48 protein-coding genes, 2 tRNA genes, 1 pseudogene and 1 riboswitch (1 of these 52 cut by a window edge) are annotated in these 56,762 nt (G+C 71.8%); of the genes and pseudogenes, 19 read left to right on the plus strand and 32 right to left on the minus strand.

What is annotated here, in order from left to right; all coding sequences use genetic code 11:
* Positions 1-31: 31 nt before the first annotated feature.
* Positions 32-1,300, minus strand: a complete 1,269-nt coding sequence (locus ACZ45Z_RS09755; protein WP_468358896.1) for an extracellular solute-binding protein — start codon at positions 1,298-1,300, stop codon at positions 32-34.
* A 240-nt stretch (positions 1,301-1,540) separates the two neighbouring features.
* Here ACZ45Z_RS09755 and ACZ45Z_RS09760 point away from each other — a divergent pair, with 240 nt between their 5' ends.
* The 3 genes from ACZ45Z_RS09760 to mctP all read left to right on the plus strand — a co-directional run bounded on the left by ACZ45Z_RS09760 (position 1,541) and on the right by mctP (position 4,499).
* On the plus strand, positions 1,541-2,302 hold the full coding sequence (locus ACZ45Z_RS09760; protein WP_468358899.1) for a GntR family transcriptional regulator: 762 nt from the start codon (positions 1,541-1,543) through the stop codon (positions 2,300-2,302).
* 245 nt (positions 2,303-2,547) lie between these two features.
* Positions 2,548-2,808, plus strand: coding sequence for a DUF3311 domain-containing protein (locus ACZ45Z_RS09765; protein WP_468358903.1), 261 nt, complete (start codon positions 2,548-2,550; stop codon positions 2,806-2,808).
* 122 nt (positions 2,809-2,930) lie between these two features.
* On the plus strand, positions 2,931-4,499 hold the full coding sequence (gene mctP / locus ACZ45Z_RS09770) for a monocarboxylate uptake permease MctP (RefSeq protein ID WP_468359754.1): 1,569 nt from the start codon (positions 2,931-2,933) through the stop codon (positions 4,497-4,499).
* 98 nt (positions 4,500-4,597) lie between these two features.
* On the opposite strand, the gene ACZ45Z_RS09775 is transcribed toward mctP, so the two are convergent.
* Positions 4,598-5,185 carry a Uma2 family endonuclease gene (locus tag ACZ45Z_RS09775; RefSeq protein WP_468359757.1) on the minus strand — a complete coding sequence of 196 codons (588 nt, stop codon included), beginning with the start codon at positions 5,183-5,185 and terminating at the stop codon, positions 4,598-4,600.
* A gap of 134 nt (positions 5,186-5,319) precedes the next feature.
* Positions 5,320-5,462: riboswitch (cobalamin riboswitch) on the plus strand.
* Between the two features lie 155 nt (positions 5,463-5,617).
* Between ACZ45Z_RS09775 and ACZ45Z_RS09780 the strand changes: the two genes are divergently transcribed.
* The 3 genes from ACZ45Z_RS09780 to ACZ45Z_RS09790 all read left to right on the plus strand — a co-directional run bounded on the left by ACZ45Z_RS09780 (position 5,618) and on the right by ACZ45Z_RS09790 (position 11,213).
* Entirely contained in the window at positions 5,618-8,050 is a 2,433-nt protein-coding gene (locus ACZ45Z_RS09780; RefSeq protein WP_468358906.1) for a ribonucleoside-diphosphate reductase subunit alpha, read from the plus strand.
* Entirely contained in the window at positions 8,050-9,105 is a 1,056-nt protein-coding gene (locus ACZ45Z_RS09785; RefSeq protein WP_468358908.1) for a ribonucleotide-diphosphate reductase subunit beta, read from the plus strand. The genes ACZ45Z_RS09780 and ACZ45Z_RS09785 overlap by 1 nt, the downstream gene beginning before the upstream one ends.
* A gap of 158 nt (positions 9,106-9,263) precedes the next feature.
* Entirely contained in the window at positions 9,264-11,213 is a 1,950-nt protein-coding gene (locus ACZ45Z_RS09790; RefSeq protein ID WP_468358911.1) for a transglycosylase domain-containing protein, read from the plus strand.
* 7 nt (positions 11,214-11,220) lie between these two features.
* On the opposite strand, the gene def is transcribed toward ACZ45Z_RS09790, so the two are convergent.
* The 8 genes and pseudogenes from def to ACZ45Z_RS09830 form a co-directional block, all read right to left on the minus strand.
* On the minus strand, positions 11,221-11,865 hold the full coding sequence (gene def, locus ACZ45Z_RS09795; RefSeq protein WP_468358914.1) for a peptide deformylase: 645 nt from the start codon (positions 11,863-11,865) through the stop codon (positions 11,221-11,223).
* Between the two features lie 112 nt (positions 11,866-11,977).
* On the minus strand, positions 11,978-12,964 hold the full coding sequence (locus ACZ45Z_RS09800; RefSeq protein WP_468358917.1) for a tetratricopeptide repeat protein: 987 nt from the start codon (positions 12,962-12,964) through the stop codon (positions 11,978-11,980).
* 497 nt (positions 12,965-13,461) lie between these two features.
* Complete coding sequence (locus ACZ45Z_RS09805) at positions 13,462-14,754, minus strand: HD-GYP domain-containing protein (protein WP_468359760.1); 1,293 nt, start codon at positions 14,752-14,754, stop codon at positions 13,462-13,464.
* A gap of 539 nt (positions 14,755-15,293) precedes the next feature.
* Positions 15,294-16,568 (minus strand): annotated as a pseudogene (locus ACZ45Z_RS09810) (HD-GYP domain-containing protein); the annotation flags it as partial.
* Between the two features lie 162 nt (positions 16,569-16,730).
* Positions 16,731-17,165 carry a mycothiol system anti-sigma-R factor gene (gene rsrA / locus ACZ45Z_RS09815; RefSeq protein WP_468358920.1) on the minus strand — a complete coding sequence of 145 codons (435 nt, stop codon included), beginning with the start codon at positions 17,163-17,165 and terminating at the stop codon, positions 16,731-16,733.
* Positions 17,162-17,866, minus strand: coding sequence for a sigma-70 family RNA polymerase sigma factor (locus tag ACZ45Z_RS09820; RefSeq protein WP_468358923.1), 705 nt, complete (start codon positions 17,864-17,866; stop codon positions 17,162-17,164). Before ACZ45Z_RS09820 ends, rsrA begins: the two co-directional genes overlap by 4 nt.
* Before the next feature lie 246 nt (positions 17,867-18,112).
* Positions 18,113-18,760 (minus strand): alpha/beta hydrolase family protein, encoded by a 648-nt coding sequence (locus ACZ45Z_RS09825; protein ID WP_468358926.1) that lies wholly within the window; start codon positions 18,758-18,760, stop codon positions 18,113-18,115.
* A 71-nt stretch (positions 18,761-18,831) separates the two neighbouring features.
* Complete coding sequence (locus tag ACZ45Z_RS09830; protein ID WP_468358929.1) at positions 18,832-19,662, minus strand: SOS response-associated peptidase; 831 nt, start codon at positions 19,660-19,662, stop codon at positions 18,832-18,834.
* A 35-nt stretch (positions 19,663-19,697) separates the two neighbouring features.
* On the opposite strand from ACZ45Z_RS09830, the gene ACZ45Z_RS09835 reads away from it, so the two are divergent.
* The 4 genes from ACZ45Z_RS09835 to ACZ45Z_RS09850 all read left to right on the plus strand — a co-directional run bounded on the left by ACZ45Z_RS09835 (position 19,698) and on the right by ACZ45Z_RS09850 (position 23,409).
* A complete protein-coding gene (locus tag ACZ45Z_RS09835; RefSeq protein WP_468358932.1) occupies positions 19,698-20,411 on the plus strand; it encodes a M50 family metallopeptidase in 714 nt (237 codons plus the stop codon).
* Positions 20,412-20,607: 196 nt separating this feature from the next.
* The gene (gene aroA / locus ACZ45Z_RS09840) at positions 20,608-21,972 is read left to right on the plus strand and encodes a 3-phosphoshikimate 1-carboxyvinyltransferase (RefSeq protein ID WP_468358935.1); all 1,365 of its coding nucleotides are present in this window, start codon (positions 20,608-20,610) and stop codon (positions 21,970-21,972) included.
* A gap of 14 nt (positions 21,973-21,986) precedes the next feature.
* Positions 21,987-22,994 (plus strand): ribosome small subunit-dependent GTPase A, encoded by a 1,008-nt coding sequence (gene rsgA / locus ACZ45Z_RS09845; RefSeq protein WP_468358937.1) that lies wholly within the window; start codon positions 21,987-21,989, stop codon positions 22,992-22,994.
* Positions 22,995-23,085: 91 nt separating this feature from the next.
* A complete protein-coding gene (locus ACZ45Z_RS09850; protein ID WP_468358940.1) occupies positions 23,086-23,409 on the plus strand; it encodes a DMT family transporter in 324 nt (107 codons plus the stop codon).
* Positions 23,410-23,467: 58 nt separating this feature from the next.
* Here ACZ45Z_RS09850 and ACZ45Z_RS09855 read toward each other — a convergent pair whose 3' ends face one another.
* Positions 23,468-24,196, minus strand: coding sequence for a TetR/AcrR family transcriptional regulator (locus tag ACZ45Z_RS09855; RefSeq protein WP_468358943.1), 729 nt, complete (start codon positions 24,194-24,196; stop codon positions 23,468-23,470).
* A 163-nt stretch (positions 24,197-24,359) separates the two neighbouring features.
* Between ACZ45Z_RS09855 and hisN the strand changes: the two genes are divergently transcribed.
* Positions 24,360-25,163, plus strand: a complete 804-nt coding sequence (gene hisN / locus ACZ45Z_RS09860; RefSeq protein ID WP_468358945.1) for a histidinol-phosphatase — start codon at positions 24,360-24,362, stop codon at positions 25,161-25,163.
* A 183-nt stretch (positions 25,164-25,346) separates the two neighbouring features.
* The gene (locus ACZ45Z_RS09865; protein WP_468359763.1) at positions 25,347-25,748 is read left to right on the plus strand and encodes a CBS domain-containing protein; all 402 of its coding nucleotides are present in this window, start codon (positions 25,347-25,349) and stop codon (positions 25,746-25,748) included.
* A 126-nt stretch (positions 25,749-25,874) separates the two neighbouring features.
* Here ACZ45Z_RS09865 and ACZ45Z_RS09870 read toward each other — a convergent pair whose 3' ends face one another.
* The gene (locus ACZ45Z_RS09870; protein WP_468358948.1) at positions 25,875-27,338 is read right to left on the minus strand and encodes a catalase; all 1,464 of its coding nucleotides are present in this window, start codon (positions 27,336-27,338) and stop codon (positions 25,875-25,877) included.
* A gap of 159 nt (positions 27,339-27,497) precedes the next feature.
* Between ACZ45Z_RS09870 and ACZ45Z_RS09875 the strand changes: the two genes are divergently transcribed.
* Positions 27,498-27,935, plus strand: coding sequence for a Fur family transcriptional regulator (locus ACZ45Z_RS09875; RefSeq protein WP_468358951.1), 438 nt, complete (start codon positions 27,498-27,500; stop codon positions 27,933-27,935).
* Between the two features lie 211 nt (positions 27,936-28,146).
* Here the strand turns inward: ACZ45Z_RS09875 and ACZ45Z_RS09880 are convergent.
* The 4 genes from ACZ45Z_RS09880 to ACZ45Z_RS09895 all read right to left on the minus strand — a co-directional run bounded on the left by ACZ45Z_RS09880 (position 28,147) and on the right by ACZ45Z_RS09895 (position 33,451).
* Positions 28,147-28,220 (minus strand) — tRNA-Met (locus ACZ45Z_RS09880).
* A 104-nt stretch (positions 28,221-28,324) separates the two neighbouring features.
* Positions 28,325-30,178: a sel1 repeat family protein gene (locus tag ACZ45Z_RS09885; protein WP_468358954.1), complete on the minus strand. Its 1,854-nt coding sequence runs from the start codon at positions 30,176-30,178 to the stop codon at positions 28,325-28,327.
* Positions 30,179-30,385: 207 nt separating this feature from the next.
* Positions 30,386-30,459 (minus strand) — tRNA-Met (locus ACZ45Z_RS09890).
* A 103-nt stretch (positions 30,460-30,562) separates the two neighbouring features.
* A complete protein-coding gene (locus ACZ45Z_RS09895; protein WP_468359766.1) occupies positions 30,563-33,451 on the minus strand; it encodes a UPF0182 family membrane protein in 2,889 nt (962 codons plus the stop codon).
* Between the two features lie 136 nt (positions 33,452-33,587).
* Here ACZ45Z_RS09895 and ACZ45Z_RS09900 point away from each other — a divergent pair, with 136 nt between their 5' ends.
* Positions 33,588-34,142 (plus strand): PPA1309 family protein, encoded by a 555-nt coding sequence (locus ACZ45Z_RS09900; protein WP_468358957.1) that lies wholly within the window; start codon positions 33,588-33,590, stop codon positions 34,140-34,142.
* A 44-nt stretch (positions 34,143-34,186) separates the two neighbouring features.
* On the opposite strand, the gene ACZ45Z_RS09905 is transcribed toward ACZ45Z_RS09900, so the two are convergent.
* The 4 genes from ACZ45Z_RS09905 to ACZ45Z_RS09920 form a co-directional block, all read right to left on the minus strand.
* Positions 34,187-35,284, minus strand: a complete 1,098-nt coding sequence (locus ACZ45Z_RS09905) for a YlbL family protein (protein WP_468358960.1) — start codon at positions 35,282-35,284, stop codon at positions 34,187-34,189.
* A 116-nt stretch (positions 35,285-35,400) separates the two neighbouring features.
* On the minus strand, positions 35,401-35,592 hold the full coding sequence (locus tag ACZ45Z_RS09910) for a hypothetical protein (RefSeq protein ID WP_468358963.1): 192 nt from the start codon (positions 35,590-35,592) through the stop codon (positions 35,401-35,403).
* A 186-nt stretch (positions 35,593-35,778) separates the two neighbouring features.
* Complete coding sequence (locus ACZ45Z_RS09915; protein WP_468358966.1) at positions 35,779-36,258, minus strand: molybdenum cofactor biosynthesis protein MoaE; 480 nt, start codon at positions 36,256-36,258, stop codon at positions 35,779-35,781.
* A gap of 126 nt (positions 36,259-36,384) precedes the next feature.
* A complete protein-coding gene (locus ACZ45Z_RS09920; protein ID WP_468358969.1) occupies positions 36,385-37,536 on the minus strand; it encodes an SDR family oxidoreductase in 1,152 nt (383 codons plus the stop codon).
* 191 nt (positions 37,537-37,727) lie between these two features.
* Here ACZ45Z_RS09920 and ACZ45Z_RS09925 point away from each other — a divergent pair, with 191 nt between their 5' ends.
* Together ACZ45Z_RS09925 and ACZ45Z_RS09930 are read left to right on the plus strand one after the other, a co-directional pair.
* Positions 37,728-39,257: a zinc-dependent metalloprotease gene (locus ACZ45Z_RS09925; protein WP_468358971.1), complete on the plus strand. Its 1,530-nt coding sequence runs from the start codon at positions 37,728-37,730 to the stop codon at positions 39,255-39,257.
* A complete protein-coding gene (locus ACZ45Z_RS09930; RefSeq protein ID WP_468358973.1) occupies positions 39,254-39,784 on the plus strand; it encodes an NUDIX hydrolase in 531 nt (176 codons plus the stop codon). The genes ACZ45Z_RS09925 and ACZ45Z_RS09930 overlap by 4 nt, the downstream gene beginning before the upstream one ends.
* A gap of 68 nt (positions 39,785-39,852) precedes the next feature.
* Here ACZ45Z_RS09930 and ACZ45Z_RS09935 read toward each other — a convergent pair whose 3' ends face one another.
* From ACZ45Z_RS09935 to ACZ45Z_RS09950, 4 genes are all read right to left on the minus strand, one after another.
* The gene (locus ACZ45Z_RS09935; RefSeq protein WP_468358975.1) at positions 39,853-40,611 is read right to left on the minus strand and encodes an AIM24 family protein; all 759 of its coding nucleotides are present in this window, start codon (positions 40,609-40,611) and stop codon (positions 39,853-39,855) included.
* Positions 40,612-40,631: 20 nt separating this feature from the next.
* Entirely contained in the window at positions 40,632-41,315 is a 684-nt protein-coding gene (locus ACZ45Z_RS09940) for an AIM24 family protein (protein WP_468358977.1), read from the minus strand.
* Positions 41,316-41,329: 14 nt separating this feature from the next.
* Entirely contained in the window at positions 41,330-43,078 is a 1,749-nt protein-coding gene (locus ACZ45Z_RS09945) for a TerD family protein (RefSeq protein ID WP_468358979.1), read from the minus strand.
* 112 nt (positions 43,079-43,190) lie between these two features.
* Positions 43,191-43,817 (minus strand): M48 metallopeptidase family protein, encoded by a 627-nt coding sequence (locus tag ACZ45Z_RS09950; protein WP_468358982.1) that lies wholly within the window; start codon positions 43,815-43,817, stop codon positions 43,191-43,193.
* A 190-nt stretch (positions 43,818-44,007) separates the two neighbouring features.
* Here ACZ45Z_RS09950 and ACZ45Z_RS09955 point away from each other — a divergent pair, with 190 nt between their 5' ends.
* Complete coding sequence (locus ACZ45Z_RS09955) at positions 44,008-45,144, plus strand: ThiF family adenylyltransferase (RefSeq protein ID WP_468359771.1); 1,137 nt, start codon at positions 44,008-44,010, stop codon at positions 45,142-45,144.
* A 35-nt stretch (positions 45,145-45,179) separates the two neighbouring features.
* Positions 45,180-46,586, plus strand: a complete 1,407-nt coding sequence (locus tag ACZ45Z_RS09960) for an ABC1 kinase family protein (RefSeq protein ID WP_468358985.1) — start codon at positions 45,180-45,182, stop codon at positions 46,584-46,586.
* Between the two features lie 121 nt (positions 46,587-46,707).
* Here the strand turns inward: ACZ45Z_RS09960 and ACZ45Z_RS09965 are convergent, their stop codons facing one another.
* The 5 genes from ACZ45Z_RS09965 to ACZ45Z_RS09985 form a co-directional block, all read right to left on the minus strand.
* Positions 46,708-46,905: a hypothetical protein gene (locus ACZ45Z_RS09965; protein ID WP_468358988.1), complete on the minus strand. Its 198-nt coding sequence runs from the start codon at positions 46,903-46,905 to the stop codon at positions 46,708-46,710.
* Between the two features lie 103 nt (positions 46,906-47,008).
* Entirely contained in the window at positions 47,009-47,326 is a 318-nt protein-coding gene (locus tag ACZ45Z_RS09970) for a hypothetical protein (RefSeq protein ID WP_468358991.1), read from the minus strand.
* Positions 47,323-47,676 (minus strand): WhiB family transcriptional regulator, encoded by a 354-nt coding sequence (locus tag ACZ45Z_RS09975; protein ID WP_026169602.1) that lies wholly within the window; start codon positions 47,674-47,676, stop codon positions 47,323-47,325. Before ACZ45Z_RS09975 ends, ACZ45Z_RS09970 begins: the two co-directional genes overlap by 4 nt.
* Before the next feature lie 122 nt (positions 47,677-47,798).
* Positions 47,799-48,125, minus strand: coding sequence for a hypothetical protein (locus ACZ45Z_RS09980; RefSeq protein WP_468358994.1), 327 nt, complete (start codon positions 48,123-48,125; stop codon positions 47,799-47,801).
* A gap of 144 nt (positions 48,126-48,269) precedes the next feature.
* Positions 48,270-50,495, minus strand: a complete 2,226-nt coding sequence (locus ACZ45Z_RS09985) for an ATP-dependent DNA helicase UvrD2 (RefSeq protein ID WP_468358997.1) — start codon at positions 50,493-50,495, stop codon at positions 48,270-48,272.
* A gap of 301 nt (positions 50,496-50,796) precedes the next feature.
* On the opposite strand from ACZ45Z_RS09985, the gene ACZ45Z_RS09990 reads away from it, so the two are divergent.
* On the plus strand, positions 50,797-51,039 hold the full coding sequence (locus ACZ45Z_RS09990) for a mycoredoxin (protein WP_393896663.1): 243 nt from the start codon (positions 50,797-50,799) through the stop codon (positions 51,037-51,039).
* A gap of 89 nt (positions 51,040-51,128) precedes the next feature.
* On the opposite strand, the gene nudC is transcribed toward ACZ45Z_RS09990, so the two are convergent.
* From nudC to ACZ45Z_RS10005, 3 genes are all read right to left on the minus strand, one after another.
* A complete protein-coding gene (nudC, locus tag ACZ45Z_RS09995; RefSeq protein WP_468359001.1) occupies positions 51,129-52,064 on the minus strand; it encodes an NAD(+) diphosphatase in 936 nt (311 codons plus the stop codon).
* Positions 52,065-52,174: 110 nt separating this feature from the next.
* Positions 52,175-53,575, minus strand: a complete 1,401-nt coding sequence (locus ACZ45Z_RS10000) for a dipeptidase (protein ID WP_468359004.1) — start codon at positions 53,573-53,575, stop codon at positions 52,175-52,177.
* Between the two features lie 10 nt (positions 53,576-53,585).
* Positions 53,586-56,762, minus strand: partial view of an ATP-dependent helicase gene (locus tag ACZ45Z_RS10005; protein WP_468359007.1) — the 3' portion only. Its footprint extends 783 nt past the window's final position; 3,177 of the gene's 3,960 nt are visible here — the last part of the coding sequence; its start codon lies beyond the right edge, outside the window; the stop codon is at positions 53,586-53,588.

Raw genomic sequence — 56,762 nt, forward strand, 5'->3', positions numbered from 1 at the left:
GTACGGTGCCGGAGCGGTGGACCGCTCGGCGCTACGGCTTGGCGAGCCGCTCGTTGATCTCGGACTCGACGTCCTTGGCGGCGTCGGCCGGTGCCTTGCCGTTCAGGACGGCGGTCATGTAGCTCTTGATGGGGTTCGGGAGGTTCTCGACGGCGGCCCACTGGGGGATCAGCGGCGTGGTGCCGGCCGACTTCTGGGCGGCGGGAGCGGCGGCCTCGGCGGCCGGGTTCCCCTTGGCGGCGTCGGCCAGGTCCGGGGACTTGGGCGTCCAGCCGACCTCCTTGACCATCTGTCCGTCGTTCTCCTTGGACAGGGCGATCTTCAGGAATTCCTTGGCGAGTTCCTGGTTCTTGCTCATTCCGGCGACGGCGAAGTTGGAGCCGCCGAGGAAGACGCCCTCGGGCTTGTCGGCGGTTTCACCGGGAATGGTGAAGAAGCCGATGTCGTCCTTGATTTTCGGGTTGGCTTTGACGGCGGTGGCGGCTTCGTAGCCCATGGCGATGAGGGCGCCGGTCTTCCCCTTGGCGAAGATTTCGGCCTGTTGCGGCTGGGCCTCGTCCTTGTTCTTCGGGGCGGTGCTGAACGCCTGGTACTGCTGGTAGATGTCCATGGCCTTGGAGACCTTGGGGTCGCCGAGGTTGGAGACCCATTTTCCGCCGCTCTTCTTCACCAGGTCGGCGCCGGTGCCGATGGTCAGGCCGTCGAAGAAGTACCAGTTCTGGCCGGGGAGGTAGAGCGGTTCGGCGTCGGTCTTCTTCTTGATGGTGTCGAAGGCCCGGAACAGCTCGTTGCGGGTCTTGGGGAGTTCCTTCAGGCCCGCGTCGGCCCAGATCTTCTTGTTGTACATCACCACGCGGTTGCCGGCGTACCACGGCAGCGCGTACTGCTTCCCGTCCGCCATGGCCGCCTTGTTGAAGGAGGCGTTCCAGTCGGCGCCGATTTCCTTCTTGAGGTCGCCGAGGTCGGCCAGGGCGCCGGCCTTGGCGTAGGCGGCGGTCTGCGTGTTGCCGATTTCGACGACGTCGGGCGGGGTGTCCTCGGAAAGGGCGGTGGTCAGCTTCTGCTGGATGCCGTTCCACTGCTGGGACTTGAATTCGACCGTGGCGCCGGTCTTCTTCTTGAACTGCTCGGAGACCTGCTTGGTCCACTGCGCCGGATTCGATCCGCTCATCACCCAGACGGTCAGCTTCTGGCCCTTGAAGCCATTCGCGCCCGCCTTCTTGCCGTCGCTGGACCCACAGGCAGCGACACTCACCAGCATTCCCGCGACTGCCGTCGCTGCTATGAGCCCACGCTTCATTGCGCTCTCCCCTAAAGGCCGGGTGTGGTCTTTAATGGTTTAGACCAGTGCCCGCAGCTTGGCCTAGACCTTTTGGGGTGTCAAGGGTGTATAAGAGTCGCTGTCGGCTCCGTTACCGGACCGACATCTGGCGGGCCGGGACCTGCGAGGGGCACGGGGATCCCTCCCGTGCCACGATGTGAGCCGCTACGTACGGAGGAGCCGGTGACGGCAGCGCGACAGGAGTCGGAGAGGCGGGTCATGGACACCGAAGGAGGCAGCGCCGAAAACGGCGGCAGCGCCACGCGCACCGCCCGGGTGCCCAAGTACTACCGCCTCAAGCGGCACTTGCTGGAGATCACCGAGACCCTGCCGCCCGGCACCCCGGTGCCGCCCGAGCGCACCCTGGCGGCGGAGTTCGACACCTCGCGCACGACGGTGCGTCAGGCCCTCCAGGAGCTGGTCGTCGAGGGCCGCCTGGAGCGCATCCAGGGCAAGGGCACCTTTGTCGCCAAGCCCAAGGTCTCCCAGGCTCTGCAACTGACCTCCTATACCGAGGACATGCGCGCCCAGGGCCTGGAGCCGACCTCGCAGCTCCTGGACATCGGCTACGTCACCGCCGACGACCGGCTGGCCGGACTGCTGGACATCACCGCCGGCGGCCGGGTCCTGCGCATCGAGCGGCTGCGGCTGGCCAGCGGCGAGCCGATGGCCATCGAGACCACCCACCTGTCGGCCAAGCGGTTCCCGGCGCTGCGCCGCAATCTCGTCAAGTACACCTCGCTGTACACCGCGCTGGCCGAGGTCTACGACGTCCGCCTCGCGGAGGCCGAGGAGACCATCGAGACCTCCCTCGCCACCCCGCGCGAGGCCGGGCTGCTGGGCACCGACGTCGGCCTGCCGATGCTGATGCTCTCCCGGCACTCCCTCGACGCCCAGGGCGACCCGGTCGAGTGGGTGCGCTCGGTGTACCGCGGCGACCGCTACAAGTTCGTGGCGCGGCTCCAGCGCCCTACGGACTGACCCGACTCCTCCCGCCCCGCCCCGCCTGGCCGAAACGCCGCGCGGGGCGGGGCGGCGCGCACCCGGGACGCCCGATTCCGTGTCCCGCGGGCCGGTTGGGCCGGTCGCGAAACGCCCGCCGTCCGGTTTCCGTACGAACCGCCGAAACTTCGTACCGATATGCGGACAGCTAGTGACGCGTGCCACGGCCCTGCCATAGATTTCCAGCCGATTGCACAGGAGTTCGCCAGGACGGAGCATCGCCCATGCCAGAGCCAGCCGAATCACCGGACAGCAGACAGATCGTCACCCCCACCCGGGTGGTGGCCGCGTTGTGCCTGGTCGCTCCGTTCGTCGCGATGCTGTGGGTGAGTTCGTACGCCAGGACCGAGCCGACGCTCGGCGGCATCCCGTTCTTCTACTGGTACCAGATGCTCTGGGTGCTGATCTCGACCGTGCTGACGATGATCGCCTACAGGCTCGTGCAGCGTGAGCGCCGCGCCCGCAAGGGCGGTGCGGCCAAGTGACGTTCGCGACGACCGCACCGGTCACCACTCCCCACCCGGCCCACCTCGCGGCCTCCGCCACGGATGGCGTCAACGGCATCGCGCTGGCCGTCTTCGTGTTCTTCTTCCTGGCCGTGACGGTCATGGGCTTCCTGGCCGCCCGCTGGCGCAAGGCCGACGAATCCGCCAACCTCGACGAATGGGGCCTGGGCGGCCGCAGCTTCGGCACCTGGGTGACGTGGTTCCTGCTGGGCGGCGACCTCTACACCGCGTACACCTTCGTGGCGGTCCCGGCGGCGATCTACGCGGCGGGTGCGGCCGGCTTCTTCGCCGTGCCGTACACCATCCTCGTCTACCCGCTCATCTTCACCTTCCTGCCCCGGCTGTGGTCGGTGTCGCACAAGCACGGCTACGTCACCACCTCCGACTTCGTGCGCGGCCGCTTCGGCTCCAAGGGCCTGTCGCTGGCCGTGGCGCTCACCGGCATCCTGGCGACCATGCCCTACATCGCGCTCCAACTCGTCGGCATCCAGGCCGTCCTGGACGTGCTGGGGATCGGCGGCGGCGAGAACACCCACTGGTTCGTCAAGGACCTCCCGCTGCTGATCGCGTTCGCCGTGCTCGCCGCGTACACCTACTCCTCGGGGCTGCGGGCGCCCGCGCTGATCGCCTTCGTCAAGGACGGGTTGATCTACCTCGTCATCGCGGTGGCGATCATCTACATCCCGATCAAGCTCGGCGGCTTCGACGCGATCTTCGACGCGGCCGGGAAGGCGTTCGCGGAGCCCGGCCCGACCGGGAAGCCGCGCGGTGCGCTCGTGACCGGACCGGACGGGCAGTGGGCGTACGCCACGCTGGCGCTCGGCTCCGCGCTGGCGCTGTTCATGTACCCGCACTCCATCACCGCGACGCTGTCCTCGCGCAGTCGCAACGTGATCCGCCGCAACACCACGATCCTGCCGCTGTACTCCCTGATGCTGGGTCTGCTGGCGCTGCTCGGCTTCATGGCGATCAAGGCCGGTACGGACATCCAGGGCAATCCGCAGCTCGCGATCCCGCAGTTGTTCGAGGACATGTTCCCGAGCTGGTTCTCCGGCGTCGCGTTCGCCGCGATCGGCATCGGCGCGCTGGTGCCCGCGGCCATCATGTCGATCGCCGCGGCCAACCTCTTCACCCGCAACGTCTACAAGGACTTCCTCAAGCCCGACGCCACCCCGGCGCAGGAGCACAAGGTCGCCAAGCTCGTCTCGCTGCTGGTGAAGGTCGGCGCGCTGGTCTTCGTCCTGACCATGGACAAGACCGTGGCCATCAACTTCCAGTTGCTGGGCGGCATCTGGATCCTGCAGACCATGCCCTCGCTGGTCGGCGGTCTGTTCACCCGCTGGTTCCACCGCTGGGCGCTGCTGACCGGCTGGGCGGTGGGCATGCTCTACGGCACGCTCGCGGCGTACGGCGTGGCCAGTCCCACCCAGGCCCACTTCGGCGGCAACAGCAAGGAGATCCCCGGCATCGGGGAGATCGGCTACATCGGCCTGACCGCGTTCGTGCTGAACGTGGTGGTGACGGTGGTGCTGACCTTCGCCCTGAAGGCCGTGAAGGCCCCGGACGGCGTCGACGAGACCAGCCCCGGCGACTACACCGCGGACGCCGGCGACAAGGGCGTCAGCCCCGAACTGCCCCCCGCCACGGCGGGCGCCCCGGCCGGCCACTGACCCGGCCACCCGCTCCGGCGCCTACGGGCCGTCGCGCCCCCTTGGGGGATGCGGCGGCCCGTTCGCCTGTCGTGGCGCGACCGGACCGCCTGCGCGCGTCAGTTCACCCAGTCCTTCAACGGCTCGGTTTCGACCGTGATGCCCACCGGGTCCGGGAGGTGGAGGGTCTTGCCGTACGGCACCGTGTGAACGTTCTCGTAGCGGGCGCCGTCCGGCTCGCTGTAGACCGACACCTGACACGTGTCACGGTCGATCAACAGGTAGACCGGAATGCCAGTTTCCGCATAAGCACGGGGCTTCTCCACGCGGTCACGCTGCTCGGTGTCCGAGTCGTATGAGGTGACTTCGACGACCATCAACACCGGGTCCGGGTCAACCCATTCGCCCTGGCCTGCGATCACGCCGCTGTGAACAAGAGCGCCGTCCGGGCGGGCGCGGCCGCGCCGGTAGGACTGCACCCTGAGCCCTTGGTCCGGATAGAGCCACAGTTCCGGGCGCGACTGGATGCAGATACGCGTCAGCCACTCGATGATCAGCGCGTGGTCCGCGTCCGGCATGGGCTTGCTCCTGACCTTCCCGTCGATGAGTTCCAACCGCGCGCCCTCCTCCAAACGGGCGAGTATCCGGGCGGCCTCTTCGAAGTGCTCGGTGAGCATGATGTGCGGCCGGTCGGCAAGCGCGGTCATGAAGCCTTCTCCCTCTGTCATCAGCGGAGCAAGAAACGTAGAAACGACGATAGCCGAGGGCACTGACAGACACCGCCCGATCACTCACGACTCACTAGATGTGGGGGTGCACGCGCCTGGGCACCCCCACATGTATGCTCGTGCTCGCTGTCGCCGCAGGGGAATCCGGTGCGAATCCGGAACTGTCCCGCAACGGTGTATGAGCGCGCCCGGGTGGCTGTGCCACCCTCTCGCGCGCCCGTGAAGTCCGAGGACCTGCCGACGGTACGCCCGCACCGCCATCGGTGCGGACGTCGATACGTCCGGGCCTCGCGGGTTGGGCCGGTGGACGCCGCGCGGTGGTTCGCGCATCCCGGAACGGGGTGCCGCATGCCCGCGCGCGCCCGTCGCGCCCCGCCCTCCAGGCCCCCGCCGAGTGAGGGAGAGCACCACGTGACCATCGCGCCAACGGAGCCCGCGTCAGACGCCGAGGTCGGACAGCCCGCGGTGGCCGCGCACAGTGCCCCCGCCGGCCGGACCGGACGCGGTGAGGACGGGCCGGGCGTCGCCTTGCTGCGCACCCTGACCGATCTGACCGAGGACCTGACGGCGACCGACCCCGGCAAGGTGGCCGCCGCCGCCCTGCGGGGCCGGCACGCCGGCTCCGACGAGGCCGAGTTGCGGTCGCTGGCCATCGACGCCGCCGCGGGTCTGATCGGCGACGAGCCGCAGTATTCGAAGCTCGCGGCGCGCCTGCTCACCCTCGCCATCGCCGAGGAGGCGGCCGGACAGGGGGCGGTCGCCTTCTCGGCCTCCGTCGCCACCGGCCACCGCGAGGGCCTCATCGCGGACGAGACCGCCGCGTTCGTACGGACCCACGCCGCCCGCCTGGACGCGCTGGTCGACACCGCCCTGGCCGACGGCGCCGACGACCGCTTCGGCTACTTCGGGCTGCGCACCCTGCACTCCCGCTACCTGCTCCGGCACCCGATGACCCGTCAGGTCATCGAGACCCCGCAGCACTTCCTGCTGCGCGTGGCCTGCGGGCTGGCCGAGAACGATTCGGCCGCCGCGCTGGAGGACGTCGCCGAGCTGTACCGCCTCACCAGCACGCTGTCCTACCTCCCCTCCTCCCCCACCCTGTTCAACTCCGGCACCCGCCACCCGCAGATGTCCTCCTGCTATCTGCTGGACTCCCCGCTGGACGAACTGGACTCCATCTACGACCGCTACCACCAGGTCGCCCGCCTGTCGAAGCACGCCGGCGGCATCGGCCTGTCCTACTCCCGGATCCGCGCACGGGGGTCGCTGATCCGGGGCACCAACGGTCACTCCAACGGCATCGTGCCGTTCCTGCGCACGCTGGACGCCTCGGTCGCGGCGGTCAACCAGGGCGGCCGGCGCAAGGGCGCCGCCTGCGTCTACCTGGAGACCTGGCACGCCGACATCGAGGAGTTCCTGGAGCTGCGCGACAACACCGGCGAGGAGGCGCGCCGCACGCACAACCTGAACCTGGCGCACTGGATCCCGGACGAGTTCATGCGCCGCGTCGAGGCGGACGCCGACTGGTCGCTGTTCTCGCCGTCCGACACGCCCGAGCTGGTGGACCTGTGGGGCGCGGAGTTCGACGCCGCCTACCGCGCGGCCGAGGCCGACGGCCGGGCGCTCAAGCAGATCCCGGCGCGGGTGCTGTACTCGCGGATGATGCGCACGTTGGCGCAGACCGGCAACGGCTGGATGACGTTCAAGGACGCCGCCAACCGCACCGCCAACCAGACCGCCGAGCCCGGCAACGTCGTCCACTCCTCGAACCTGTGCACCGAGATCCTGGAGGTGACGGACGACGGCGAGACGGCCGTGTGCAACCTGGGATCGGTGAACCTCGCCGCGCACCTCGGTGACAACGGCGAGATGGACTGGGAGCGGCTCGACGCCACGGTCCGCACCGCCGTCACCTTCCTCGACCGCGTGGTGGACATCAACTTCTACCCGACCGAGCAGGCCGGGCGGTCCAACTCCCGCTGGCGGCCGGTGGGTCTGGGTCTGATGGGTCTTCAGGACGTGTTCTTCCGGCTGCGCCTGCCCTTCGACTCGGAAGCGGCGCGGGAGCTGTCGACGCGGATCTCCGAGCGGATCATGCTCGCCGCCTACGAGGCGTCCGCGGACCTGGCCGAGCGGCACGGCCCGCACCCGGCGTGGTCCGCGACGCGCACCGCCCGCGGCGTGCTGCACCCCGACCACTACCCCGACGCCGAGCCCCGCTGGGCGGACCGCTGGGCGGCGCTGCGCGCCCGGGTCGCGGCGACCGGGATGCGCAACTCGCTGCTGCTGGCCATCGCGCCGACGGCCACCATCGCCTCGATCGCGGGGGTGTACGAGTGCATCGAGCCGCAGGTCTCCAACCTCTTCAAGCGCGAAACGCTCTCCGGTGAGTTCCTCCAGGTCAACGCCTATCTGATCGAGGAGCTCAAGGCGCTGGGCCTGTGGGACGCGCGCACCCGCGACGCGCTGCGCGAGGCCAACGGCTCGGTGCAGGACGTCGGCTGGATCCCTGAGGAGATCCGGGCGCTGTACCGCACGGCCTGGGAGATCCCGCAGCGTGCCCTGATCGACATGGCCGCGGCCCGTACGCCCTACCTCGACCAGAGCCAGTCCCTGAACCTGTTCATGGCGTCGCCGACGATCGGCAAGCTCAGCTCGATGTACGCCTACGCCTGGAAGCGCGGCATCAAGACGACGTACTACCTGCGTTCCCGTCCGGCGACGCGGATCGCCCAGTCGGCGCGCGGCACGGCCGCCGCCGTCCCCGTACCGCAGCAGGCCACCGACCCCGAGGCGGTCGCCTGTTCCCTGGAAAACCCCGAGTCCTGCGAGGCCTGCCAGTAATGACCACCGCACCCGAGACCGCCCCGGCCGCCGGCAACGGCCCCGCGACCGGCACCAAGAACCTCCTCGACCCGGGGTTCGAGCTGACCCTGCGCCCCATGCGCTACCCGGACTTCTACGACCGCTACCGCGACGCGATCAAGAACACCTGGACCGTGGAGGAGGTCGACCTCCACTCCGACGTCACCGACCTCGCCAAGCTCTCGCCGGGCGAGCAGCACATGATCGGCCGGCTGGTGGCGTTCTTCGCGACCGGCGATTCGATCGTCGCCAACAACCTGGTGCTCACGCTCTACAAGCACATCAACTCCCCCGAGGCGCGGCTGTATCTGTCGCGGCAGCTCTTCGAGGAGGCCGTGCACGTCCAGTTCTATCTGACGCTGCTGGACACCTATCTGCCCGACCCCGAGGACCGCGCCGCCGCTTTCGCGGCCGTGGAGAACATTCCGTCGATCCGGGAGAAGGCGCAGTTCTGCTTCAAGTGGATGGATTCGGTCGAGAAGATCGACCGGCTGGAGAGCAAGGCCGACCGGCGTCGTTTCCTGCTCAATCTGATCTGCTTCGCGGCGTGCATCGAGGGGCTGTTCTTCTACGGCGCGTTCGCCTATGTCTACTGGTTCCGCTCGCGCGGTCTGCTGCACGGTCTGGCGACCGGCACCAACTGGGTGTTCCGGGACGAGACGATGCACATGAACTTCGCGTTCGAGGTCGTCGACACCGTCCGCGCGGAGGAGCCCGACCTCTTCGACGACGCGCTGGAGCAGCAGGTCACGGACATGCTCAAGGAGGCCGTCGAGGCGGAATTGCAATTCGGCCGGGACCTGTGCGGTGACGGCCTGGCGGGCATGAACACCGAGTCGATGCGGGAATACCTCCAGTGCGTCGCCGACCAGCGGCTCCAGCGGCTGGGCTTCGCGCCGGTGTACGGCTCGCAGAACCCGTTCTCGTTCATGGAGTTGCAGAACGTCCAGGAGCTGACGAACTTCTTCGAGCGCCGGGCCTCGGCCTATCAGGTCGCCGTCGAGGGCTCGGTCTCCTTCGACGACGAGTTCTGACCGGCCCGCGAGAGCGAGAACTCCGGTCACCACCCGCGACGCCCCTTCGCCTTCCCGGACCGCGCCGTCCGCCGCGGACCGCACGCCGATTATGACCATTCGGTTAGCGGTTGCGCGCGGCGGCAACCGGGGGACCCCGTCGCCCCCTCTTCGGGGGTATGAAGGGCAAGAAGGGGCGTCGCCGGTTCGTCGACTATCCGCGTCAGGGGCGCGTGGGTCCGCGCCGCTGGCTGCCGTCGTGGCGGCAGCTACTGGGCATGTTCGGGCTCGGCGTGGCCGGGCTGGCGGGGCTGTTCGCCCTGGTCTACGTCAACGTCGGCATCCCGAACGAGAACCCGCTGGCCGGGCGGGAAGCCACCGTCTACTACTGGGCGGACGGCAGCCAGATGGTCAGCGTGGGCGCTGTCAACCGGCAGAACGTCTCCCTCGCCGAGGTGCCCGACTCCGTGGAGTCGGCCGTGATCGCGGCGGAGAACGCCACGTTCTACAGCGATTCCGGCGTCTCGCTCAAAGGCATCGGCCGGGCCTTGGTCAACATGGTCGCCGGCGAGGACGCCCAGGGCGGCTCCACCCTCACCCAGCAGTATGTGAAGAACACCTATCTCACGCAGGACCAGACGGTCACCCGTAAGGTCAAGGAATTCGTCATCGCGCTGAAGGTGAACAACCAGAAAACCAAACAGGACATTCTGCGCGGTTATCTCAACACGAGCTGGTTCGGGCGCGGTTCGTACGGAATCCAGGCCGCCGCGCACGCCTTCTACGGCATCGACGCGCGGAAGGTGAACCCCAGCCAGGCCGCCCTGCTGGCCGCGTTGCTGAAGGGTTCCGAACAGTACGATCCGGGTCTGAGCGAGGCCAATCACGAACGGGCCGTGGCCCGCTGGAAATGGATACTCGACCGCCAGGTCGCCACCGGCCACATGAGCCGGGCCGAACGCGCGCGATACCGTACGTTCCCCGAGCCGCGCCCGCTGTCGAAGCCCACCAGCCAGGCCGGGCAGACCGGCTATCTCGTGGATGTCGCCAACAAGTTCATCAAGAGCGCCACCGGTCTGACCGACAAGGACCTGGGCCGCGGCGGCTACCGCATCCACACGACATTCGACAAGAAGCGCACCCAGCGGCTGGAGAAGGCCGTCAAAAGCGTCCGCGAGCGCGCTCTCGATCCCAAGAAGCGGGCGACCGACACCTTCGTGGAGTTCGGTGCCGCGTCCGTGCGCCCGGCGGACGGCGCGATCCTCGCGCTCTACGGCGGCGCGGACGCCACGAAGCACTTCAGCAACAACGCCGACACCTCCGCGGTCCCGGCCGGTTCCGCCTTCAAACCGTTCGTCCTGGCGGCCGCCCTGCAACAGCAGGCCGACGAGTTCGGCACGCAGCCCGGCCCGGACGCCGAGGAGAGCCCCTACGGTGATCTCTTCGGGGCCCTGCTGAAAGGCGAGAACCAGCCCTTCGTGCGGGCCGGGCAGAGCGTCGGTCTGGAGTGGATCAAGGAGCTGGCGGTGGCCGCGGGGCTGCGCGAGGAGAGCCTGGCCCAACTGGAGCAGACCTTCCCGCTCGGCACCTCGGCGCCCAGCGCCATCCGGATGGCGAGCGCCTACACCACCTTCACCAACGGCGGGCTGCACGCGGACCCGTACGCGGTGTCCAAGGTCACCCACAACGGCAAGCCGCTGGACGGCTTCGACCGCCCGGCGCCCCAGCAGGTCCTCTCCCCCGACGTCGCCTCGCAGGTGGCCGGTGCCCTCGAAGGGTTCGGCCGGCGCACGCTGGGCGCGATGGGCGCCGGGGGCCTCGACGACGGCACGGGCGGCGGGCGGCCGGTGGCGGCCGGCGGCACCGAGCCCGGGGACCGGATGAAGTCGGCGTGGTTCATCGGCGGCCCGGCGGGGACGTGGGCCTCGCCCGGCACCCGCCCCGACGACGCGCCGGGGGACGCGGCCGGTGCCGGGGACGGCAGCGAACCCACCACCGCCGTCACGCTCTTCCGCAACAAGCCCGGCGCGCCCGAGCTGCTGCCCCTGCAAGGCGTCGGCGGCCCCGACTCCGGGCTGGGCACGGCCCTGCCGCCCCGGATCTGGGCCGCCTACCAGGCCGCGTCGTGAGCCGCGCTCAGTCGTTGGCGACGACGGGGTAGCGGGGCTCGCCCTCGGCCATCTGCTTGAGCACGTCCTTGCGGTCGCGCTTGGAGAGCCGGTCGATGTAGAGGTAGCCGTAGAGGTGATCGGTCTCGTGCTGGAGGCAGCGGGCGAAGTAGCCGGTGCCCTCGACGGCGATCGGGTTGCCCTTGGCGTCCTGGCCACGCACCACGGCGTAGTCGGGGCGGGCCAGCTCGGCGTAGGCGCCGGGCACGGAGAGGCAGCCCTCGTTGGAGTCGTCCAGCACCCGGCGCTCGGCCGGCAGCTCGTCCAGGACCGGGTTGCAGACCGCGCCGACGTGGCGTACGCCCGAGTCGTCCAGGCAGTCGTAGACGAAGACCTTCAGGTCCACGCCGATCTGGTTCGCGGCCAGGCCCACGCCCTCGGCCGTGCGCTGGCTGGCGAACATGTCGTCGATGAGCTGGGCGAGCCCGTCGTCGAACTCGGTGACGTCCTTGCACTCCTTGTGGAGCACCGGATTGCCGACGACCGTGATGGGCCGCGACGTGCCGCGCTCGCGGTGGGCGGCCTCCCGCTGCTCCGCGTCCGTCGTGTCATCGATGAACTCTTCGTCCACGCGCTGCTCACCGTCTTGATCAAACACAGGCTGCTGGGCCATCTCCGCCGTACGCCTTCCTGAAAACCCTGATAAGTCGCCCTACAGACTACGGGGGCGGGCGGCCCGGGAACGCACGGACCGATCCGGCCGACCGGTACCGGGCGGCGCGGCCTCAGCAGACCTCTTCGAGGTCCCGCCATTCCCGGCTGTCGGGGCTGTCCGCGACCCAGCCGTCCAGCAGCCCGCGCACCAGGGCGGAGGGCGCCGCGATGCCGCATTCGCGCTCGGGCACCCACAGGGAGCCGGAGCCGGCCGTGCGGTGGCCCAGCGGCCCGGGGTGGCCCGGCTCGCTGTGGTCGTGCGGGTCCAGGTGCTCGCCGTCGCCCTCGTCGCTGGGCATCCGGCTCTCCGAGCACGTACGGCACAGCAGCCGCACGGACGACGACCAGTCCTCGGCGGCGAAGCCGGCGTCGGCCGCCAGCCGCTCCAGCGCGTCCCGGTCGGCTTCCGTGGCGGCCTCCAGCAGCACCACCCAGGTCGGGACGGGGGACGGCGCCCACAGCTCGATCTCGTCGAAGACCGGGTAGGACGGGCCGGCGGCGGTGACCCGCTCGCCGTGCGGGACGCCGTCGTGCAGGACGACCTCGCCCCAGCGGCGCCCGGAGGACGGCAGCGGGATGGACAGCACCTCGATACGCGCCGGATCCAGTCGACGGCCCCACACCACCTCCGCCTCGCCCTCGGGCGACAGCCGGACCGCGGCGCTGCCCAGCGCCATACCGGCGGGCTCGGCGGAGGGCGAGCCGTCGGCGGGGACCTTCAGGCCGTACGCCTGCCAGGCGCGGCGGGCCAGCGGCCAGTCCTGGAGGGCGGTGGCGGCGATGCCCACGTTCCACCAGTCGGGCGCCCCCGTCTCCCGGTCCAGCAGCGCGACGGCGCGCAGCCCGGCGGCCCTGGCCTGCTCCCAGTCGTGGCGGAACTTGTGCAGCAGGGCGAGGTTGAACCAGGACTCCGACAGCCACGGCTCCATGTCGGCGGCGCGGGTCAGCAGCGCCCCGGCGTCGTCGTAACGGCCGTCGCCGATCAGCGTGAAAGCGCGGTCGGTCGCCTGCCGCCACGAGGCGGAGGGCCGGTGCCGTACCTTGCCGAAGATCCTCACGATTCCCGCCTGCTGGTCGCTCTCGATGCCGCTTTCGCCGGGTCTCCCGAGCGGCGCCCGGTGTCGTCCGGGGGCCCACTCGCCAACCTGCCACAGATCGCCGCCGGGCTCAGCCTGATGCGCTGCGTCCCCCTGCGGCTCCCTTGCCCGGCGCCGACCCCCTGAATCCCCCTGCGGGGTGCTTCCTTCGCATCCAACCATGCCCATCTCGCGGGGCGCTCATTACCCGTGGGTTCCGCACAGGGGCCAGCGCTTGGCGGGCGGATGCTACGGACGGGGTGTGCGGGGCCGCCGGGGCGGCGGAAGCGTCCCAGGCGGCGCCGCCCGAGCCCTTTCGCGGCGGCGTGCGGGCCCCGGATCCGCCGGCGGCGGGCGGGAGCCGGTCGCGGGGCGGGCGGGCGTCACGATGGCCCTGCGCCGGGCCGGTGCGCGGCCGGGACGGGCCGGGGCGGCCGTTGCGCCGCTCGCGAACACCCGCCCCGCGAGCGGCCGGGGCGTCACGCCGGGCGGGCGCCGGCACCGCGCGCGAGCACGCCGGCGAGTGCCTCGACGACCCGCGGTTCGTAGTCGCCGGCGGTGGACAGCCGCAGCCGTTCCAGGGCCCGCAGCGGCCCCCCGGGACCGGCCGCGCCGCCCGCGAGGTCGTCGTAGGCGTTGACCGTGCGGACGATACGCGCGGTCAGGGGCTGGTCCCGGTAGGGGTCCGCCTGCCGTTCGACGATCACCGCGACCTCCGGCGGGACCCCGGTCTGGCGTACCACGGCCCCGCCCAGCAGGGCGATGCGGCGCTGCTCGGCAGGCGGCAGCGGGGCGGTCGCACCGGCCGGCACCGGGTCCAGGAGCGAGAGCTGGCCGATGTCGTGCATCAGGGCGGCGCATTCCAGTACGTCCAGATCCGGCTCGCCCAGGCCCAGTTCGCGGCCCACCGCACGGCTGAGAGCGGCCACCCGGCGGGCGTGGCCGTGCGGGGTGTAGCCGGCGATCTCGGTGGAGCGGGCCAGGGAGGCGATGGTCTGGCGGTAGGTGGCCCGTACGGCCGCGAACCGGCGGCAGGCGAACTGGGCCGGCAGCAGCGGCAGGCAGAAGACGGGCAGCGCCCACAGCCCGGCGACCGCCGTGCCGAGCGCGATGACGACACCGGTGGCGCACAGGGCGGGGCCGATGCCGGCCGGCGTCCGCAGCTCGTCGCGCAGCAGCGGCCCGAACGGCCAGCCGGTGCGGGCGTGGGCGAGCGCGGCGGCGAGCACCGCGTCGCACAGCGCGGTGAGCGCGAGCAGTCCGACCAGGAAGAGGGGGTAGACGGGGCCGTCCGCCACCCAGCTCGTCAACGTGCCGGTGTTGTAGAGGGGTTGGAAGCAGGTGGCGGCGAAGCCGACGGTCAGGACGCGGCGGGCGAGGTGGCCGAGCGCCGGGCCGCGACCCCGGGCGAGCTGGGGGACGAGTCCCACCAGACCGGCCGCCACGACGACGGTGACGGTCTGCGCCACGCCGTGGGTGGTCGGCCGGCCGGCGACCTCGCCGAGCAGCGCGTACGCGAGCGCCCCGGCCGCCCCCAGCGGGGCGCGCTCCCGCTCGCCGGGCGCCCGGCCCGGCCCGCCCGCCGCGGGCTCCCAGCGCATCAGCTCGCCCACCGCGATCAGCACTCCGAAGGCCAGCGCGACGCCGGGTTCGGACAGGCCGTCCCAGAGGGTGCGGCCCAGCGCCCACAGGGCCAGGGCGGCGGCCGCGGCATGGACGCAGAGGACGGCGGCGCGGCCGCGCGGGGCGGGCTCTCGGGGGCCGGCGGCGATGGCGGGGCCGTTCGCCTCCGGGTGGCGCGCGGCCCGCTCGCCGTCCGTCCGGCCCGCCGCGCCGCCGCCGGGATCGCGTGGGGCGGCCCTGCGGCCCCGTTCCGCCCGGTGCGCTCCCGGGCCGCCGCTCACCGCTCACCGTCCCGGCGCAACCGCTCGCTCCGGCCCGCCCGACGGCCCCGGCCCGGCCACCACGGAGGCGCTTGTGCCGCCGCCCCCGCCGCCTCGTTCCCGGGCGCGCCATCCGGCCGCCCGGACCCTTCCGCCCGCGCGGGAGGGACGTTTCCTCTCCCCTGTCCGGGCCGGCCCACCGCCTCCTCGGCCGCCGCGTACGGGCGCTTCTCGGCGGGCCGATCCGCGGCGGGAGACGCGGCCGCGGTGGCCGGGCCGTACGGCGACGCCGCCGGGCGCGCCGCACGCCGCGGCCCGTGCCCGGCGGCGGCGCGCACGGCCTGGGACGCCGCCGCCGGTGCCGCCGCCGCGTCGTCGTCCACCGACAGGACGGGCGGCACCACCAGGTCGGGCACCCCCGCCCACCCCGCCTCCTGGTCCGCCGCCGTGACCAGATCGGGGTGCCAGCCGTGCCGGTCCAGTGCCGCCGCCAGCGCCCGGACCATCCGCGGATCGAACTGCGTACCGGCGCATTTGCGCAGCTCCGCCACCGCGACGGACACCGGCCGGGCCCGCCGGTAGGAGCGGGTGGAGGTCATCGCGTCGAAGGCGTCGGCGACGGCCACCACCCGGGCGCACTCCGGGATGCGATGGCCCGTCAGGCCGTAGGGGTAGCCGCGGCCGTCCAGCCGCTCGTGGTGGTGCAGGATCGCCGCCCGCGCCTCACCGAGGAAGCCGATGCCGCGCACGATCTCGTGCCCGTACTCGGGGTGCAGCTCGATGACCCGGCGCTCCTCCGGGCTCAACGGGCCCTCCTTGCGCAACAGGCGGGTGGGGACGCCGAGTTTGCCGACGTCGTGCAGGATGCCGGCGAACCGCAGGACCTCCGTCCGGTCCTCGGCCATGCCCAGCTCGCGGGCGATCATCACCGAGGCGCGCCCGACGCGTTCGCTGTGTCCGCGGGTGTAGCGGTCCTTGATATCCACGGCCTGGACGAGCGCGCGGAGGGTGGCCTGGTGGGCGGCGCGCTCACGGTGGCACTGGGCGAAGATCCAGCAGGTGAGGTACATCGGCAGCAGCACCAGCAGCGCCGCCGGCGGCCCGTAGGAGCTGCGCCACAGGACCGCCATCATCAGCCCGGCCAGTCCGTGCACCAGATACGGCCCCAGGGTGCGGGTCAGCAGGCCGCGCCAGGCGGTACGCGGGGAGTGCCGCTCGGCGGCGACCAGGACCCCGCCGTCCAGCGCCGCGAGCACCGCGCAGAAGACCGCCGCGGCGACAGCGGCCGGCAGCAGCAGGGCGGGAAAGCGCGGTGCGGACAGCGGGGGGTGGCCGAGGGCCTGGAAGACATGGCCGGCGGCGCAGCAGGCCAGGGCCAGTTCGGCGGCGTGCCAGATCCGGCGGGCGCCCGCCGAGCGGGCTTCGGTCCGGGCGATCAGCGCGCCGGGGACGGGGACCAGCGCGGCCAGCGAAGGCGGCAGCAGGAAGACCCCGGCCAGCAGCACGGGGAAGAAGGAGACCGGGTCGCGGCTGCCGGCCGGCCGGCGGCCGCGCACCGCCTCGCAGGCGCCGTACAGCGCGGCAAGCGCCAGGGCACAGGCCCAGCCCGCTGCGTCGCGCGTCGTCGCGGGTGCGGCACACAGCGCCGCGGCCGACGCGGCGCATCCGATGTACCACCGCCCGGCCGCCGGAAGTTTCCGCATCGCGCCCCTCCTCCCGAGCCCACCGCCGTCCCCGTCGCCGCCGTGAGGACGGTGCGCCGGGGTTCGGTGAGGATAGAGGTGTGGGGGCGCCCGGGAAGGCGCATCGGCGGATCGGGCGGGACGAATCGCCCCGCCCCTCACCCCTTAGGGTGACGTGCCGCCTTATTCGGCCCGCGCGGTCTCGGTCCGTGCATCCGGCGCCTGGCCGGTGGACGGTCCCGCGGCGGACGGGGCGCCCGCCGTGCCGCCGGTGGCGCCGGAGCCCGCGGCGTCCGCCGCCCGCTCCCGCTGCGCCTGCTCGTGCTTGGCCTGGTCCAGGACACTGACCTCGGGCACGGTCTCGCCGGCCCGGATCAGGTCGATCCGGCCCATGACCTTGGAGCGCAGGTCGGTGGGGACGTCGTCGTGGCCGCAGCAGCGCTTGACGAGCTTCTTGACGGCCTGCTCCAGCCCGTACTTCTCCAGGCACGGCGAGCATTCGTCGAAGTGCACCTGGAACTTCTCGCACTCCCCGGCCGGCATCTCGCGGTCGAGATATTCGTAGAGGTGGTCAAGGACCTCTGAGCAGTCCTTCTCGTGCGGCTCTCCGCAGCTCATGATCCCGAGCCTTTCCCGTCGTGCGACCCCGGCGTCGGCGTGGCCCGCGTCTCCGCGGCCGCCGCCCCCGCCGGGACCAGCCCGCGCTCGCGGGCGTAATCCTCCAGCATGCCGCGCAGTTGGCGCCGCCCGCGGTGCAAACGGGACATCACCGTGCCGATAGGCGTCCCCATGATGTCCGCGATCTCCTTGTACGCAAAGCCCTCGACGTCGGCGAGATAGACCGCGATCCGGAATTCCTCGGGGATCTCCTGGAGGGCGGCCTTGACGTCCGAGTCGGGCAGGTGGTCCAGGGCCTGGGACTCGGCGGAACGCAGTCCGGTCGACATGTGCGACTCGGCGCGCGCGAGCTGCCAGTCCTCGATCTCCTCGGCCGCGCTGCGCTGCGGTTCGCGCTGCTTCTTGCGGTAGGAGTTGATGAAGGTGTTCGTCAGGATGCGGTACAACCACGCCTTGAGGTTGGTGCCCTCCCGGAACTGGTGGAAGGACGCGTACGCCTTCGCGTACGTCTCCTGCACCAGGTCCTCCGCGTCGGCCGGATTGCGCGTCATGCGCAGCGCGGCGGAGTACATCTGGTCCAGGAAGGTGAGCGCGTCCCGCTCGAAGCGCGCGTTGCGCTCGGCGTCGCTCTCCTTCCGGCCCGCAGCCTTCTCCTCAGCCGTGCCGTCGGTCCCTGCGTCGGTCCCAGTGACCGGACCCACCTCCTCCAACACCGTGACGGATCCGGATGCGGACCCACTCGAATCGGAGAATAGACGACGATCCCCTGACGCCGCCGCTCCGGCCGCGGCGGGCTGCCTCACCTGCGTCTGCGACCACTGCAGGTCTGCGGCCGGGCGGGCCGGGCAAGCGATTCCCATGCGGCGGACTCCCATTCCTCATGCTTCGCGGGGCGTATCTCGTTGCTACGCCTGGCACAACAGCCGCACCCCACGGCTCATTCCCGCTCAGCCGAACAGCCCGTCCAGCCAGGCCGTCACCGCGTCCGTGAGCGCGGCCATCGACTCCGCCTCGGCCACCCCGGCCGCCTTCGGCACCGCGAAGCCGTGGTCGCCGTGCGCCACCTCGGCCAGGACGGTGCCCGCCGGGAACTCTCCGGGCCGGCCGAACGGATCCCGGCCGCCCTGGACGACCAGGGTCGGCACCCCGGCGTCGGTCAGCTCCGCGACCCGGGACTTCTCCGGCTTGCCCGGCGGATGCAGCGGGAAACTGAGCGCCACGACGGCGTGCGCGCCCAGCTCCCGCGCCGTACGGCAGGCCACCCGCGCGCCGGCGCTGCGCCCGCCCGCGACCACCGGCAGGCCCGGCTTCTCCAGCGCGGGCCACAGCGCCGTCCACGCCGTGTCCAGCGTCTTGGGAGCGGGCGCCAGCTTCTTGCCGGCGACCCGCCACGGCTGCTCGACCAGCGCGACGGTGTAGCCGCGGGCGGGCAGCGCGGCGGCCAGGGCCCGCAGGTCCCGGGCCTCGATCCCGCCGCCGGCGCCGTGGCCGAGGGCGACCACGGCCCGGGCCGGCTCCGGGTCGCGGTGCCAGGTGATACGGGCGTCGCCCGCCGGCGTCGCGACCGTCTCTCTCTCGTACGCCCGTGTGCTCATGGGTCCATCCTGCCCGCGCCCGGCCGGGACCGGCACACCAGCGCGCCGGTCGGGAGGCCGGGCGCGCCGGGTCAGAACAGCGTGGCGACCTCGGGGCCGTCGAGTTCCTTGAGCAGCTCCGGCCCGTTGTTGCGGACGTCGCTGACGGCGGTCGGCACGGGGTAGGCGCGCATCAGCCCGCCCGGCGGCGGCGCCAGCAGTTCCCGCAGTTCCTCGGTGTCGGTGCGGCGCGGATCGAGCCAGGCGTCCCAGCGGTCCGGTGGCAGGACCAGCGGCATACGGGGATGGATGTCGGCGAGCGCCTGCGGGCCCTCGCCGCCGGCGCCCGCCAGCGGCGTGGTCTCGGCCTCGGTCGTCACGACGCCGCAGGTCACCCACCACGCCTGAGGATGATCACCGGGCAGGGTGGGGTCCCGCCAGAATTCGTAGAGCCCGGCCATCGCCATCACCGAGCCGTCGGCGGGCGTGACGAAGTACGGCTGCTTGCGGCCCCTCTTCTTCTTGCCCTGCTCCTCCAGGGTCCGCTCCGCAGCGTCGGTGACCCATTCGAAATAGCCGTCACCGGGCAGCAGGCAGCGGCGGGTGGCGAAGGGCTGTTTGAAGGACGGCTTCTCGTGGACCGTCTCGGCCCGCGCGTTGATCATCTTCACGCCCACGTCGGGTGACTTGGACCACGACGGGACCAGCCCCCACCGCAGTCTCCGCAACTGGCGCACCGGGGCGCCTGGGGCCCTTCCGGCCGCCGCCTCGCCCTTGAGGGGCCGTTCGAGCACCGCGTACACGCTTTTCGTCGGGGCGATGTTCCAGTCGGGAGCCAGCGTCTCCGCCGGCTCCCACCGCTGGACTCCGAAGGCCGTCACCAGCTCCTCGGGTCCGCGACTCGCCGCATACCTACCGCACATGCGTGCCACACTGCCATGCCAAACGAAGGGAAGACATGGACACCGATCACCTCACCGACGTGTGGAGCCGCGTCTTCGGCACGCAGCCCGACCCCTCGTTCTGGCTCGTGCTCGTCACGGCGGTGCTCGCGCTGGGCGCGGTCGTCCCGCACACCGCCTGGCGGCTGTCGCGGAACGCCGTCACCATCGCGCACGAGGGCGGTCACGGGCTGATCGCACTGGTCACCGGCCGCCGCCTCGACGGCATCCGGCTCCACTCGGACACCTCGGGACTGACCGTCTCGCGCGGCAAGCCCACCGGGCTGGGCATGGTGCTGACCGCCGCGGCCGGCTACGTCGCGCCGTCCCTGCTGGGTCTGGCGGGCGCCGCACTGCTGGCCGCCGGGCACATCACGGCTCTGCTGTGGGGCGCCACCGCGCTGCTCCTGGCGATGCTGGTGATGATCCGCAACGCCTACGGGGTGCTCACCGTCGTCCTGGCCGGTGCCGCCTTCTTCCTCGTCTCCTGGCTGACCACCCCGGACGTGCAGGCGGCGTTCGCGTACGCGGTGGTGTGGTTCCTGCTGCTGGGCGGGGTCCGGCCGCCGTTCGAGCTCCAGGGCAAGCGGCGGCGCGGTGGCGCGGTGGACTCCGACCCGGACCAGTTGTCGCGCCTGACGCACGTCCCGGCGGCGCTGTGGCTCGGCCTGTTCCACGTGGTGACGCTGTGCTCCCTGATAGGTGGCGGGCGCTGGCTGCTCGCCCTGTGAGGCGGGCGGGCGCCCGGCCCGTGAACCCGGGCGCGTCAGCCCCGCGGCCCGGGGGCCATAACCCGAACGCGGGCATCCCCGGGGGTCCTCGGCCCGCCGCTCCGGCGCGCGGGCGCACTACCAGCGTCATGTTTCGTATACGTTGCGCCACTTTTGATCAAGATCGGCACCCTTGCCCAGCCATTAAAGTAAGGGCATGACCGTGAGCCCCGCACATCCCGCCCTGTGGCCCGCCCCCCTCGCCCCCGGGGCCGTCGATGCAACCGTCACCGTGCCCGGCTCCAAATCGGTCACCAACCGCGGCCTGGTCCTGGCCGCCCTCTCCTCCGAGCCCGGCTGGCTGCGCCGCCCGCTGCGCTCGCGCGACACCCTCCTGATGGCCGAGGCGCTGCGCACCATGGGCGTCGGCATCGAGGAGACCGCCTCCTCCAGCTCCGCGGCCGCCGCGGGCGGCTCGGCCCGCGGCGAGGCCTGGCGGGTGATCCCGGCGGGCCTGCACGGCCCCGCCACCGTCGACGTCGGCAACGCCGGCACGGTCATGCGCTTCCTGCCGCCCGTCGCGGCCCTCGCCGACGGCCCGATCCGCTTCGACGGCGACCCGCGCTCCTACGAGCGTCCGCTGGGCGGCGTCATCGAGGCGCTGCGCGCGCTGGGCGCCCGGATCGACGACGACAACCGCGGCGCGCTGCCGATGACGGTGCACGGCGGCGGCGCGCTGGACGGCGGTTCCGTCGAGATCGACGCCTCCTCCTCGTCGCAGTTCGTCAGCGCCCTGCTGCTGTCCGCGCCCCGCTTCAACCAGGGCGTCGAGGTCCGGCACACCGGCCCGACGCTGCCGTCCATGCCGCACATCCGGATGACCGTCGACATGCTGCGCAGCGTCGGCGCGCAGGTGGACACCCCCGAGGCCGGCGGCGAGCCGAACGTCTGGCGGGTCACGCCGGGCGCCCTGCTGGGCCGCGACCTGGTCGTGGAGCCGGACCTGTCCAACGCCCAGCCGTTCCTGGCCGCGGCGCTGGTCACCGGCGGCCGGGTCACCATCCCGGACTGGCCCGAGCACACCACGCAGCCCGGTGACGCACTGCGCGAGATCTTCACCGTCATGGGCGGTTCGTGCGAGCTGACCGAACACGGCCTGACCTTCACCGGAACGGGCCGTATCCACGGCATCGACGTCGACCTGAGCGAGGTCGGCGAGCTGACGCCGGGCATCGCCGCCGTCGCCGCGCTCGCCGACTCCCCGTCCACGCTGCGCGGTGTCGCCCATCTGCGGCTGCACGAGACCGACCGGCTGGCCGCGCTCACCAAGGAGCTCAACGAGCTCGGCGGCGACGTCACCGAGACCGCCGACGGGCTGCACATCCGGCCGCGCGCGCTGCACGGCGGGGTCTTCCACACCTACGACGACCACCGGCTGGCCACCGCCGCGGCGATCATCGGCCTCGCCGTCGAGGGCGTGGAGGTGGAGAACGTCGGCACGACCGCCAAGACGCTCCCCGACTTCCCCGCGATGTGGACCGAGATGCTCGACCCTGCCGCCGTCCCCGCCCGGAGAGCCTGAGAGTCACCGCCGCCATGCGCCGTTACGGCAAGAACCCCGATGAGGACGACATCCGCGTCCGCCCCAACCCCAAGGGCAACCGGCCCCGCACGACGATCCGCCCCAAGCACGAGGACGCGCGCGAGGGCCTGGTCCTGACCGTCGACCGGGGCCGCCTGACCGTCCTGATCGACGGCCGCCCGGTCCACGCTATGAAGGCCCGCGAACTGGGCCGCAAGAGCGCGGTGGTCGGCGACCGCGTCGCCGTCGTCGGCGACCTGACCGGCGACAAGGACACCCTCGCGCGGATCGTGCGGGTCCAGCCGCGCACCTCGACGCTGCGCCGTACGGCCGACGACGACGATCCCTTCGAGCGGGTGGTGGTCGCCAACGCCGACCAGCTCGCCATCGTCACCGCGCTGGCCGACCCCGAGCCGCGCCCCCGGCTGATCGACCGCTGCCTGGTCGCCGCCTACGACGCGGGCCTGGACCCGCTGCTGGTGCTGACCAAGTCCGATCTGGCCTCCGCCGACACCCTCCTGGAGTCCTACGGCGCGCTGGGCGTCCCCTATGTCGTCACCAACCGCGAGGAACTGGCCGACGGCGCCGCCGCGGACCGGATCCGGGAGCATCTGACGGGCCGTATGACGGCGTTCGTCGGGCATTCCGGTGTCGGCAAGACGACTCTGGTCAACGCCCTGGTCCCGGACCGCCACCGGGCCGTGGGGCATGTCAACGCGGTCACCGGCCGGGGCCGGCACACCACCACCTCCGCGCTGGCGCTGCCGCTGCCGGGCGACTCGGGCTGGGTCATCGACACCCCGGGCGTACGGTCCTTCGGGCTGCACCACGTCGACCCCTCGCGGGTCATCCTCGCCTTCCCCGACCTCGTGCCGGGTACCGCCGAGTGCCCTCGTGCGTGCAGCCACGACGAAGCGGAATGCGCGCTGGACCGGTGGGTGGCCGACGGGCACGCCGATCCGGCCCGGCTGTACTCCCTGCGCCGCCTGCTCGCCACCCGGGAGCGACGCGAGGGCGACTGATCGCCGGAGTTTGCCACCCTCCGTCCGAGGTAAATGCATACTCACACCAAGACGGGCCAAGCGGTCACCGACGTGACGGAGGCAAAGCGATATGGCGTGGCTGCTGGTTGTGGTGGCGGGGATACTGGAGACCGGTTTCGCCGTCTCCCTGAAGCTTTCGCACGGCTTCACCCGGCTGTTCCCGACCATCGCCTTCTGCGCCTTCGCGCTGGGCAGCTTCGGCCTCCTGACGCTGGCGCTGCGCAAGATCGACGTCGGTCCGGCCTACGCGGTGTGGACCGGCATCGGCGCGACCGGCACGGCGATCTACGGCATGGTCTTCCTCGGCGACATCGTCTCCGTCCTCAAAATCGTCTCGATCACGCTGGTCATCGTGGGGATGATCGGGCTCCAACTGTCGGGGTCCGCGCACTGACGCGGACCGGCCTCTCCACGAGACCTCTCCAGGTGGCCCGTCCGGCCCGATGACGCCCTCAGGCCCGGCCCGCCTGCGGCGTCCCGCCCGGCAGTCGGGCGAACGCTCCCCGTACGAGCCGCGACACCGCCTCCGCCTCGGCCTCCCGGCCCTGGCGCGCCACGGCCTTGCCTCCCCTGGACTCGGCGGGCTCGCGGGCCGGTGCGGTCGCCTCCTGGGACAGGGGCGCGATGAGGCAGGACAGGGTGAGCCGCGCCGCGGTCTCGCAGGCGGCGCCGAGGGCGGGCAGTTCCTCCGCGGGCCAGTCCGGCTCCAGCGCCGCCACCGCCCGGGCGCGGAACCGGCCGACCAGTTCGGCGGGTCCCGGCAGCTCACCGGGCGGCGCGGCGCGCGGTGCGGGCACGCCCGGCGGCCCGGCCGGCGGCGGGGCGGGGGCCGGCAGCCGGTCGTCCCAGCAGCCGGTCAGCGCGGCCCGCACCAGGGGGTTGGCGCGGGCGGTACGCAGCGTCCAGGCGGCCGCGGCGACCACCCGGCCCGCCGCGTCCCCCGGGGTCCCGGGCGCGTGCGCGCCGTGGGCCAGGGAGCGTTCGACGCCCGCCAGATAGTTCTCCGTCTCGCGGCGCACCAGGGCCCGGGCCAGCCCGTCCTTGCTGCCGAACTCGTTGTAGAGGGTCTGCCGGGAGACCCCCGCCGCGGCGGCGATCTCCACCATCCGCACGGCCGACCAGGGCCGGGCGGTGAGCGCCGTGTACGCGGCGTCCAGCAAGGCTTCTCGCGCTGCGGGCATCCGTCGCCTCCCCGGCCGCCGGCCCATGCGGCCCGTGTGCGCACAGAATTGAGGCGCCGCCAGGGGCTGTCAAGAGCCGCCGCACGGCCGTTCGGGCGGCGCCCACACGCCGGGCGGGCCGGTCCGTGTGGCTCCGGCGTATACCACTCGATACTGTTCGTACATGCCCGACTATCACGATGATCTCCGCCTCGGCCATGTCCTCGCGGACGCCGCGGACGCAGCGACCATGGAGCGGTTCAAGGCCCTCGACCTCAAGGTCGAGACCAAACCGGACATGACGCCGGTGAGCGAGGCGGACAAATCCGCCGAGGAGCTGATCCGTGGTCATCTCCAGCGCGCCCGGCCACGCGACGCGGTGCTCGGCGAGGAGTTCGGCAGCGAGGGGTCGGGGCCGCGCCGCTGGATCGTCGACCCGATCGACGGCACGAAGAACTACGTGCGCGGCGTGCCGGTCTGGGCGACGCTGATCGCCCTGATGGAGCGCGGCGAGGGCGGCGACCGCCCGGTGGTCGGCATCGTCTCCGCACCGGCGCTCAACCGCCGCTGGTGGGCGGCCGAGGGGCTGGGCGCCTTCACGGGCCGCAGCCTGACCTCGGCGACCCGGCTGCACGTCTCGAAGGTCGGACGTATCCAGGACGCGTCGTTCGCGTACTCCTCGCTGACCGGCTGGGAGGAGCGCGACAAGCTGTCCGGCTTCCTGGACCTGTCACGGGACTGCTGGCGCACCCGCGGCTACGGGGACTTCTGGCCGTACATGATGATCGCCGAGGGTTCGGTGGACATCTGCGCGGAGCCGGAGCTGTCGCTGTGGGACATGGCGGCCTGCGCGGTGGTCGTCCAGGAGGCCGGCGGCCGGTTCACCGGCCTGGACGGCAGGCCCGGGCCGCACAGCGGTAACGCGGCGGCCTCCAACGGCCTGCTGCACGAGGACCTGTTGGGCTACCTCGGCGACGCCCGGCACTGACGGCGCGCTTCCTCGTCGCCCCGGGGCGGCGGCCCGCAGATGGGGCAGGTATCGGACAACCGTCCAGTACCTGCCCCTTGTTGTGTCCGCCCGGGCATGTGAACATGAGAATCCGCCAGCTTGTGAACTTGTGAAAGTTTTCGCAAGTTCGCATCACCAAGGAGGTGGCTCCACTCCATGCCCATGTACGTCAAAGACGCCATGAGCACGGTGGTCCTCACCATCGGGCCCGCTCATACCCTCCGCCAGGCCGCCCAGTTGATGGCGGCCCGACGTGTCGGCGCGGCCGTCGTCCTCGACTCCGACAACAGCGGCCTCGGCATCCTCACCGAGCGCGACATCCTCAACTCACTGGGCGCGGGCGAGAATCCCGACCGCGAAACCGCCCAGACCCACACCACCTCCGACGTCGTCTTCGCCTCTTCCGACTGGACGCTCGACGAGGCCGCGGACGCCATGGTGCGCGGCGGCTTCCGCCATCTGATCGTGCTCGACGACCGCGAACCGGTCGGCGTCGTCTCGGTCCGCGACATCATCCGCTGCCGCTCCGATGCCATCGAGCGGGCCGGCGCCGTCCCGGCCTGAAGCCCGCACACCCCCGGCGTGCGGCCCGGCGACCCCGGGCCGGACGCCACCGGATCCGGACGCACGAAGAGGCCGGAGCCCCATGGCATCCGGCCTCTTCGGTTTGTACGGCAAGCGGCGACGTGCTCAGCCGCGCAGGGCCTGGACCGCGGCTTCGAGCCGCTTGCCGTAGTCCGCGTCCGCCTTGCGGAAGTTCTCGATCGCGCGCTGCGCGATGTCGTCGCGGGAGACCTTGGAGATGAAGCCCGCCAGGTTGTCGATCAGGCGCTCCTTCTCGTCCTCCGACATCAGGCGGTAGAGGTTCCCCGCCTGCACGAAGTCATCGTCCTCCGCGTGCGAGGGCGCTTCGCTCTCGCCGGTGTGCCCGGTGACCGGGAACGGCTGCCACAGCGGGCGGCCGGTCTCGGTGGGACCGCCGAAGCTGTTCGGCTCGTAGTTCTTCCGACCGCCGTGCCGGCCGTCGTACAGCGCGCCGTCCCGGCCGTGGCTGTTGGCCTCGGTGGCCCGGGGGCGGTTGACCGGGAGGTGGTCGGCGTTGATGCCGACGCGGTAGCGGTGCGCGTCACCGTAGGCGAACAGCCGGCCCTGGAGCATCTTGTCGGGGGACGGGCCGATGCCCGGCACGAAGTGGTGCGGGGAGAAGATCGACTGCTCGACCTCGGCGAAGATGTTCTCCGGGTTGCGGTTGAGCTCCAGCTTGCCTATCTCGATCGGCGGGTAGTCCTCGTGCGGCCAGACCTTGGTCAGGTCGAACGGGTTGAAGCGGTAGGTCGCCGCCTCTTCCGCCGGCATGATCTGCACCTGCACGGTCCAGCTCGGGTGGTCACCGCGCTCGATGGCCTCGCGCAGGTCGCGCTGGTGGCTGTCGGGGTCCTCACCGGCGAGCTGGTTGGCCTCGTCCTGGGTGAGGTTCTTGATCCCCTGGTCGGTCTTGAAGTGGTACTTGACCCAGAAGACCTCGCCGGCCTCGTTGTTCCACTGGAAGGTGTGCGAGCCGTAGCCGTTCATGTGGCGCAGCGTGGCGGGAATGCCGCGGTCGCCGAACAGCCAGGTCACCTGGTGGGTGGACTCCGGCGAGAGGCCCCAGAAGTCCCAGACGTTGTCCGCCTCCTGCGAGCCGGTGTACGGGTCGCGCTTCTGGGTGTGGATGAAGTCGGGGAACTTGATGGCGTCCTTGATGAAGAACACCGGGGTGTTGTTGCCGACGAGGTCGTAGTTGCCCTCTTCGGTGTAGAACTTCAGCGCGAAGCCACGGGGGTCGCGCACCGCGTCGGCCGAGCCGAGGTTGCCGGCCACGGTGGAGAACCGCAGGAACGTCTCGGTCTGCTTGCCGACCTCGGAGAGGAACTTGGCGCGGGTGTACTTCGTCACGTCCGCGGTCACCGTGAAGGTGCCGTACGCACCGGCGCCGCGGGCGTGCACGATGCGCTCCGGGATGCGCTCGCGGTTGAAGTGGGCGAGCTTCTCGATCAGCAGTTGGTCCTGGATGAGGCCGGGACCGCCGATGCCGGCCGTCTCGCTGTTCTGGTTGTCCGCGACCGGAGCCCCGGTCTCCGTGGTCAGCGGTCCGGTGATGCCCTGTACCGACACGTGCGCCTCCTGAAGTCTTCTCCACCTGCCCTTGGCTTGCGCCGCTGCCGATCCTACATTGGACAATGTCTAAGTCAAGAAGAAGCCGAAAGTCGTACCTGATCCGGCGATGGACCGGCCACTGCTACCCTTGCTTTATCTGACTGATAGGTGATTGGCATGAGTGACCTGCTGGAACGTCTCCGGGGACGCGGCTGGCGGCTGACCGCACAGCGGCGCGTCGTCGCCGAAGTCCTCGACGGGGACCACATCCACTACACCGCCGACGAGGTGCACGCGCGGGCGACGGAGCGTCTTCCGGAGATCTCCCGCGCGACGGTGTACAACACCCTCGGCGAGCTGGTCTCGCTCGGCGAGGTGCTCGAAGTGAGCACGGACGGCCGGGCGAAGCGGTACGACCCCAACGCGCACCACGACCACCAGCACCTCGTCTGCTCGCGGTGCGGCACGATCCGCGACGTCCACCTCCAGGGCGACCCGCTGTCCGCGCTGCCGGAGCCCGAGCGCTACGGCTTCCAGGTCTCCGAGGTCACCGTGACCTACCGGGGTGTCTGCCCCACCTGCAGCGCGGCCCACACCGCCGACTCCCCCGCCTGACGCCACGGGCGCCGGCCCCCGTCCGGGCCGCGCCCCGGGATCACGCACCCCGCACACACCACCGGCATCCCCGGTACCCGAGGCAGGGCCACTCCTTCCGGACCGGCGCGCGGACCGCGCGCCGTACGCGGCGGGGCCTGCCTCTTTCGCGTTTCCGGCGGGCATGACGAAGGCCCGGATTCCTTAAGGAATCCGGGCCTTCGTTTTTCAGTAGCGGGGACAGGATTTGAACCTGCGACCTCTGGGTTATGAGCCCAGCGAGCTACCGAGCTGCTCCACCCCGCGCCGTTGTGTCTTTACTCTAACCCCAGGCCGACGACCAGCGCAAATCCCTTTCCCCGGCCCAGGGCCCGGTCCATGAACCGGGCCCTGGGGTCCGAGGCGTGCAGCTAGGCGCTGAGCTCCTCCTGGAGCGCCGCACGCAGCCGCGCCGCCCGCTCGGCCACCTCCGGCGGCCCCAGCTCCACCGACCGCGCGCACCAACTCTGCGCCTCCGCCAGCGCGCCCCGGCGGGCGGCCAGCAGCGCCAGGCGGAGCGCCGCGCGGCCGTGGCCGGCGTCGGCGGCCCGCTGCCACCACAGGGCGGCCTCGGGCAGGCTGCCCTCGCGGGCCAGCAGCAGGCCGAGGTTGAAGGCGCCGTTGCGGCTGCCGGCCTCGGCCGCCGCGCGGTACCAGGTGGCCGCCTCGATCACATCGCCGCGCGCCGCCGCGAACATGCCAACCCGGACCTGGGCGCGGCGATGCCCCTGCCGCGCGGCCCGCTCGTACCACAGCGTGCTCTCGTCGTCCTGCGTCCGCTCGCCGTCCGTCCGCCCCGGCCCGCCCGCCTCCGCGGCCCTGCGGTCCAGGAGGTCGGCGAGCCGGAAGGCCGCCTCGGCGCTGCCGCCACCGGCCGCACAGCGCAGGTTGCGCTCCGCCGCCTGCGGGTCGCCCTCGCGCAACTGCACGATGGCGACCTGCAACGCCGCCTCGGTGTGCCCGGCCGCGGCCGCCCGCTCGTACCAGGTGTGCGCCGTACGCTCCTCACCGCGCCCGGCGAAGAGGATGCCGAGGTTGAACGCGGCGTCCACGCTGCCCGCCTCCGCGGCCTTGGAGAACCACGGCTCGGCGCCCGCCGCGTCGCCGCGCTGGAGCAGCAGGATCGCGAGCGCGTTGGCGGCCTCGCGGTGCCCGGCGTAGGCCGCGCGGCGGTACCACTGCTCCCCGCGCCCGGCCCGGTCCTGCTCGGCGCAGAGCAGCCCGATGTTGTACGCGCCGTTGACGTCCCCCGCGTCCAGGGCGACGCGGTACCAGCGCTCGGCGGTCTGGAGTTCCCCGCGGTCGGCGTGCAGCGCGCCCAGGGCGTTGGCGGCGTTGCCGTCGCCGTCCTGCGCGGCGCGGCGCCACCACTCCGCGGCGCTCTCCTCGTCGCCGGCGTCGCGCAGCAGGAAGCCCAGCGCGCAGGCCGCGCGCGCCTCGCCGTCCTTGGCCGCGGAGAGGTACCAGCGGCCCGCCTCCTGGATGTCGCCGCGGTCCTCCAGGAGGGCACCGAGCTGGAGCGCCGCGCGCCGGTGTCCGCGCGCGGCGGCCTGGCGGTACCACTGCTCGGCCTCGGTCTGCTGGGTCAGCTCGCCGTAGGCGGGAGTCGTACGGCGGTCGGCGTCGCGCCCCTCCTCGATGAGCCGGGCCAGGCGGTAGGCGGCCTCGCGGTGGCCGCGCTCGGCGGCGGCCCGGAACCAGCGCTCGGCGCCCACGTCGCCGCGGTGCTCCAGCAGGTCGGCGAGGGCGTAGGCGCCCAGGCAGTGGCCGGATTCGGCGGACTGGCGCAGCCAGTATTCAGCCGCCGGCTCGTCACCGCGCTCGCGGTAGTGGCGGCCCAGGGCGTGCGCGGCGGCGGCGGAACCGGCGACGGCGGCGACGCGCCACCATCCGGCCGCCTCGTCCCCGTAGCCCCGCTGGTGGAGCAGGACGCCGAGGTTGTTCGCGGCGGCGCGGTCACCGGCGGCGGTGGCGGAACGCAGGTAGGGCTCGGCGCCGTCGAGGTCACCGCGGCGCAGCAGCATGGCGCCGAGCGCGCTCATGGCGGCGGTGTCGCCCGCCTCGGCGGCCCGGCGGTGACCGGTCTCAGTCACCGCGTCGGACGCTTCGGCGGCCTCCGCGGCCTCCATCGCGTCCATCGGCAGCTCGGATTCGCGCCCGTCGTCGGGCGCATGCACAAACCGGTCTGTCTCCAACAACCTTGCCTTGTCCCCCATAAGAGCCATCGTCGCATCACCCGTAACCCGCGTACACCTGGTATACCGCAGCCAGTGAGGTCACTTCAGCGGTTTGTCGACTTCCCGACACGACGACTTGTCAAACTCAAACACACAGGTTCCCCACATCGGCCGTTCGACTCGGCCGGAAGCCGAAGGAATCGACACACGTGACGAAGGCCCGGATCCTGATGGATCCGGGCCTTCGTCTTTCAGTAGCGGGGACAGGATTTGAACCTGCGACCTCTGGGTTATGAGCCCAGCGAGCTACCGAGCTGCTCCACCCCGCGCCGTTGTGTCCACAAGGTATCACGGCGCCCGGGTGGCCCCTGACCACCGCCGCCGCGCGGCCCCTGGTGTGCACCGGGGGCCGCGCGGCTCATGCCGGCCGGCTCAGTCGCCCGGCTTCCCGGCCTTCTCGGAAGCCTTCGCGGCCCGGTCCAGCGCCGCCTTCAGCTTCCTCTGGGCCTCGCCGTACGCGGCCCAGTCACCCGAGACCCGCGCCTTCTCGCCCTCTTCGTAAGCCTTCTGGGCGTCGCCCAGGGCCTGCTGCACCGTCTGGTCGGACGGGGGCGGCGGGGTCGTGTCGCCCCCGTCGGGCGGTGGCTCGGTGCCGGTGCTCGGCGCCTTCTTGCCGAAGACGACGTCCAGCGCGTCCTTGAGGGAGTTCTCCAGGACGGGCTTGTTGTCACCGTAGCTGACCAGCACCTTCTTCAGCAGCGGATAGTTGGTGTTGGCGCCGCGCAGGTAGACCGGCTCGACGTACAGCAGCCCGCCGTCCAGCGGCACGGTCAGCAGATTGCCGTACTCGATCTTGGAATCGCCGAGTTTCTTCAGGATGTTGAGCTCGTTGGCGATGCTCGGATCGGAGTTGAACTTCGACTGCACCAACTGCGGACCGGGCACCGGCGTCTGGGACGGCAGTTTCAGGAGTCTGATCCTGCCGTAGTCGCCGCTGGTGGCGTTGGCGTCGACCGCCATGAACGCCCCGAGGTTGTCGCGCTTGTTGGGCGTGAAGGTGGTCGTCAGAGAGAAGGACCGGTTTTTTTGGTCCGGCATCTTCATGCTCAGGTAGTACGGCGGTACGGCGTTGCCCGACTCGGTCGTGGGATCGTTCGGGATCTGCCAGCGCTCGGAGCCGGTGTAGAACGTGCCCGGGTCCGTGACGTGGTAGGTCGTCAGTAGCTGCCGCTGCACCTTGAACAGGTCCTGCGGGTAGCGCAGGTGCTCGCGCAGCGCGGGGCTGATGGAGCTCTTCTTCTCGACCGTGCCGGGGAAGGACTTCATCCAGGTCTTGAGGACCGGGTCCTTGGTGTCCCACTGGTAGAGCTTGACCGAGCCGTCGTAGGCGTCGACCGTCGCCTTGACGGAGTTGCGGATGTAGTTGACCTGGTTCTGCTGGGCCACCACCGCCCGCTGGCCGTCGGTGAGCGAGTCGGCCGTGGTGTCGCCGAGCGTGGTGCGCGAGGCGTACGGGTAGCCGTTGCTGGTGGTGTAGGCGTCCACGATCCACTGGATGCGGTGGTTTATGACCGCCGGATAGGCGTCACCGTCGATGGTCAGCCAGGGGGCGACCGCCTCGACCCGCTCCTTGGGCGTGCGGTTGTACAGGATCCGCGAGCCCTCGCCGATCGCGCCGGAGTAGAGGATCTGCGGCTCGCCGAACGCCACCGCGTACGCGGCGCGGTTGACCGGGTTGGCGAGGTTCACCCCGCTCTTGCCCGTGTAGCTGTAGCTCTTCTCGCCGCTGTCGTCGGAGTAGTCCAGCTCCTTCTGCGGACCGCCGACGATGGAGTACTGGGCGGTCTTCTCGCCGTAGTAGACCCGCTGCTCGTACGAGCGGAGCTGTCCCTTGGCCGGCAGGTCCGACTCGGTGTACTTCGGCCCGCCGCCCTCGGCGGTCTCGGTCCCCTTGGCGGCGACCGCGCCGTAGCCGTGGGTGTACTTGAAGTGGTCGTTGATCCAGTTGCGCTCGGGGATGCCGGCGATGTTCAGCTCGCGCAGACCGATGACGGTGTCCTGCTCGGCGCCGTCCTCGTCCTTGTAGCGGTCGACGTCGAGGGTGGAGGGGAACTGGTAGTACCCGCGCACCTGCTGCTGTTGCTGGAAGGCCGGCGAGACCACGTTCGGGTCGAGCAGCCGCATGCTGGCCGTGGTGTCGGCGTCATCGCGCAGCCGCTGGCTGTCCGCCTTGTCGGTGGGCTTGTAGTTGCCCTTGTAGGGCGTGACGCCGGCGTCCTGGATGTCGTACGCGTCCCGGGTGGCCTTGATGTTGTGCTTGATGTACGGCGCTTCCTTGGCCTGCTCGTTCGGCTGGACCTGGAACTTCTGCACGATCGCCGGATACAGCCCGCCGATGAGGATCGCGGAGAGCACCATCAGGCCGAAGCCGATCACCGGGAGCTGCCAGGTGCGGCGCCACAGGGTGGCGAAGAACAGCACCGCGCAGATCGCCGCGATGAAGAACAGGATCGTCTTCGCCGGGAGGTAGGCGTTGGCGTCGACGTAGCGCAGGCCGGTCCAGTTGTCGGCCGACTTCAGGCCGCTGGACTTCACCGCGAGCCCGTACCGGTCGAGCCAGTACGCGACGGCCTTGAGCGAGACGAAGATGCCCAGCAGCACCGACAGGTGGCCGGTGGCCGCGGCGGTCGCCCGCGAGCCGGGGCTCGTGACCCGCAACCCGCCGTAGAGGTAGTGCGTGAGCGCGGCGGCGACCAGGCACAGCACCGCGCAGGCGAAGCCGAAGCTCAACAGGAAGCGGTACCAGGGCAGATCGAAGGCGTAGAACGCGACGTCCTTGCCGAACTGCGGATCCTTCTGGCCGAACGGCACGCCGTTGACCCACTGGAGCCACGTACGCCACTCACCGGAGGCGGACGCGCCCGCGATCAGGCCGATCACCGCGGTGATCGCGATCAGCGCCCACTTCTTGAACGGCGCGATGCTCATGCGGTAGCGGTCCAGGCTCTGCTGCTCCATGGACATCGCGCTCAGCGGCGGGCGCAGCCGGTGCGCCAGCCAGATATTGACGCCGACGGCGGTGGCCATCAGGACGCCGAAGAAGAAGAAAAGACCGATCTTCGTCCACAGGGTGGTGGTGAAGACCGACGAATAGTGGACGGAGCGGTACCAGAGCCAGTCGGTCCAGAACCCCGCGAACATCACGAAGAGCATGGCCAGCACGGCCAGGACGCCCAACGTCATGAGCAGGGTCCGGATCCGCCGGGACGGTCGGCCGACTCTGATCCGTGGCCCTGTCGGGCCTCCGCCGCGGTCCGGCATCTGGAAAGCCAAGGTGCGCACCTCGAAGTTCGCTGTCGTGTGGAACAGGCCCGGCGATAGTAGGACCCAGTGATGCAACTTACGAAGGCTTTACTCGGTTCCCGATTTCCGGGGTTCACAAGGCACGATGTTCAGCATGACCAACCTCCCCGTTGACGGCACCCCCCTCGCCGCCGACCCACTGACCCGCGCGGTACTCGAAGTCGACGAGTACAGCGCCGGGCTCGGCTGGGACCAGCCCGCCCGCCTGTTCGCCCTCGTCGACACCGCCAAGCTGCGCGAGCAGGAGCCGTCGCTGGCCTCGCAGCTCGGCATCGACGACTCCACGACCGCTTCCCTGACCCCCGTCGAGCAGGACGAGATCCCGGCGGGCGCCCCGCTGGACGAGTTCCTCGCCACGATCGCCTGGCCGGACGCCGTCGCCGGCTGCGCGATGACCGTGGAGCGGCTGATGCTGCCGCCGTCGGCCGAGGACTCCGTGCCCGAGGGTATGGACGACGCGCAGCTCGCGCAGTGGGTCGCCGACCATCCCGACCGTCAGGAGGTCCGGATGACGGTGGCCGTGCTGCGGGACGGCTCGCGCGAGTCGGCGCTGCGGCTGCGCGAGAAGGACTCCACGTCCGAGGTGCTCACCGGTTCGGCGCTGGTGCCGGGCCTGGCGGACGCGCTGGCCGCGACCTTCGAGAGCTGACCTCACCTCGGCCGGCTCCGCGAGGCCCTACTGCCTCGTGATGCCTAGGGCTTGCCTGCCGGGCCGCAGCTCGGCAGGCCGGCCGTGTCACCCGAGCGGATCTTCTCCAGCGCCTTCACCGCGTCGCCTATCGTGCCGACCTTGACGAGGGTGAGGCCGGCCGGGATGTCCTTGGCGGCGGTGGCGCAGTTGTCCTTCGGCGTCAGGAAGAACTCCGCGCCCTTGTCCCGCGCACCGACGGTCTTCATCGAGATGCCGCCGATCGGGCCGACCTTGCCCTTGTCGTCGATCGTGCCCGTACCGGCCACGAACTTGCCGCCGGTCATGTCCTGGGGCGTCAGCTTGTCGACGATGCCGAGCGCGAACATCAAGCCGGCGCTGGGGCCGCCGACATCGGCCAGCTTGACGTCGATGGGGAACGGGAAGAGGTGGTCCACCTCGGGCTGGATGCCCACGACGGCCCGCCCGTCGCCGGCCTTCTGGGTGCTGACCGTGACCTGCCGGGCGCCGGCCGCGGGCCGCTTGCCCAGCTTCTCGGCCGCGGCGGCCTCCTTGGCGGGAATGATCGTGAAGACGACCTTCTCGCCCGGCTTGTGGCGGGTGACGAGCTTGGCGACGTCGGGGGTGTCGTTGACCTTCTTGCCGTCCACCGCCGTGATCACGTCCCCGGCGTGCAGCCGTCCGTCGGCGGGCTTGTCCTTGACGACGGACCCGACGACGGTCTGGGTGGCGACCGGGATACGCAGTTGCTTGAGCGCGGCGGCCTTGGCGCTCTCCTGGGACTGGCTGAACTCCTCGGCGTTCTCCTGGTCGGCCTGCTCGGCCGTCTGGCCCTCGGGGTAGAGCGTCTTGTGGGGCACCACGGCGTTGTCGTGGTCCAGCCAGCCGTAGACCGCCTCGAAGAGGTTCATGGTGTAGTCGGGGCCCGTGACGCGGACGGTGGTCATGTTGAGGTGACCGGTCGTCGGGTAGGTCTTGCGCCCGGAGATCTGGAGCACCGGCTCGCCGTCGTGGTCACCGAGGGTGTTGACCGTCGGCCCCGGCGACATCTCCGAATACGGCACGGGGATCAGCACCCCGGCGCAGAGCAGCGCGATCAGCATCAGGGTCGAGGCGAGCAGCGTCGCGGTGCGGCGTGGCATGGAACGACAGTACGGGACGGGTATGACAACCGGCCCGCGGGGCCGTCCGTACGGGGCCCGGCGGAACCGCTCCGACCGGGGGCGGGGCGCCGGCTACCGCGTCCGCGGGCCGGACGTCACGCCGCGTCGGTGGCGGGGTCGGAGACCGGAGCGGACCCGGGCTCCTTCTCCATGGCGGCACGGAACCGGGCGTACCCGGCAAGCTCCGCGACGTCCCCGGTCTTGCGGTTGCGCAGGGCCCAACTGCTCCACACCGCCGCGGCGAGAGCGGCGAGAACCGGAATCAGCAACCAGAGGAGCGCACCCATAGCGACCTCCTAACCCCACGCACGACCGCGATCTACGAATAAGCAGATTAACCATCTGACAGGTCAACGCTCATGGCAGGGGGCGGGTTACGCAACCGGAACGGGTGGCGCCGATTCGGCTCCGTGTTCGGGAACGGACAGGGCGTCGGGACGCGGCGCAGGGCAGGGCTCGGGGCCCTTGATCCCCTACGCCCCCACCCACTCCTCGGTGCCGTCCGAGAACACCTGGTGCTTCCAGATCGGTACCTCGTGCTTGAGGTCGTCGATCAGCTTGCGGCAGGCCTCGAACGCCTCGCCGCGGTGCGGGCAGGAGACGGCGACGACGACGGCCAGATCCCCGATGGCCAGATCGCCCACACGGTGGACGGCGGCCAGCGCGCGGACCGGGTAGTCGCTGACGACCTTCTCGGCGATGCGGCGCATCTCGGCGACGGCCGTCGGGTGCGCGGAGTAGCCCAGACCGTCGACGTCGGCCCCGCTGTCGTGCGAGCGGACCGTGCCGACGAACAGGGCCGTACCGCCCGCGGCGGCGTCGCCGACGGCCGCGAAGACCTCGTCCACCGACAGCGGGGTGTCGCGGATCGCCAGCAGCCGGATCGGGTCCGCGGCGGCCCGCTCACCGGGGTGGTCGTGACCGGGCTGCGGGGAAAAGTGCGTGCCAGACATGCCCCCATCGTGCCGTACCCGGGGCGGGAGGGGGAATGGCCGTTTCCGCCGGGCGTACGCGCCCGCGTATGGAGGCTCATACAGCGGGCGGCCGCCGCCCGCGCGCCCGGCACCGGCCTCCTCCTGTCAGATGCGCCGGCGGGCCTTGCGGGCGCGGCGCACCAGCGCGGCGGTGCCCAGGAGCGCGACGGTGGCGCCCGCGGCACCGGCGGCGGTGGCGTCCTTGCGGCCCAGCCGGCGACCGGCGACGGTGTGCCGGCCGGCCACCTCCTCCAGGAGTTCGGCGAGCACCTCCTCGTTCGTCCACCGGGGCCGCCAGCCCGCCTCGTGCAGGCGGCTGCCGCTGACCACCCAGGGGTGCATGGTGTAGGCCAGGTCCCCGGCGGGCGAGGGGGTCAGGCCGATGCGGTGCAGCCGGGCGGCGGCGCCCAGGGCCACCGAGGACGGCAGCTCCATCCGCCGGATACCGGACAGCTCCTCGACCTCCTCCTGCTCCAGCCAGCCGTCGCAGCCCACCGCCAGTTCGCCGTCGACCTTCTCCAGGGCGGCGTACTCCAGGGCGCTGACCAGGTCCTCGACGTGACAGAACTGCCAGGCCGGACGGGAGCCGGCGACGACCAGGAGGCGGGGGGACTCGAAGTAGCGGGTCAGGGCGGTGTCGGTGCCGCCCACCAGGACGGTGGGGCGCAGGACGGTGACGTTCAGGCCGGGGTGCGCGCGGGGCGCGCGATGTGCGAGGTGCTCGATCTCCAGGAGATCGCCGACGCCGGTGGCGTCCGCGGTGGCACGCAGCTCGGCGTCCTCGGCCAGCGGAACATCGTTGTCGGGCAGCGCCCCGTAGACCATGGCGGAGGTGCACAGGACCACCCGGTGGACGCCGGCCGCCGCCGCTGCGGTCAGGACGGTCTGGGTGCCGCGCACGTTGTAGGCGGTGCGGGCGGCGGCGTCGGTCTCCAGGTCGAGGTCGAGCGCCAGGTGGACGACGACGTCCGCGCCGCGCAGTTTGTCGGCGATGGCCGGATCGCGGACGTCCAGGACATGCCAGTGGGCCTCGGCGACGTCACCGCGCCGCTCGTCGATGGCCACCACCTGCTTGACCTCGTCGCAGTCCACAAGGGCGCGGGTGAGCAGCGCGCCGACCCCGGAGGCGGCTCCGGTGACGGCGACGACGGGGCGGCGCCGGGACCCGCGGGCGGGGCCGCCGGCGGTGGTGCCTGCCTTCTCGGTGTCGGCCGCAGCGTTTCGCGCTGCGCGAACGGTCGGATCTGGGGAACTCACCGGGCGTCTCCAGCGGTTGTCTTCAGTACGTACGCGTGCTGACGCGGACGTACCAGGTGGCGTCCATCCTGCCGCAGCCACCGGGACAGCGAAGCACCGAGCCCCGAAGCGGTCCGGGTGTCTACGCTGGAGGTGATGTCGGGCAGTCGCCGTCGGCCCCGGGCCGGCGGCCCTACGAGCCGAGGAAACCCGTGAGTGACACCCCATTTGGATTCGGCCTTCCGCCGGAGGAGCCGGAGGACGGCGACAACGGCGCGAAGAAGGGCGGCCAGGGAGGTAGCCAGGGCCCCTCGAACCCGCTCGGGTTCGGCGGCGGGAGCGGCGGCGCGGACAATCCGTTCGCGGCGCTCTTCGGCGGCATGGGCGGGCCCGGTGGCGAGATGAACCCCGGCGACCTGGGCGCCGCGTTCCAAAAGCTCGGTCAGATGCTCTCGTATGAGGGCGGCCCGGTGAACTGGGACATGGCCAAGGACATCGCCCGGCAGACCGTGGCGCAGGGCGCCGAGGACGGCAGCAAGGACGCGAGCCTGTCGCCGGGCGAGCGCGGTGCGGTCGAGGACGCCGTGCGGCTGGCCGACCTGTGGCTGGACGGGGTGACGTCGCTGCCGTCGGGGTCCGGCTCGGTGGTGGCGTGGAGCCGCGCCGAGTGGGTCGAGGAGACCCTGCCGGTGTGGAAGGACCTGGTCAACCCGCTCGCCGAGCGTGTCGGGTCGGCGATGGGCGAGGTGCTGCCCGGCGAGATGCAGGCCATGGCGGGCCCGCTGCTGGGGATGATGCGCTCCATGGGCGGCGCGATGTTCGGCACGCAGATCGGGCAGGCGCTGGGTGTCCTGGCGAGCGAGGTCGTCGGCTCGACGGACATCGGGCTGCCGCTGGGCCCGGCCGGGAAGGCCGCGCTGCTGCCGGGGAACATCGCGACGTTCGGTGCGGGCCTGGGCGTGCCCGAGGAGGAGGTGCGGCTGTACCTGGCGCTGCGGGAGGCCGCCCACCAGCGGCTCTTCGCCCACGTGCCGTGGCTGCGGTCGCATCTGTTCGGTGCCGTCGAGGGCTATGCGCGCGGCATCAAGGTCGACACGACCAAGTTGGAGGACGTGGTCGGCCAGATCGACCCGCAGCATCCCGAGGAGCTGCAGAACGCCCTTCAGCAGGGCATGTTCCAGCCCGAGGACACCCCGGAGCAGAAGGCCGCGCTGGCCCGTCTGGAGACGGCCCTGGCGCTGGTCGAGGGCTGGGTGGACGCGGTGGTGCACGCCGCCGCCAAGCCGCATCTGCCGTCGGCGGACAAGCTCCGCGAGACGCTGCGCCGGCGCCGGGCCAGCGGCGGACCGGCCGAGCAGACCTTCTCGACGCTGATCGGTCTCCAGTTGCGTCCGCGGCGGCTGCGGGACGCCTCGCGGCTGTGGGCGTCCCTGACGGACGCGCGGGGCCTGGACGGCCGCGACGGCCTGTGGGAGCACCCGGACATGCTGCCGACCGCCGCCGACCTGGACGACCCGGACGGCTTCGTGCACCACGAGCAGGCGGACTTCTCCGAGCTCGACAAGATGCTGGGCGAGGCGGCAAGCGGCCGCAAGCCGGATCTGCGCAAGCCGTCGGACGCTTCCCCGGACGCGTCGGCCGAGGACTCCGGTGAGCCGGAGGGCGGGCCGGCGGCCTCCGGTGGCGGCGAGGCGGAAGGCCCTGGTGGCGCGCCCGACGGCAAGGGTGACGACGCCAAGTGAGTCTGCACGAGGACGCGGCGCGGGTGCTCAAGGAGTGGCCCGCGCCGTCGCCCGACCAGGAGCGGCTGCGGCTGGCGTATCTGGACCACCTCGCCTCCCATCCGGACGGCATGGGGAAGCCGTGCCGCGACGGGCACGTCACGGCGAGCGCGCTGGTGATCGATCCGGTGGCCGGGCGGGTGCTGCTGACCCTGCACCGCAAGCTCCGGATGTGGCTGCAGATGGGCGGGCACTGCGAGCCGGAGGACGCCGCGCTGGCGGACGCGGCGCTGCGTGAGGCGCGTGAGGAGTCGGGCATCGCGCGGGGGCTGACGCTGCTGCCGGGCGGGCCGGTGCGGCTGGACCGTCATCTCACGCCCTGCGCCTGGCATTTGGACGTCCAGTACGCGGCGCTCGCGCCCCGGGACGCGGTGGCGGAGATCAGCGACGAGTCGCTGGACCTGCGGTGGTTCGCCTACGACGAGGTGGCGGACGTCGCCGACGCGTCCGTGGTGCGGCTCATGGACCGCACCCGCGCGCTCCTGTAGAGCGCCGCTTCCCGAGCGCACCTCGTCCGGCGCTCGTCCCTCCCGGGGCGGGCGCCGGACGCGCGGCGTCAGTTGGTGAAGATGTTGCCCTGGTTCTGGCCGTGGGCGCCGTGCTGGCCCATGCCGAACTGGGCGGCCAGGCCGGAGCCGATGTCGGCGTGCTGCGGCGGCAGCAGCTCGCTGGGCTGGACGAGCGCGTAGCCCTGGCCGAGGAAGCTCAGCTCCCAGCCCTCGCCCGTACCGCCGCGCCGGCGCCACACTCCCGAGGAGTGCGTCTGCGCCTGCATCTGCACCCGCAGGGAGGCGGACCAGGCGACGACCGCGTCGGCGTCGGCGTTGACGTACTTGTCGGGCGTGACCTGGAGCATCAGCGGCTGGCCCGAGGTCATCAGCGCGACCTTGCCCTGCCCGGAGATGTTGAGCTGGTACTTGCCGGTGCCGGAGATGCCGTACTGGCTGTCGACGGAGACGACCTCCCAGTGGAGGCCGGAGTCCAGCGCCAGGACGTAGCTGCTGTCGACGGTCAGGCCGTCGTGGTCGACGTCGACGACATGGACGTACTGGGCGAGGTTGGCCAGATAGACGGTGCCCTGCCCGGATACCCGCATCAGGTCCAGACCCTCGCCGGACATGGCGCGGGCGTGATGCTGGCCCCGGGTCTGGTAGTTGCCGTCGAATTCCAGGAGGCCCTGGTAGGCGACCATGGTGCCCTTGCGGGCCAGGATGTCCTCGTGGCCCTGGAGGCAGACGCGCAGCAGTTGTTCGTTCTGCAGGGCGTAGCGGTCCTGGGTCTGTGCCTCGGTGAAGGCGAAAAGCGGACTCTGCATGATGTGTTCGGTCCTCCCCCTCAGCCCCGGGCCCGGAGCCGGTCGGCGCTGTCCTCGCTGGGCTGGACGACGACGAACCCCTGGCCGGAGAAGCCCAGTTGGTATGCCTCGCCGCTGCCGCGTCCGATCATCGAGGACGCCTTGAAGCTGCGCTTGCCCTTCATCTTCAGGTGGGTGGACCAGGCGACGAGGGCGTCGGGGTCCACGTACGTCTCGTCCTCACCGCGGCCGCAGTCGACGACGATGGGCGTGCCGCGGGAGGTCAGCGCGACCCAGCCGGTCCCGGAGATGCCGACGTTGAAGAGTCCCTGACCGGCGAACTTCGCCATGCCCTTGACGCGCTGCACGCCCCATTGGAGGTGCGCGTCGAAGGCCAGGAGGTTGGTGCCGTTGACGGAGAGCGAGTCGCCGTTGAGGTTGACGCACACGACGTCGGCGCCGTAGTCGGCGAGGTAGAGCAGGCCGTCGCCGGTGCACTTCATCAGCGGGGCGCCCTCGCCGGTCAGCCACTGGGAGGCCATCTGGCGTACGGCGGGCGGGTTCGGCTCGTACTGGACGAAGCCTTCGTAGGCGATCATCGAGCCGGTGCGTGCGAAGACGTCCTGGCCGCTCTGCATGGCGATCTTCACCATGGAGCTGCCGTGGTTCTCCATACGGGCGGCGGGCGCGGTCGGGACGTAGCCCGGTAGCTGTTGCTGGTTCATGATGACGGGCTCCCTCAGACCTCGTAGGGCTGGACGACGATGAAGTTGCCGGGCGCGCCGCGGAACTGGAGGTTCACGGTCTCGCCGGAGTGGCCGGGATAGGCGTGCCGGCGCAGGCTCACCTGGCTGGAGATGATCACCTGGGAGGCCGCGGACCAGGCCACGATGGCGTTGGCGTCGGCGAAGGTGGTCGGGGTGACCGGCAGCACGACCGGGGTGCCCTGGGTTTTGACGACGATGGTGCCGGTGCCTTGGAACTGCATGGTGAACAGGGCGCCACCGGGGATGCCGTGGCCCTCGATCCGGCGGATCTCGTGCTGGAGCGACTCGTCGAAGGCGAGCACGTTCTCGGCGGAGACACACAGGGCGTCGCCCTGGAGCTCGATGGGGTGGACGTGCGAGCTGTTCTCCGCGAAGAAGACCTGGCCCTGGCCCGAGCAGCGCATGAGCTGCATCTCCTGGCCGGTGGCGTTGCCCACGATCCGGCCGCGGAAGCCGGCGCCCTTGTAGCTGAAGTCGACCTTGCCCTGGTAGAGCACCATGCTGCCCTGGCGGGCGAGCACCGGCTGGCCGTCCACGCCGAGGTCGACGCGGACCAGTTTGCTGTTCTGCGGGGTCCAGCGCTGACCGGTGGGGGCTTCCTTGTACTTCTCCAGGACCGCGCCGAGGCTCGGTCCGCCGCCCTGGGGCGGGGCCGGTGTCTGGCCCGCGTAGGGCGCGGCCGGCGGTTGTCCGGGCTGGCCGTAGGGGGCGGGCTGGGCCGGGAACTGGCCGGGCTGGCCTTGGGGGGCGGGGTATCCGCCGGCGGGCTGGCCGTACGGGGCCTGCTGTCCGGGGAACGCCCCGGGTGCGGGCTGCGGCTGGCCGTACGGGTCCTGGCCCGGGGTCGGCTGGCCGTACGGGTCCTGGCCGGGGGCCGGCTGGCCGTACGGGGAGGGTTGCTGCTGCCCGGGAGCGCCGGGCATCCCGGGGGGCGGCACCGGGCCGGCCGGCGGGGTCACGGGCGCGACGAGGGTGGGCGCGCTGTGGACCTGCGGGGCGGCCGGCGGCGGAGCCTGGGCGGCGGCCGGTGCGCTCTGCGGCGGACTCTGGGGTGCGCCGAATTCGGGCGCCGGCTGCTGCGGCGGTACGGGGGCGGCCGGGGCCGCGAAGGACGGGGCGGGGGCGGCCGCGCCACCGGGCGGCGCGAAACCGGGCACGCCCTGCGCCGTGGCGGGCGGCTGGGGCTCGGCCTCTTCGGCGACCTCGCCGCCGAAGTTCTTCAGCAGCGCCTCAAGCCCGCCGTCGAATCCCTGGCCGACCGCGGCGAACCGCCAGACGTCCTTGAAGTAGAAGTCGCCCAGCATCACGGCGCGCTCGGTGCTGAACTCGCTGCCGTTGAAGGCGTACCGTGCGACTTCCTCGCCGCCGGCCACGATGCGGAGGTAGCCGGGGCCTATCTGCGACATCTGGCCCGCGCCGTCGAGCGCCGCCGTGAAGGACAGCTTCCGTACGTGGTCCGGGATGTTGTCGAGGGTGACGCGGAAGGACTCGGTGTCGCCGGCCTGCGCGCCGAGCTGCTGGATGGCTTCCTCGGGCGATTTGGGCTGGTTGAAGAAGATGAAGTACCGGTCGTCCGACAGCCGTTCAGCGGCGTCCAGACCGAAGCAACTGATGTCGAAGGTCAGGCCGGGAGCCGCGATCTGCACGCCGACGTACAGATCCGTCCCCGCCGTGAGATCACCGATCTTGGCCTTGTGGCCCCGCTGGAATTCCCTGGGCATACGTAACGACCGTCCCCCGCTCCGGCTGTGAGTTTCTCTGCGCGCCAGGCTATCGGCTCGCACTGACAGCGGACGATGCCGGGGCATGGCCCGGTTCCCTCTCAGGCGGTCGTCATTCGCTGCGGGCGGCGGGCAGATGCGGCAGCCGGTCGGCGGCGACGACGCCTTCGAGGTAACCGCGGGCCCGTTCGGTCCGCGGGTAAGCCTCCAACAGACTCCAGAACCGCGGGCCGTGGCCGGGGACGAGCAGATGGGCGAGCTCGTGCAGCAGGACGTAGTCGATGACGTACTCGGGCATGCCCTGGAGGCGGTGCGAGAGGCGGATACTGCCCTCGGCGGGGGTGCACGAGCCCCAGCGGGTGTTCTGGTTGGTGACCCAGCGCACCGACGCGGGGCGGGCCCGGCCCGCCAGGAACTGACCGGACAGCCGCTCGGCCCGCTCGGCCAGATCGCTGTCGCCCAGCATGCGCTTGCTCTCCTGGGCGGCGAGCTTGTCCAGCATGACCGTCACCCAGCGCTGCTCCTCGGCCTCGGACATACGGGCCGGGATCAGCACGATCGTGCGGTCTCCCTCGCGGTAGGCGGAGACCGTCCTGCGCCGTCGTGAGCTGCGGCGCACTTCCACCGCGCTCGTCCCCGAGCCGCGGGCCTTCGGGCCCGGGGCAGCCCGGCGCGAGGAGTCAGCGGCACGGCGCAGGGGCGTCTCCCCGGAGCCGCGAGGGGCAGAGTCGGCGGGCACGCGCCCGACGTTACCCGCTGGCCGTGCGGATAGTCCCGCCCCACCGGCGGTTCGCGCGCGAAACACTCCATGGCGTGCATGGCTTGTACGACTAATGCCCCGAGCTGTGGATAACTCCGGGCGGCGATCCGCTGCCGGGCGCATGCTGCGAGCCGGACGACGAAGGACGGGGGCGGGTGCCATGCATCCGATGCTCAAGCCCGCGCTGCGGCGCGGCTGGCGGGACAGGGAGACGGTGCGGTTCGGTGTGGCGCCTGCCCACGCGGTGGTGGTGGGGCCGCTCGACACGGCGACCGGCAGCTATCTCCAGATGATCGACGGCACCCGGAACATGCGGCAGCTCGTCGCGGACGCCGGGTCGCTGGACCTTCCGCCGGAGCACGCGCGCGGTGTGGTGGACCGGCTGGGCGCGGCCGGGCTGCTGGAGGCGCCGGCCGCGGGCGGGCCGGCGGCCGACGCCGTACGGGCGGACGGCCCCGCCGTCGAGCGGCTGCGGCCCGATCTGGCGTCCTTGTCGGTGCAGCATCCGGAACCGGCGGGCGCTCTGGGCCGGATAGGGGCTCGGCGGGCGATCCGCGTCCGGGTCCGCGGGATGGGACGGGTCGGGGCCCAGATCGCCGCGCTGCTCTCGGCGGCGGGCATCGGCCGCGTGGAGGTGCTGGACGGTGGAAGGGTCGCGCCGTGGGATGTGGTGCCGGGCGGACTGCCCGCCGAGCGGGTCGGCGAACGCCGCGATGTGTCCGCGCGGCGCCTGGTCCACCGCGCCTCTCCGTGGAGCCGCAGGCCGCGCCCGCTGGTCCCGGTGAGCGATTCGGGGGAGCCCGGCCTGTCGCTGGTGGTGCTCGCCCCGCGCGACGGGCTCGGCGCCTACGCCCCCGACCCCGTGCTGTCCGAGCCGCTGCTCACGGCCGGCATCCCGCATCTTTACGCGGGGGTGATCGAGGGCACGGGGGTGGTGGGCCCGCTGGTGGTGCCGGGGATGTCGGCGTGCGCGCGCTGTGACGAACTGCGGCGCACGGAGCGGGAGCCGGCGTGGCCGCGGCTGCTCGCGCAGTGGCGGTCGGGGCGGGCGTCGCCGGGGGTGCCGGCCTGCGACGGGGCGCTGGCGACAATGGTGGCGGGGCTCGCCGCCGTACAGGCCCTGACGTTCGTGGACGGCGCCCTGCCGCCGTGCACGGGCGCGCGGATGGAAATCCCGCTGCCGTGTGCGAGCGTGCGGACAGCGGCGATCGCAGCACATCCGGAGTGTGCGTGCGGTGCCGCGCGCGGTACTTGTGAGGCAGGCACCTCGGATCCTGAGCCGCGACACGCCACAATGACGGAGTAACCCCGGTAGGGGGACAGTGTGAGTTGGAGGGGCGCATGTCTGATCTTCCCCGCAAGGCGGTCACCCGCACCGCCAAGCTGGCCGCTCTGCCACTGGGGTTCGCCGGTCGAGCGACGTGGGGCCTGGGCAAGCGGATCGGCGGGAGATCCGCCGAGATCGTCGGCCGCGAGCTCCAACAGCGCACGGCGGAGCAGCTTTTCAAGGTGCTCGGTGAACTCAAGGGCGGTGCGATGAAGTTCGGACAGGCCCTGTCCGTCTTCGAGTCGGCGTTGCCCGAGGAGGTCGCCGGGCCTTACCGGGCGGCGCTGACGAAACTGCAGGAGGCGGCGCCTCCGATGCCGACGAGCACGGTCCATTCGGTGCTGGCGGAGCGGCTCGGGGAGGACTGGCGGGAGCTGTTCGAGGAGTTCGAGGACAAGCCGGCCGCGGCGGCGTCGATCGGGCAGGTGCACCGCGCTGTGTGGCACGACGGCCGCGAGGTGGCGGTCAAGGTCCAGTATCCGGGCGCGGGCCAGGCCCTGCTGTCCGACCTCTCCCAATTGAGCCGGTTCGCACGGCTGTTGGGCCCGCTGATCCCGGGTATGGACATCAAGCCGCTGATCACCGAACTGCGCGACCGCGTCTCCGAAGAGCTGGACTACAGCCTGGAGGCGGAGGCGCAGCGCGCACACGCCGAGGAGTTCGCCGGCGACCCCGATGTGCGGGTACCGGCCGTCGTCCACCAGAGCGACCAGGTACTGGTCACCGAGTGGATGGACGGCGTCCCGCTGTCCGAGGTGATCGCCCACGGCACCGAGGAGCAACGGGACCGGGCCGGGCAACTGCTGGCCCGCTTCCTCTTCTCCGGCCCCGCCCGCACCGGCCTGCTGCACGCCGACCCGCACCCGGGGAACTTCCGGCTGCTGCCCGGTGACGACGCCGACGAGTCGGGCGGGCGCTGGCGGCTGGGCGTCCTGGACTTCGGCACCGTCGACCGGCTGCCCGACGGGCTGCCGCCCACCATCGGCACCTCGTTGCGGATGACCCTGGACGGTGAGGCGGAGGCGGTCTACGAGCTGCTGTGCGAGGAGGGTTTCGTCAAGGAGACCATCGAGCTGGACCCGGACGCGGTACTGGACTACCTGCTGCCGATCATCGAACCGGCGCAGGTGGAGGAGTTCACCTTCACCCGGGGCTGGATGCGCGCCCAGGCCGCCCGGATCGGTGATCTGCGCTCCCCCGCCCACCAGTTGGGCAAGCGGCTCAATCTGCCGCCCGCCTATCTGCTGATCCACCGTGTGACCTTGAGCACGATCGGGGTACTGTGCCAGTTGGGGGCGACGGTGCGGCTGCGGGACGAGCTGGAGGCGTGGATGCCGGGCTTCCTCGGCGAGGAGGAGGCGGAGACCGCCGGGCTCGGCGCGGAGGTCGACGGGACGCCCGTGGAGGAGAACACGGCCTGAACCGGCGAGCGTCCTGCTGAACTCGTTAGCGCCGCGCTGAACCGCTGGCGCCGTGCTGAACCCGCTAGCGCCGTGACGCCGCGCGGGACCGGGGGCCCGGAGCCGACCGGGGCCCCTGGGCTCACCACCAGCTTGAATCCAGGCGCCCCTCGATGGCGCGGAGGTTTTCCCGGGCGCATCTGTCGCAGAGGTAGCGGCGGGCGCCGTTCTCGACGAAGCAGGTCCAGGTCAGCGGTGTGCCCTCGGCGACCGCGCCGCAGCGGGCGCACACCGTGGTCTCGGCGGGCAAGTCCGGCTGTTCGTCCGTCTTTCCGTCCACCGTCCGACGATAGCCCCGCCCGCCGCGTGTGGGGGAAGGCAACGCACCGAGGGGCCCGCCCTGTCGGACGGACCCCTTCGGTTGGCGGAGCGGCTGTGCGGTGTTACTGCATCACGGCCATGGCCAGCGCCCGGCGGGCGCGCAGCGAGGCACGTTCGGCGCGGCGCTGCATGCGGCGCGCGGTGGCGAGCCGATGAGCCCTGCGTTCCGATTCGGCCTCTTGGAGGCGTTCATGCATATGCGCACGCGCCAGAGCTTCTGGGATGAGTTGCATTTCGAGGTTCCTGTTCTGACGTGACTCGGTCGCACCGGGGTTCGCGGGCGCGGGCGTTTCGGTGAAAGAGGGCTTCATCGTTGGGTCCTGCTTCTGGGGATCCCGTGTGACGGGACGGTCGATCGTTCCTGGGCCGATGGTGTTCATGCCGCGACCGGGTTCTTGCGGGGACGGCCACGCGGACGCTTCCGCGGCACGACGACACCCTGGACGAACAGCTCGCCGCCCCAGACGCCCCACGGCTCACGGCGGTCCTTGGCTCCGGCGAGACATGCCTCACGGACGGGGCAGGTCTGGCACAGGGTCTTGGCGTACTCGACGTCGGCCGGGGACTCGGCGAAGAAGACCTCGGGGTCGTAGGTACGGCACGGAACAGCGGCGCCGAGGCGGTCGATCTCGTCGTCGAGCTCGGTGAGGGGCAGCAAGGAGTTCTCCTGAGGGTCGGGCGGAGGGATCAGGTCGGTCGCTACGGACGGGGTGTGCGTCTGGAGTTGCACGGTGGTGTGTTCCTCGTCTGTGTCGGCCCGGCTGGTGGCTGGGCGCGTTTGGCAAAACAAAAGGGCCGCGGATCCCGGTGTGGGTTCCGCGGCCCTGGAAGGCGCCGACCTGATCGTGCCGATCAGGCTGGATCTCTCCAGGGTTCGTGGCCGCGGTAGGCCCACATTTCATGCTTGGTCTGGTACTGCTTCCGGGCTCCGGCACCATTGGCCGCCTCGAAGGCGCAGGCATTTGCCTGTGCCGCCGCTGCTGCTACCGCAGGTGCCTCGGTCGGTCGCGCGGTGCGCTCGCTGACCGTCGGGACAACGAGGAACTCGGGACGCGCGACCTCGGTACCGAAGAGGCGGCCGAAGCCGGACAGACCGGTGCCCAGGAGCGAGGAGCCGAGCGTGCAGGGGGCGACGACCGAGAGATCGGTCATTTTGTTGGTCTCGATGATGCTGATCACTGGGCTCGCCTCCTCTCGGCGTCTCGGTGGACCGGGAATCCCGGTCCAGGGGGTGTTCAAGTACAGCACGGATTGATCGGATCTCGAAAGGCCCGTTGTCTCCGTGCTTCCGAAGGCTATGGGGATGCGCTCCGCGCGCGCAAACTATTTTTCCGACGAGTTTTCCGTGGCGTCCTGGCCGTCCCCCTCCGATGCCCCGGCGAGCTCCTCACCGGCGCAGAGAGCCAGCACATCGCTGCCGAAGCGGTCGAGCTTGCGCCGCCCGACTCCTGAGATGCTCGCCAGCTCCGATTCGGTTCCCGGCACCGTCTCCGCGATGGCCATCAGCGTCTTGTCGGTGAACACGCAGTAGGCGGGCTGGCTCAGCAGGGCGGCCTGCCGGGCCCGCCAGTCCCGCAGTCGCTCGTGCAGCGCCTCATCGAGATCCGAGGGGCAGTCCTCGCACCGCATCAGCTTCATCTCGCCCGCGTCCGTCAGCGTCTTGCCGCAGACCCGGCAGCGGGTCGGGCCGCGCCGTTTGCGACGGCCCGCGCCCGCCGCCGCACCACCGCGCTCGACGCCGCCGACGCCACCGGCGGCCGTACCGCGCCCGGCCGCCGCCGCGGAGCCGGGCCGCAGGCCGCTGAGGAACCGGCTGGGGCGGCGGGAGGCCCGACCGCCGGGCGAGCGCGCCAGGGACCACGACAGGCCCAGATGCAGCCGGGCGCGGGTGACGCCGACATACAGCAGCCGGCGTTCCTCTTCTATCTGCTCGTCGGTCTTGGCGTAGGTGATCGGCATCATGCCCTCGGTGAGACCGACCAGGAAAACGGCGTCCCACTCCAGGCCCTTGGCGGCGTGCAGTGAGGCGAGCGTCACACCCTGAACGGTGGGGGCGTGCTGGGCGCTCGCGCGCTCGTCCAGCTCGGCGACCAGATCGGCGAGGGTGGCGGCGGGACGGGCCCGCGCGAAGTCCTCGGCGAGGCGCACCAGGGCGGCCAGGGACTCCCAGCGGTCGCGCACCGCACCGGATCCGGCCGGCGGCTCCCCGGTCCAGCCCATGTCGCTGAGCACCGCCCGTACCTCGGACGGCAGGTCGACGGCGTCGTCGAGCAGCGCGTCGTTGGCTCCGAAGCGGGCGGCGCCGCGCAGTTTGATGCCCGCCTCGCGCACCTCGGGCCGTTCGAAGAACCGTTCGGCGCCGCGCAACTGGTAGGGCACCCCGGCATCGGCCAGTGCCTGTTCGTAGACCTCCGACTGGGCGTTGATACGGAACAGGACCGCGATCTCGCCGGCGGGGACTCCGGAGGCGATCAGGTCGCGGATGCGGCGGGCGGTGCCCTCGGCCTCGGCCGGCTCGTCGGCGTACTCCGCGTAGGCGGGCTCGGGCCCGGCCGCGCGCTGCGAGACCAGCTCCAGGCGGTGTTCGGCCGCCCGGCCCTTGGCCTGGGAAAGGAGGCCGTTGGCGAGGTGGACGACCTGGGGGGTGGAGCGGTAGTCGCGGACGAGTTTGACGACCGTCGCCTGGGGGTGGCGGGTGCGGAAGTTCAGCAGGTAGTCGGGGGTGGCGCCGGTGAAGCTGTAGATCGTCTGGCTGGCGTCACCGACCACGCACAGATTGTCGCGGTCGCCCAGCCACAGGTCGAGCAGCCGCTGCTGGAGCGGGCTGACGTCCTGGTACTCGTCGACGACGAAGTGCTGGTACTGCGAGCGGACCTGGTCGGCGATGTCGTGCCGGTCCTGGAGGACGCCGACGGTGAGCAGCAGCACGTCCTCGAAGTCGATGGTGCCGCGGTCGCGTTTGAGCTGCTCGTACGTGCCGTAGATCTGCCCGATCTCCGACGGGTCGCGGGGGGCCTCCCGGCCGGCCTTGGCGACCGCGGCGGGATAGTCGGCGGGCACGGTCTGGGTGACCTTCGACCACTCGATCTCGCCCGTGACGTCGCGCAGCTCGTTGCGGTCCAGGCGGATGCGGCAGCGGGCGGCGGCCTCCGCGACGAGCTGGACCTTGCGCTCCAGCAGCCGGGGGACCTCACCGCCGACGGCCTTCGGCCAGAAGAACTGAAGCTGGCGCAGGGCCGCCGAGTGGAACGTCCTGGCCTGCACCCCGCCCGCGCCGAGCTGCCGCAGACGCCCGCGCATCTCCCCCGCCGCGCGGGCGGTGAAGGTGACAGCGAGCACGCTGGCGGGCTGCAGGATGCCCGCGCGCACGCCGTACGCGATCCGGTGCGTGATCGCCCGGGTCTTGCCCGTCCCGGCACCCGCCAGCACACACACCGGACCGTGCAGGGCCGTCGCCACCTCGCGCTGCTCGGGGTCGAGCCCGTCGAGCACCGCGTCGGGAGAGTCGGGGACCTGCGGGAAAAGAGAGGAGTCCGTTGCTGCTGTCACCCCGCCATGCTGCCAGGTCCGCTGAGGCGGTCGGGAAAGTTGTCCACAGGCGTCCGGCTCCGGTCCGATGAATCCGGGCGGCTGGGGAGATCCACGCCCGGCGGCGGGCGAGGCCGGGGACGCTGAACAGGCCGGAGAAGCCGGGAAGAGCCCGGGCGGGGGGTGGCACACCCCACATCGGCGGCCTCACGAGGGGGAACGGGAATGGTCCGGAAGTGGTGGGCGTTGTGGTCCTTGTCCTCGCGTCGGCTGTGGCGCGGGGCTTCGTTGGATCACGACTTACTCGAAGGAGCGCGGGAGCATGGCGGGCACTGTGACGATGTACAGCACGACCTGGTGCGGTTACTGCCGTCGGCTGAAGGGCCAGATGGACCGCGAGGGCATCGCGTACACCGAGATCAACATCGAGACCGACCCGGAGTCCGCGGCGTTCGTGGAGAAGGCGAACGGCGGCAACCAGACGGTGCCCACCGTGCTGTTCCCGGACGGCTCGACGCTGACCAACCCGTCATTGGCGCAGGTCAAGCAGAAGGTCGGTGCCTGACCGAGCCGAGGCTTTTCCCGCGGCTTCCCAGGGCCGTCGGCCGATTCCGCTCCGCGGATCCGGTCGGCGGCCCTGCGCGTGGGCCCGCGTCACGGCTTGGGCAGCGGCTTTCCGTACCAGAGCTCGATGAGGCGGGCGGCGATGGAGATGCCGTACGGAGGCAGGACCTCGCCGGATTCGAACGCGGCACGCAGGTCCTCGCGGGAGAACCACCGGGCCTCTTCGATCTCCTCACCGTCCACCTGGATCTCGGAGGAGGTGGCCCGTGCCATGAAGCCGAGCATCAGGCTGGAGGGGAACGGCCAGGGCTGGCTGGCGACGTATTCGACGTCGCCGATGACGACGCCGGCCTCCTCGAAGACCTCGCGGGCCACCGACTGCTCGATGGACTCCCCGGGCTCCACGAAGCCCGCGAGGGTGGAGAAGCGGCCTTCGGGCCAGTGGACCTGCCGGCCGAGGAGCGCGCGGTCCTCCTCGTCGGTGACGAGCATGATCACGGCCGGGTCGGTGCGCGGGTAGTGCTCGGCGCCGCAGGCGGGGCAGCGGCGGATGTGGCCGGCGGCGGCGATGACGGTGCGTTCGCCGCAGCGCGAGCAGAAGCGGTGCAGGCGCTGCCAGTTCTCCAGGGCGACGGCGTGGACGAGCAGCCCGGCGTCGCGCGGCGAGAGCAGCAGGCCCGCCTCGCGCAGGCCGGCCGGGCGCGCGGACTGGTCCATGCGGCCGGGCAGGGCGTCCTTCTGGAGGGCGAAGTAGCTGACGCCGTCGTCGTCGGTGCCGAGGTAGTAGCGGTGCGCCTCCGTCATCGGCGCTTCGAAGGCCGGCGTCATGATCAGTTCGGTGCGGCCGTCGGGGGTGTCGTCGATCAGTGCCTGGCCGCCGGACACCACGAAGACGCGCGTCGTCGGGTGGCTCCAGGCCGCCGCGAGCCACGCCTCGTCGAGGCGGTGGTGAGCGGAGCGGTCGATTCCGCTCGGTGCGCTGAAGGTGAGCGGCCGGTCGGTGCTGTGCTCGGTCCAGGTGGTCACTGCTGTTTCCAACTCCCCCTATGGCGTGGGTGGTCGCTGCGTACGGGCGCGAAACGGTCCGGTGATGGGGGCGCCTCCCGTGGCCTTGAGGCTACGGGGGAGAGCGCGGGTCAAGCGGTGCGCCAGTTCTCCGCGAGGTCGCCCCACAGGTGGGCGGCGGTCTCGACGCCCTTCATCAGCAAGTCGAGTTCGACCTTCTCGTTCGGGGCGTGCCAGCCGTCGGAGGGGATGGAGATGCCGAGGAACAGCACCGGCACGCCGAGCACGTCCTGGAGGTCGGCCGCGGGGCCGGATCCGCCTTCGCGGGTGAAGCGGATCTTCTGGCCGAAGGCCCGTCCCATGGCCCGGACGACGGACTGGAGCGCGGGGTGGTCGAGCGGGGTGAGGCAGGGGCGGGTGGCGCCCCAGAAGGTGATGTCGTGGCGGATGCCGGCCGGGAGGCCGGCCGCGACCCAGTCGCGGACGGACCGCTGCACGGCCTGCGGGTCCTGGCCGGCGACCAGGCGGAAGGAGAGTTTGAGCTGGGCGGTGGACGGCACGACGGTCTTGCCGCCGGGGCCTTGGTAGCCGCCGCCGATGCCGTTGACCTCGGCGGTGGGGCGGGCCCAGAGGCGTTCGAGGGTGGTGCTGCCGGCCTCGCCCAGGGTGGCGTGGGAGCGGGCGGTGCGCAGCCACTCTGCTTCGTCGAAGGGCAGCTCGGCGAAGAGTTCCCGTTCGCGGTCGGTGAGCTCGATCACGCCGTCGTAGAAGCCGGGGATGGCGACGCGCCGGTCGGTGTCGTGCAGGGCGGCGACGAGCCGGGCGGCTTCGGTGGCGGGGTTGGGCACGGCGCCGCCGAAGGAGCCGGAGTGGATGTCCTGGTCGGGGCCGTAGAGGTCGATCTGGCAGTCGGTCAGGCCGCGCATGCCGGTGCAGACCGTCGGGGTGTCCTTCGACCACATGCCGGTGTCGGAGACGATCACCGCGTCGCAGGCCAGGCGGTCGGCGTGCTTCTCGATCAGGGCGGGGAAGTGGGGCGAGCCGGATTCCTCTTCGCCTTCGATGAGCAGCTTGAGGTTGACGGCGGGGGTGGTGCGGCCGGTGGCGGCGAGGTGCGCGCGGACGCCGAGGGTGTGGAAGAACACCTGGCCCTTGTCGTCGGCGGCGCCGCGAGCGTAGAGCTTGCCGTCGAGGGTCTGCGGCTCGAAGGGGTCGGTGTGCCAGCCGTCCTCGCGGGCCGCGGGCTGCACGTCGTGGTGACCGTAGACGAGCACGGTCGGCGCGGCGGGGTCCCCGGAGGGCCATTCGGCGAATACGGCGGGCAGGCCGTCGGTTTCCCAGATCTCGGTGGTCGGGAAGCCGGTCTCGGCGAGTTTCGCGGCCAGCCATTGGGCGCTGCGGCGCACGTCGGAGGCGCGACCCGGGTCGGCCGAAACGGAGGGGATGCGCAGCCAGTCGGCGAGGTCGTCGAGGAATGCCTCGCGGTGGCCGGCGATGTACGCGCGGACGGCGCTGTCCGGGGTGGTGCTCATACGGCCGAGCCTATCGGCCTTCGGGGGGTGCGCCGTCGGCGGTCTCACCGAGCAGGATGCGTTCGAGTCCGGCCCGGCCGGGCAGTCGGGCGGGCCGCACGATTTCGCCGGTGCGGACGTAGAGGAAGGCGGCGCCGACGGCGGAGGGGGGCAGGCCGTGGCGTTCGGCCCAGGCGAGGCGGTAGATGGCCAACTGGAGCGGGTCGGCGCCGGTGGTGCGGCCGGTTTTCCAGTCGATGATCTCGAAGCGGTGGCCGTCGGGGCCGGGTTCCTTGTAGACGGCGTCGATCCGGCCGCGGATGACGCGTCCGGCGAGGGTGAGCTGGAAGGGGGCTTCGACGCGGAAGGGGGTGCGGTGGGCGTAGGGCGTGCGGGCGAAGGCTTCCTTGAGGGCTTCGAGGTCGCGTTCGTCGACGATCTCGGCGTCTTCGCCGGGGCCGTCGGGCTCGGCGCCGGGCAGCTCGTCCGGGCCGATGAGCGGGAGGGTGAGTTCCTCGAAACGGGATTCGACCCAGGCGTGGAAACGGGTGCCGCGACGGGCGGCGGGCTGGGGCGGACGGGGCATGGGGCGGGCCAGCTCGCGGGCGAAGCCGTCGGGGTCCGCGGCGAGGCGGAGCAGTTGGGTGGCGGTGAGGGAGGCCGGGAGCGGGACGTCGCGCACGGTGGCGCGGGACCGCCGCAGTTCGGCGGCGAGCGTGTCGAGGTCGCGGTCCCAGGAACCGACGGTGCGGCGTTCCTCGGGGAGGAGGGCGAGAGGGGTGGTGTCGTGGGTGTGGTCGGCGTCGTGGGTGTGGTGGGTGTGGTGGGTGTGGCCGGTGTTGTCAGTGGGGCCCGTGGGGTTGAGGGGGCTTGTGGGGCTGAGGGGGTCCGTGGGGCCGAGAGGCACGGCCCGGCCGGCCGACGGATCGGCTGTCGGGGCGGTGGACGGGTCGCCGAACGGGTCGCCGGACGGATCCGCCGGCGGGTCTGCGGGCGGGCCGGGAGGGGCGGAGCGCTGGGCGACGATGTGGAGGCGGGGGGCGGCGGGCGTGTCGGCAGAGGCGAGGTTGGCGCGTGTGGTGGGCCCGGGCGGCGCGGCCGAGGGCCCGGGGGACCAGCCGTCGCCGTACTCCGGCTCAGAGCCATCACCGAATTCCGGCTCCGGGGGCGAGTCCGTCTCCTGCTCCGGGCCCGGGCCCGGCTCGCCCTCGTCGTACGCCGCGTCCAGCGCTCCGTCGTAGGCCGCCTCCAAGTCGCCGTGGAACACCGCGGTCAGGTCGCGGTCGTACGCCGCGCCCAGGTCGCCGTCGTACGCAACGTCCAGCGCTCCGTCGTACGCCGCGTCCAGGTCGTCCTCCGGGGGCGGGGGCCAGTCCGGGTCGTGGGCGAACAGGGGGGACTCGGGGGCGGAGGGGGTGGAGGGGGTGGAGGGCTCGTCCGGGAGGGAGGTGGGGCGGCGATGGTGGGCGAGGTGGGCTCGGACGGTGGCGGCCGCGGCGCGGCGGCGGGCGGTGGCGGTGGGGTCGAGCGGGAGGGGCCATGCCTGTTCGGTGGCGGCCTCGGCCAGGGCGGGGTTTTCCGCGCCGTCCTCGGGGGCGTCGGCCCAGGCCTCGATCTCGCCGTGGCCCGCTTCGCAGTGGACGCGCAGGGCGTCGAGGAAGGCGGAGGGGCCTCGGGGACGCTTCTGGTTGGGGCCCCACCAGTGGCCGGAGCCGAGCAGCAGGGAGCGGGGGCGGGTGAAGGTGACGTAGCCGAGGCGGAGCTCTTCGGTCTCCTGGTGGTGCTTCATCGCCTCCTTGAAATCCTTCAGGCCGCGGCTCGACCATTCCTCGACGTCGGGGAGGGTGGCCGCGTCGCCGCGCAGGCCGTGCGGCAGGACCTTGGGCTGGGTGATCCAGGACTCTCGGGACTGCTCGCTGGGGAACTGCTTGGCGACCAGGCCCGGCACCGCGACGACATCCCATTCCAGGCCCTTGGATTTGTGGGCCGTCATGACCTTTACGGTGTTGTCGCCGCCGGGAAGCGAGGTGTCGAGGCCCTTTTCGTGCCGGGCGGCGGTGCGCAGGAAGCCGAGGAAGGCCAGGAGGGTGGCGTCGCCGTCGAGGGCCGCGCCGCCTTGTTTGGAGGCGAAGCCGGCGGCGATGTCCAGGAAGGTGCCGAGGGTTTCGCGGCGGCGCGCGGCGAGGGCGTGCGGCGAGGCGGACAGCTCGACTTCGAGGCCGGTGGCGGCCAGGACCCGGTGGAGTACGTCCATGAGGGGGTCGCCGAGGGAGCGCCGCAGGTCGCGCAGCTCGGTGGCGAGGTAGGCGAAGCGGACGCGGGCCTCGGCGGAGAAGGGCAGGCCGTCGTCGGGGCCGTCGGCCTCCAGGAAGGTGTCCAGCGCGTCGGCGAGGGAGAGGGTTTCGGCCGGGTCGACGCCTTCGACGGCTTCGGCGAGCCGCTGCTGGGGGTCGTCGGACGGGGCGGCGTGGTGGTGGACGAGGGTGCGGGCGCGGCGGCCGAGGAGGGCGAGGTCGCGGGGGCCGATGCGCCAGCGCGGTCCGACCAGGAGGCGGACGAGGGAGGCGTTGGCGGTGGGGTCCTGGAGGACTTCGCAGACGGCGACGAGGTCGGCGACTTCGGGCAGGTGGAGCAGGCCGGACAGGCCGACGACCTCGACGGGGACGTCGCGGGCGACCAGTTCGCCCTGGATCCGGGCGAAGTCACCGGCCGTACGGCACAGGACGGCGATCTCACCGGATGGGGTGCCGGTGCGGACCAGGTGGGCGAGGGAGTCGGCGAGCCAGGCCAGCTCTTCGGCGTGGGTGGGCAGCAGGGCGCAGCGCACCGTGCCGTCGCGTTCGGCGCCGGGGGCGGGCCGGAGCGCCTCGACGCCGGCGTGCATCTGGCGCAGGGGGGCGGCGAGACCGTTGGCGAGGTCGAGGAGGCGGCCGCCGCTGCGGCGGTTCTCGCTGAGGGCGAAGCGGCGGGCGGGGGTGCCGTCGGCGAACGGAAAGTGGTCGGGGAAGTCGTCGAGGTTGGCGACGGAAGCGCCGCGCCAGCCGTAGATGGCTTGGCAGGGGTCGCCGACGGCGGTGACGGCGTGGCCGGTGCCGGCGCCGAAGAGGCCGGACAGGAGCAGGCGCTGGGCGACGGAGGTGTCTTGGTATTCGTCCAGGAGGACGACGCGGAATTCCTCGCGCAGGAGGCGGCCGACGTCGGGGCGGGT

The sequence above is a fragment of the Streptomyces sp. NPDC031210 genome, from assembly GCF_055570395.1.

Coding starts and splice junctions, on each gene's coding strand:
- ACZ45Z_RS09755 (WP_468358896.1), bottom strand. CDS start 1,300: ATGAAGCGTGGGCTCATAGCAGCGACGGCAGTCGCGGGAATGCTGGTG.
- ACZ45Z_RS09760 (WP_468358899.1), top strand. CDS start 1,541: ATGGACACCGAAGGAGGCAGCGCCGAAAACGGCGGCAGCGCCACGCGC.
- ACZ45Z_RS09765 (WP_468358903.1), top strand. CDS start 2,548: ATGCCAGAGCCAGCCGAATCACCGGACAGCAGACAGATCGTCACCCCC.
- mctP (WP_468359754.1), top strand. CDS start 2,931: ATGGGCTTCCTGGCCGCCCGCTGGCGCAAGGCCGACGAATCCGCCAAC.
- ACZ45Z_RS09775 (WP_468359757.1), bottom strand. CDS start 5,185: ATGACCGCGCTTGCCGACCGGCCGCACATCATGCTCACCGAGCACTTC.
- ACZ45Z_RS09785 (WP_468358908.1), top strand. CDS start 8,050: ATGACCACCGCACCCGAGACCGCCCCGGCCGCCGGCAACGGCCCCGCG.
- ACZ45Z_RS09790 (WP_468358911.1), top strand. CDS start 9,264: ATGAAGGGCAAGAAGGGGCGTCGCCGGTTCGTCGACTATCCGCGTCAG.
- def (WP_468358914.1), bottom strand. CDS start 11,865: ATGGCCCAGCAGCCTGTGTTTGATCAAGACGGTGAGCAGCGCGTGGAC.
- rsrA (WP_468358920.1), bottom strand. CDS start 17,165: ATGAGCTGCGGAGAGCCGCACGAGAAGGACTGCTCAGAGGTCCTTGAC.
- ACZ45Z_RS09825 (WP_468358926.1), bottom strand. CDS start 18,760: ATGAGCACACGGGCGTACGAGAGAGAGACGGTCGCGACGCCGGCGGGC.
- ACZ45Z_RS09830 (WP_468358929.1), bottom strand. CDS start 19,662: ATGTGCGGTAGGTATGCGGCGAGTCGCGGACCCGAGGAGCTGGTGACG.
- ACZ45Z_RS09835 (WP_468358932.1), top strand. CDS start 19,698: ATGGACACCGATCACCTCACCGACGTGTGGAGCCGCGTCTTCGGCACG.
- aroA (WP_468358935.1), top strand. CDS start 20,608: ATGACCGTGAGCCCCGCACATCCCGCCCTGTGGCCCGCCCCCCTCGCC.
- rsgA (WP_468358937.1), top strand. CDS start 21,987: ATGCGCCGTTACGGCAAGAACCCCGATGAGGACGACATCCGCGTCCGC.
- ACZ45Z_RS09850 (WP_468358940.1), top strand. CDS start 23,086: ATGGCGTGGCTGCTGGTTGTGGTGGCGGGGATACTGGAGACCGGTTTC.
- ACZ45Z_RS09855 (WP_468358943.1), bottom strand. CDS start 24,196: ATGCCCGCAGCGCGAGAAGCCTTGCTGGACGCCGCGTACACGGCGCTC.
- hisN (WP_468358945.1), top strand. CDS start 24,360: ATGCCCGACTATCACGATGATCTCCGCCTCGGCCATGTCCTCGCGGAC.
- ACZ45Z_RS09865 (WP_468359763.1), top strand. CDS start 25,347: ATGTACGTCAAAGACGCCATGAGCACGGTGGTCCTCACCATCGGGCCC.
- ACZ45Z_RS09875 (WP_468358951.1), top strand. CDS start 27,498: ATGAGTGACCTGCTGGAACGTCTCCGGGGACGCGGCTGGCGGCTGACC.
- ACZ45Z_RS09885 (WP_468358954.1), bottom strand. CDS start 30,178: ATGGCTCTTATGGGGGACAAGGCAAGGTTGTTGGAGACAGACCGGTTT.
- ACZ45Z_RS09895 (WP_468359766.1), bottom strand. CDS start 33,451: ATGCCGGACCGCGGCGGAGGCCCGACAGGGCCACGGATCAGAGTCGGC.
- ACZ45Z_RS09900 (WP_468358957.1), top strand. CDS start 33,588: ATGACCAACCTCCCCGTTGACGGCACCCCCCTCGCCGCCGACCCACTG.
- ACZ45Z_RS09905 (WP_468358960.1), bottom strand. CDS start 35,284: ATGCCACGCCGCACCGCGACGCTGCTCGCCTCGACCCTGATGCTGATC.
- ACZ45Z_RS09910 (WP_468358963.1), bottom strand. CDS start 35,592: ATGGGTGCGCTCCTCTGGTTGCTGATTCCGGTTCTCGCCGCTCTCGCC.
- ACZ45Z_RS09915 (WP_468358966.1), bottom strand. CDS start 36,258: ATGTCTGGCACGCACTTTTCCCCGCAGCCCGGTCACGACCACCCCGGT.
- ACZ45Z_RS09935 (WP_468358975.1), bottom strand. CDS start 40,611: ATGCAGAGTCCGCTTTTCGCCTTCACCGAGGCACAGACCCAGGACCGC.
- ACZ45Z_RS09940 (WP_468358977.1), bottom strand. CDS start 41,315: ATGAACCAGCAACAGCTACCGGGCTACGTCCCGACCGCGCCCGCCGCC.
- ACZ45Z_RS09945 (WP_468358979.1), bottom strand. CDS start 43,078: ATGCCCAGGGAATTCCAGCGGGGCCACAAGGCCAAGATCGGTGATCTC.
- ACZ45Z_RS09955 (WP_468359771.1), top strand. CDS start 44,008: ATGCTCAAGCCCGCGCTGCGGCGCGGCTGGCGGGACAGGGAGACGGTG.
- ACZ45Z_RS09960 (WP_468358985.1), top strand. CDS start 45,180: ATGTCTGATCTTCCCCGCAAGGCGGTCACCCGCACCGCCAAGCTGGCC.
- ACZ45Z_RS09970 (WP_468358991.1), bottom strand. CDS start 47,326: ATGAACACCATCGGCCCAGGAACGATCGACCGTCCCGTCACACGGGAT.
- ACZ45Z_RS09990 (WP_393896663.1), top strand. CDS start 50,797: ATGGCGGGCACTGTGACGATGTACAGCACGACCTGGTGCGGTTACTGC.
- ACZ45Z_RS10000 (WP_468359004.1), bottom strand. CDS start 53,575: ATGAGCACCACCCCGGACAGCGCCGTCCGCGCGTACATCGCCGGCCAC.